The sequence below is a fragment of the Oceanobacillus neutriphilus genome (genome assembly GCF_014645515.1).
In the GTDB taxonomy this organism is placed as follows: Bacteria; Bacillota; Bacilli; order Bacillales; family Amphibacillaceae; genus Oceanobacillus; species Oceanobacillus neutriphilus.
Genome location: NZ_BMLW01000023.1, coordinates 1 through 56798 on the forward strand (window position 1 = coordinate 1; position 56798 = coordinate 56798).

The 56798-nt window shown below is 33.8% G+C and carries 68 protein-coding genes (1 of these 68 running past the window's edge); 26 read left to right on the top strand and 42 right to left on the bottom strand.

The annotated features are described in order from the left end of the window. Positions 1 to 299: 299 nt before the first annotated feature. The 7 genes from IEX29_RS26930 to IEX29_RS25085 all read right to left on the bottom strand — a co-directional run bounded on the left by IEX29_RS26930 (position 300) and on the right by IEX29_RS25085 (position 5007). Entirely contained in the window at positions 300 to 500 is a 201-nt protein-coding gene (locus tag IEX29_RS26930; protein WP_229720388.1) for a hypothetical protein, read from the bottom strand. Continuing rightward, on the bottom strand, positions 448 to 792 hold the full coding sequence (locus IEX29_RS25060) for a hypothetical protein (RefSeq protein WP_188738371.1): 345 nt from the start codon (positions 790 to 792) through the stop codon (positions 448 to 450). Before IEX29_RS25060 ends, IEX29_RS26930 begins: the two co-directional genes overlap by 53 nt. A 76-nt stretch (positions 793 to 868) precedes the next feature. Continuing rightward, positions 869 to 2410, bottom strand: a complete 1542-nt coding sequence (locus IEX29_RS25065; protein ID WP_188738372.1) for a hypothetical protein — start codon at positions 2408 to 2410, stop codon at positions 869 to 871. Further along, on the bottom strand, positions 2403 to 3116 hold the full coding sequence (locus IEX29_RS25070) for an ABC transporter ATP-binding protein (RefSeq protein WP_188738373.1): 714 nt from the start codon (positions 3114 to 3116) through the stop codon (positions 2403 to 2405). Before IEX29_RS25070 ends, IEX29_RS25065 begins: the two co-directional genes overlap by 8 nt. A gap of 13 nt (positions 3117 to 3129) precedes the next feature. Continuing rightward, on the bottom strand, positions 3130 to 3894 hold the full coding sequence (locus IEX29_RS25075; RefSeq protein ID WP_188738374.1) for an ABC transporter permease: 765 nt from the start codon (positions 3892 to 3894) through the stop codon (positions 3130 to 3132). After that, a complete protein-coding gene (locus tag IEX29_RS25080; RefSeq protein WP_188738375.1) occupies positions 3891 to 4781 on the bottom strand; it encodes an ABC transporter ATP-binding protein in 891 nt (296 codons plus the stop codon). The genes IEX29_RS25075 and IEX29_RS25080 overlap by 4 nt, the downstream gene beginning before the upstream one ends. Continuing rightward, positions 4768 to 5007: a PLDc N-terminal domain-containing protein gene (locus IEX29_RS25085; RefSeq protein ID WP_188738376.1), complete on the bottom strand. Its 240-nt coding sequence runs from the start codon at positions 5005 to 5007 to the stop codon at positions 4768 to 4770. Before IEX29_RS25085 ends, IEX29_RS25080 begins: the two co-directional genes overlap by 14 nt. 94 nt (positions 5008 to 5101) lie before the next feature. Here IEX29_RS25085 and IEX29_RS25090 point away from each other — a divergent pair, with 94 nt between their 5' ends. Next, entirely contained in the window at positions 5102 to 5614 is a 513-nt protein-coding gene (locus IEX29_RS25090) for a helix-turn-helix domain-containing protein (RefSeq protein ID WP_188738378.1), read from the top strand. Between the two features lie 334 nt (positions 5615 to 5948). On the opposite strand, the gene IEX29_RS25095 is transcribed toward IEX29_RS25090, so the two are convergent. The 8 genes from IEX29_RS25095 to IEX29_RS25130 form a co-directional block, all read right to left on the bottom strand. Beyond that, entirely contained in the window at positions 5949 to 6785 is an 837-nt protein-coding gene (locus IEX29_RS25095; RefSeq protein ID WP_188738380.1) for an ABC transporter permease, read from the bottom strand. 6 nt (positions 6786 to 6791) lie between these two features. Continuing rightward, complete coding sequence (locus tag IEX29_RS25100; RefSeq protein ID WP_188738382.1) at positions 6792 to 7706, bottom strand: ABC transporter ATP-binding protein; 915 nt, start codon at positions 7704 to 7706, stop codon at positions 6792 to 6794. Then, on the bottom strand, positions 7706 to 7894 hold the full coding sequence (locus tag IEX29_RS25105) for an HU family DNA-binding protein (protein WP_188738384.1): 189 nt from the start codon (positions 7892 to 7894) through the stop codon (positions 7706 to 7708). The genes IEX29_RS25100 and IEX29_RS25105 overlap by 1 nt, the downstream gene beginning before the upstream one ends. A 388-nt stretch (positions 7895 to 8282) precedes the next feature. Further along, positions 8283 to 9041 (bottom strand): ABC transporter ATP-binding protein, encoded by a 759-nt coding sequence (locus IEX29_RS25110; protein WP_188738499.1) that lies wholly within the window; start codon positions 9039 to 9041, stop codon positions 8283 to 8285. Between the two features lie 3 nt (positions 9042 to 9044). Then, a complete protein-coding gene (locus IEX29_RS25115) occupies positions 9045 to 11360 on the bottom strand; it encodes an ABC transporter permease (RefSeq protein ID WP_188738386.1) in 2316 nt (771 codons plus the stop codon). 9 nt (positions 11361 to 11369) lie between these two features. Then, on the bottom strand, positions 11370 to 12002 hold the full coding sequence (locus tag IEX29_RS25120; protein WP_188738388.1) for a TetR/AcrR family transcriptional regulator: 633 nt from the start codon (positions 12000 to 12002) through the stop codon (positions 11370 to 11372). Positions 12003 to 12216: 214 nt separating this feature from the next. Continuing rightward, positions 12217 to 13371 (bottom strand): N-acetylmuramoyl-L-alanine amidase, encoded by a 1155-nt coding sequence (locus IEX29_RS25125; protein ID WP_188738391.1) that lies wholly within the window; start codon positions 13369 to 13371, stop codon positions 12217 to 12219. Positions 13372 to 13430: 59 nt separating this feature from the next. Continuing rightward, positions 13431 to 13988, bottom strand: coding sequence for an RNA polymerase sigma factor (locus IEX29_RS25130; RefSeq protein WP_188738393.1), 558 nt, complete (start codon positions 13986 to 13988; stop codon positions 13431 to 13433). 361 nt (positions 13989 to 14349) lie between these two features. On the opposite strand from IEX29_RS25130, the gene IEX29_RS25135 reads away from it, so the two are divergent. The 3 genes from IEX29_RS25135 to IEX29_RS25145 all read left to right on the top strand — a co-directional run bounded on the left by IEX29_RS25135 (position 14350) and on the right by IEX29_RS25145 (position 15087). Next, the gene (locus IEX29_RS25135; RefSeq protein WP_188738395.1) at positions 14350 to 14580 is read left to right on the top strand and encodes a DUF1659 domain-containing protein; all 231 of its coding nucleotides are present in this window, start codon (positions 14350 to 14352) and stop codon (positions 14578 to 14580) included. Between the two features lie 35 nt (positions 14581 to 14615). Continuing rightward, positions 14616 to 14828, top strand: coding sequence for a DUF2922 domain-containing protein (locus IEX29_RS25140; RefSeq protein WP_188738396.1), 213 nt, complete (start codon positions 14616 to 14618; stop codon positions 14826 to 14828). Positions 14829 to 14952: 124 nt separating this feature from the next. After that, a complete protein-coding gene (locus tag IEX29_RS25145) occupies positions 14953 to 15087 on the top strand; it encodes a YvrJ family protein (protein ID WP_188738398.1) in 135 nt (44 codons plus the stop codon). Positions 15088 to 15257: 170 nt separating this feature from the next. On the opposite strand, the gene IEX29_RS25150 is transcribed toward IEX29_RS25145, so the two are convergent. The 3 genes from IEX29_RS25150 to asnB form a co-directional block, all read right to left on the bottom strand. After that, positions 15258 to 15548, bottom strand: coding sequence for a YesK family protein (locus IEX29_RS25150; protein ID WP_188738401.1), 291 nt, complete (start codon positions 15546 to 15548; stop codon positions 15258 to 15260). 229 nt (positions 15549 to 15777) lie between these two features. Next, positions 15778 to 16614, bottom strand: coding sequence for a DUF368 domain-containing protein (locus IEX29_RS25155; RefSeq protein WP_188738403.1), 837 nt, complete (start codon positions 16612 to 16614; stop codon positions 15778 to 15780). Positions 16615 to 17476: 862 nt separating this feature from the next. Beyond that, positions 17477 to 19354, bottom strand: coding sequence for an asparagine synthase (glutamine-hydrolyzing) (gene asnB, locus IEX29_RS25160; protein WP_188738405.1), 1878 nt, complete (start codon positions 19352 to 19354; stop codon positions 17477 to 17479). Between the two features lie 463 nt (positions 19355 to 19817). On the opposite strand from asnB, the gene IEX29_RS25165 reads away from it, so the two are divergent. Next, positions 19818 to 20060, top strand: a complete 243-nt coding sequence (locus tag IEX29_RS25165) for a hypothetical protein (protein WP_188738407.1) — start codon at positions 19818 to 19820, stop codon at positions 20058 to 20060. A 366-nt stretch (positions 20061 to 20426) separates the two neighbouring features. Here the strand turns inward: IEX29_RS25165 and IEX29_RS25170 are convergent, their stop codons facing one another. After that, a complete protein-coding gene (locus tag IEX29_RS25170) occupies positions 20427 to 20918 on the bottom strand; it encodes a hypothetical protein (RefSeq protein ID WP_188738409.1) in 492 nt (163 codons plus the stop codon). A 432-nt stretch (positions 20919 to 21350) separates the two neighbouring features. On the opposite strand from IEX29_RS25170, the gene IEX29_RS25175 reads away from it, so the two are divergent. Beyond that, entirely contained in the window at positions 21351 to 22337 is a 987-nt protein-coding gene (locus IEX29_RS25175) for a hypothetical protein (RefSeq protein ID WP_188738411.1), read from the top strand. 482 nt (positions 22338 to 22819) lie between these two features. Here the strand turns inward: IEX29_RS25175 and IEX29_RS25180 are convergent, their stop codons facing one another. After that, positions 22820 to 24073: a Y-family DNA polymerase gene (locus tag IEX29_RS25180; protein WP_204799073.1), complete on the bottom strand. Its 1254-nt coding sequence runs from the start codon at positions 24071 to 24073 to the stop codon at positions 22820 to 22822. Between the two features lie 302 nt (positions 24074 to 24375). Beyond that, positions 24376 to 24630 carry a hypothetical protein gene (locus IEX29_RS25185; RefSeq protein ID WP_188738414.1) on the bottom strand — a complete coding sequence of 85 codons (255 nt, stop codon included), beginning with the start codon at positions 24628 to 24630 and terminating at the stop codon, positions 24376 to 24378. A gap of 464 nt (positions 24631 to 25094) precedes the next feature. Here IEX29_RS25185 and IEX29_RS25190 point away from each other — a divergent pair, with 464 nt between their 5' ends. After that, positions 25095 to 25259 (top strand): DUF4177 domain-containing protein, encoded by a 165-nt coding sequence (locus IEX29_RS25190; RefSeq protein WP_188738416.1) that lies wholly within the window; start codon positions 25095 to 25097, stop codon positions 25257 to 25259. Between the two features lie 65 nt (positions 25260 to 25324). On the opposite strand, the gene IEX29_RS27150 is transcribed toward IEX29_RS25190, so the two are convergent. The 5 genes from IEX29_RS27150 to IEX29_RS25210 all read right to left on the bottom strand — a co-directional run bounded on the left by IEX29_RS27150 (position 25325) and on the right by IEX29_RS25210 (position 27823). Further along, positions 25325 to 25600 (bottom strand): hypothetical protein, encoded by a 276-nt coding sequence (locus IEX29_RS27150; RefSeq protein WP_308423672.1) that lies wholly within the window; start codon positions 25598 to 25600, stop codon positions 25325 to 25327. Positions 25601 to 25710: 110 nt separating this feature from the next. Then, positions 25711 to 26253 carry an alcohol dehydrogenase catalytic domain-containing protein gene (locus tag IEX29_RS27155; RefSeq protein ID WP_308423673.1) on the bottom strand — a complete coding sequence of 181 codons (543 nt, stop codon included), beginning with the start codon at positions 26251 to 26253 and terminating at the stop codon, positions 25711 to 25713. Between the two features lie 47 nt (positions 26254 to 26300). After that, positions 26301 to 26918, bottom strand: a complete 618-nt coding sequence (locus IEX29_RS25200) for a DUF3885 domain-containing protein (protein WP_188738501.1) — start codon at positions 26916 to 26918, stop codon at positions 26301 to 26303. 327 nt (positions 26919 to 27245) lie between these two features. Beyond that, positions 27246 to 27413, bottom strand: coding sequence for a hypothetical protein (locus IEX29_RS25205; RefSeq protein WP_188738418.1), 168 nt, complete (start codon positions 27411 to 27413; stop codon positions 27246 to 27248). Between the two features lie 263 nt (positions 27414 to 27676). Then, positions 27677 to 27823, bottom strand: a complete 147-nt coding sequence (locus IEX29_RS25210) for a hypothetical protein (protein WP_188738419.1) — start codon at positions 27821 to 27823, stop codon at positions 27677 to 27679. A 235-nt stretch (positions 27824 to 28058) separates the two neighbouring features. On the opposite strand from IEX29_RS25210, the gene IEX29_RS25215 reads away from it, so the two are divergent. Then, positions 28059 to 28262 carry a helix-turn-helix transcriptional regulator gene (locus IEX29_RS25215; protein WP_188738422.1) on the top strand — a complete coding sequence of 68 codons (204 nt, stop codon included), beginning with the start codon at positions 28059 to 28061 and terminating at the stop codon, positions 28260 to 28262. A 35-nt stretch (positions 28263 to 28297) separates the two neighbouring features. Further along, positions 28298 to 28687 carry a hypothetical protein gene (locus IEX29_RS25220; RefSeq protein WP_188738424.1) on the top strand — a complete coding sequence of 130 codons (390 nt, stop codon included), beginning with the start codon at positions 28298 to 28300 and terminating at the stop codon, positions 28685 to 28687. A 591-nt stretch (positions 28688 to 29278) separates the two neighbouring features. Here the strand turns inward: IEX29_RS25220 and IEX29_RS25225 are convergent. Continuing rightward, entirely contained in the window at positions 29279 to 29872 is a 594-nt protein-coding gene (locus tag IEX29_RS25225; protein ID WP_188738426.1) for a TetR-like C-terminal domain-containing protein, read from the bottom strand. A 203-nt stretch (positions 29873 to 30075) separates the two neighbouring features. On the opposite strand from IEX29_RS25225, the gene IEX29_RS25230 reads away from it, so the two are divergent. Genes IEX29_RS25230 through IEX29_RS25240 form a run of 3 tightly spaced genes read left to right on the top strand, consistent with a single transcriptional unit; the run spans position 30076 to position 33340 of the window. Then, positions 30076 to 31017 (top strand): ABC transporter ATP-binding protein, encoded by a 942-nt coding sequence (locus tag IEX29_RS25230; protein ID WP_188738428.1) that lies wholly within the window; start codon positions 30076 to 30078, stop codon positions 31015 to 31017. Positions 31018 to 31029: 12 nt separating this feature from the next. Further along, positions 31030 to 32199: an ABC transporter permease gene (locus IEX29_RS25235; protein ID WP_188738430.1), complete on the top strand. Its 1170-nt coding sequence runs from the start codon at positions 31030 to 31032 to the stop codon at positions 32197 to 32199. A gap of 28 nt (positions 32200 to 32227) precedes the next feature. After that, the gene (locus tag IEX29_RS25240) at positions 32228 to 33340 is read left to right on the top strand and encodes an ABC transporter permease (protein WP_188738432.1); all 1113 of its coding nucleotides are present in this window, start codon (positions 32228 to 32230) and stop codon (positions 33338 to 33340) included. A 322-nt stretch (positions 33341 to 33662) separates the two neighbouring features. Here IEX29_RS25240 and IEX29_RS25245 read toward each other — a convergent pair whose 3' ends face one another. From IEX29_RS25245 to IEX29_RS25270, 7 genes are all read right to left on the bottom strand, one after another. Beyond that, a complete protein-coding gene (locus IEX29_RS25245; protein WP_188738434.1) occupies positions 33663 to 34433 on the bottom strand; it encodes a CPBP family intramembrane glutamic endopeptidase in 771 nt (256 codons plus the stop codon). Positions 34434 to 34446: 13 nt separating this feature from the next. Then, complete coding sequence (locus tag IEX29_RS25250; protein WP_188738438.1) at positions 34447 to 34728, bottom strand: hypothetical protein; 282 nt, start codon at positions 34726 to 34728, stop codon at positions 34447 to 34449. 177 nt (positions 34729 to 34905) lie between these two features. Beyond that, positions 34906 to 35049, bottom strand: a complete 144-nt coding sequence (locus IEX29_RS25255) for a GyrI-like domain-containing protein (protein ID WP_188738440.1) — start codon at positions 35047 to 35049, stop codon at positions 34906 to 34908. Between the two features lie 319 nt (positions 35050 to 35368). Further along, positions 35369 to 36286, bottom strand: a complete 918-nt coding sequence (locus IEX29_RS25260) for a class I SAM-dependent methyltransferase (RefSeq protein ID WP_188738442.1) — start codon at positions 36284 to 36286, stop codon at positions 35369 to 35371. Between the two features lie 188 nt (positions 36287 to 36474). Then, on the bottom strand, positions 36475 to 36711 hold the full coding sequence (locus IEX29_RS26935) for a hypothetical protein (RefSeq protein WP_229720389.1): 237 nt from the start codon (positions 36709 to 36711) through the stop codon (positions 36475 to 36477). Between the two features lie 198 nt (positions 36712 to 36909). After that, the gene (locus IEX29_RS25265) at positions 36910 to 37371 is read right to left on the bottom strand and encodes a GNAT family N-acetyltransferase (protein WP_188738444.1); all 462 of its coding nucleotides are present in this window, start codon (positions 37369 to 37371) and stop codon (positions 36910 to 36912) included. Positions 37372 to 37428: 57 nt separating this feature from the next. Next, the gene (locus tag IEX29_RS25270) at positions 37429 to 37911 is read right to left on the bottom strand and encodes a hypothetical protein (RefSeq protein ID WP_188738446.1); all 483 of its coding nucleotides are present in this window, start codon (positions 37909 to 37911) and stop codon (positions 37429 to 37431) included. Between the two features lie 627 nt (positions 37912 to 38538). On the opposite strand from IEX29_RS25270, the gene IEX29_RS25275 reads away from it, so the two are divergent. Beyond that, entirely contained in the window at positions 38539 to 39003 is a 465-nt protein-coding gene (locus IEX29_RS25275) for a DinB family protein (RefSeq protein ID WP_188738448.1), read from the top strand. 360 nt (positions 39004 to 39363) lie between these two features. Here IEX29_RS25275 and IEX29_RS25280 read toward each other — a convergent pair whose 3' ends face one another. Then, positions 39364 to 40329 (bottom strand): hypothetical protein, encoded by a 966-nt coding sequence (locus IEX29_RS25280; protein WP_188738450.1) that lies wholly within the window; start codon positions 40327 to 40329, stop codon positions 39364 to 39366. A gap of 277 nt (positions 40330 to 40606) precedes the next feature. Here IEX29_RS25280 and IEX29_RS25285 point away from each other — a divergent pair, with 277 nt between their 5' ends. From IEX29_RS25285 to IEX29_RS25315, 7 genes are all read left to right on the top strand, one after another. Beyond that, positions 40607 to 41185 (top strand): MarR family winged helix-turn-helix transcriptional regulator, encoded by a 579-nt coding sequence (locus IEX29_RS25285; protein ID WP_188738452.1) that lies wholly within the window; start codon positions 40607 to 40609, stop codon positions 41183 to 41185. Further along, positions 41178 to 41474 carry a hypothetical protein gene (locus IEX29_RS25290; RefSeq protein ID WP_188738454.1) on the top strand — a complete coding sequence of 99 codons (297 nt, stop codon included), beginning with the start codon at positions 41178 to 41180 and terminating at the stop codon, positions 41472 to 41474. Before IEX29_RS25285 ends, IEX29_RS25290 begins: the two co-directional genes overlap by 8 nt. Before the next feature lie 21 nt (positions 41475 to 41495). Next, positions 41496 to 42434, top strand: a complete 939-nt coding sequence (locus IEX29_RS25295; RefSeq protein ID WP_188738456.1) for an ABC transporter ATP-binding protein — start codon at positions 41496 to 41498, stop codon at positions 42432 to 42434. Positions 42435 to 42444: 10 nt separating this feature from the next. Next, positions 42445 to 43191 (top strand): ABC transporter permease, encoded by a 747-nt coding sequence (locus tag IEX29_RS25300; protein ID WP_188738458.1) that lies wholly within the window; start codon positions 42445 to 42447, stop codon positions 43189 to 43191. Further along, a complete protein-coding gene (locus IEX29_RS25305; protein WP_188738460.1) occupies positions 43185 to 44156 on the top strand; it encodes an ABC transporter permease in 972 nt (323 codons plus the stop codon). The genes IEX29_RS25300 and IEX29_RS25305 overlap by 7 nt, the downstream gene beginning before the upstream one ends. Positions 44157 to 44483: 327 nt before the next feature. Beyond that, positions 44484 to 45071: a TetR/AcrR family transcriptional regulator gene (locus IEX29_RS25310; RefSeq protein ID WP_188738461.1), complete on the top strand. Its 588-nt coding sequence runs from the start codon at positions 44484 to 44486 to the stop codon at positions 45069 to 45071. A gap of 4 nt (positions 45072 to 45075) precedes the next feature. Next, entirely contained in the window at positions 45076 to 45477 is a 402-nt protein-coding gene (locus IEX29_RS25315; RefSeq protein WP_188738463.1) for a hypothetical protein, read from the top strand. Positions 45478 to 45616: 139 nt separating this feature from the next. Here IEX29_RS25315 and IEX29_RS25320 read toward each other — a convergent pair whose 3' ends face one another. Beyond that, complete coding sequence (locus IEX29_RS25320) at positions 45617 to 46240, bottom strand: TetR/AcrR family transcriptional regulator (protein ID WP_188738465.1); 624 nt, start codon at positions 46238 to 46240, stop codon at positions 45617 to 45619. Between the two features lie 227 nt (positions 46241 to 46467). Here IEX29_RS25320 and IEX29_RS25325 point away from each other — a divergent pair, with 227 nt between their 5' ends. Then, positions 46468 to 47772 (top strand): MATE family efflux transporter, encoded by a 1305-nt coding sequence (locus IEX29_RS25325; RefSeq protein WP_268239125.1) that lies wholly within the window; start codon positions 46468 to 46470, stop codon positions 47770 to 47772. Here the strand turns inward: IEX29_RS25325 and IEX29_RS25330 are convergent. Beyond that, the gene (locus IEX29_RS25330) at positions 47707 to 48534 is read right to left on the bottom strand and encodes an aminopeptidase (RefSeq protein WP_188738469.1); all 828 of its coding nucleotides are present in this window, start codon (positions 48532 to 48534) and stop codon (positions 47707 to 47709) included. The two genes, IEX29_RS25325 and IEX29_RS25330, sit on opposite strands and share 66 nt — an antisense overlap. 234 nt (positions 48535 to 48768) lie before the next feature. Here IEX29_RS25330 and IEX29_RS25335 point away from each other — a divergent pair, with 234 nt between their 5' ends. The 4 genes from IEX29_RS25335 to IEX29_RS25350 all read left to right on the top strand — a co-directional run bounded on the left by IEX29_RS25335 (position 48769) and on the right by IEX29_RS25350 (position 52285). Next, on the top strand, positions 48769 to 49344 hold the full coding sequence (locus IEX29_RS25335) for a TetR/AcrR family transcriptional regulator (RefSeq protein ID WP_188738471.1): 576 nt from the start codon (positions 48769 to 48771) through the stop codon (positions 49342 to 49344). Between the two features lie 55 nt (positions 49345 to 49399). After that, positions 49400 to 50608 (top strand): YhgE/Pip domain-containing protein, encoded by a 1209-nt coding sequence (locus tag IEX29_RS25340; protein ID WP_188738473.1) that lies wholly within the window; start codon positions 49400 to 49402, stop codon positions 50606 to 50608. 353 nt (positions 50609 to 50961) lie between these two features. Further along, positions 50962 to 51600 (top strand): TetR/AcrR family transcriptional regulator, encoded by a 639-nt coding sequence (locus IEX29_RS25345; RefSeq protein ID WP_229720390.1) that lies wholly within the window; start codon positions 50962 to 50964, stop codon positions 51598 to 51600. Then, positions 51593 to 52285, top strand: coding sequence for a M23 family metallopeptidase (locus IEX29_RS25350; protein ID WP_188738477.1), 693 nt, complete (start codon positions 51593 to 51595; stop codon positions 52283 to 52285). Before IEX29_RS25345 ends, IEX29_RS25350 begins: the two co-directional genes overlap by 8 nt. A gap of 266 nt (positions 52286 to 52551) precedes the next feature. Here the strand turns inward: IEX29_RS25350 and IEX29_RS25355 are convergent, their stop codons facing one another. Genes IEX29_RS25355 through IEX29_RS25370 form a run of 4 tightly spaced genes read right to left on the bottom strand, consistent with a single transcriptional unit; the run spans position 52552 to position 55766 of the window. Continuing rightward, positions 52552 to 53706: an ABC transporter permease gene (locus tag IEX29_RS25355; protein WP_188738479.1), complete on the bottom strand. Its 1155-nt coding sequence runs from the start codon at positions 53704 to 53706 to the stop codon at positions 52552 to 52554. Beyond that, entirely contained in the window at positions 53703 to 54575 is an 873-nt protein-coding gene (locus IEX29_RS25360) for an ABC transporter ATP-binding protein (protein WP_188738481.1), read from the bottom strand. Before IEX29_RS25360 ends, IEX29_RS25355 begins: the two co-directional genes overlap by 4 nt. A 20-nt stretch (positions 54576 to 54595) precedes the next feature. After that, positions 54596 to 55279 carry a zf-HC2 domain-containing protein gene (locus IEX29_RS25365; protein WP_188738483.1) on the bottom strand — a complete coding sequence of 228 codons (684 nt, stop codon included), beginning with the start codon at positions 55277 to 55279 and terminating at the stop codon, positions 54596 to 54598. Next, complete coding sequence (locus IEX29_RS25370; protein ID WP_188738485.1) at positions 55269 to 55766, bottom strand: RNA polymerase sigma factor; 498 nt, start codon at positions 55764 to 55766, stop codon at positions 55269 to 55271. Before IEX29_RS25370 ends, IEX29_RS25365 begins: the two co-directional genes overlap by 11 nt. A 468-nt stretch (positions 55767 to 56234) precedes the next feature. Here IEX29_RS25370 and IEX29_RS25375 point away from each other — a divergent pair, with 468 nt between their 5' ends. After that, entirely contained in the window at positions 56235 to 56417 is a 183-nt protein-coding gene (locus IEX29_RS25375; protein WP_188738487.1) for a hypothetical protein, read from the top strand. A gap of 63 nt (positions 56418 to 56480) precedes the next feature. On the opposite strand, the gene IEX29_RS25380 is transcribed toward IEX29_RS25375, so the two are convergent. Continuing rightward, positions 56481 to 56798 carry the 3' portion of a type II toxin-antitoxin system PemK/MazF family toxin gene (locus IEX29_RS25380; protein ID WP_229720391.1) on the bottom strand. Its footprint extends 12 nt past the window's final position, so the window shows 318 of its 330 coding nt (coding positions 13-330); its start codon lies off the right edge, out of view — the gene reads right to left on this strand; its stop codon occupies positions 56481 to 56483.

Sequence of the window (56798 nt, forward strand, 5' to 3'; positions counted from 1 at the left end):
CAAATGGACAGTGTCACCTTTATTAGGTTGTTGATTTTTTGGCGAAAATGACTATGAAATACTTTACAGAATATTCTTATTATATTTATGCAACGCTAGTGATAAATTATATGATTATTAACAATAAAAGTAAATGGTATAATAAAGAAGCGTAATTAAGGACTTGTTATTTAGAAATATAGTTGTAATTCTTCTAGTAATTACAAAGAGGAATCTATTTTCAAACCGTAAGATACATCAAGAGAGTAGCCCTAGATAAAAAGATGCTATTTATCCATTCTGAATATACTCAATCCATTTTACTTATCTCTACGATTCAGAATTTGTAAATCACTTACGTTTGAAACTTTCATCGGAAATGTTTCCATTACATTACTGTCTGCCATTATCGATATATAATCCCCGTTTTCCACTTCATTGGAATATATATTATTAATCTCAATAAGATCAAGACCATCTAATTTTTTCGAAATAATCCGAATAATTATCTTTTTCATCACTTTCTCCTGTAATGGCAAAAAAATCATTATAATAATTACGAAAATAATTATCCATATGGTAGAAATATTCTACTTCATCTTCTTCTGTAAACTTTTCTCTTTGATCCAAAAATCCATCGTAATAATATCCTCTTATTTCCTCTTTCTCAACTTCCAGATCTATTACCTCACTGTTATTTTCTGGGCTATCTGGTAGTTTAGTTTGGTTAAAAATACTATTGTATACTATTATACAAGTAATGATAGCTAATGAAAAAAATAGAAAAATCAATAAAAGTTTATATTTCTTCATAGTTAAACCCTTCCCATAATAAATTTGGCCTACTAATTTCCTCTCCTTGATATTGTATACTCATCTAATAGCAATTCTATTCTAACACCATACTCCCCTTTGATATCTTCTTAACCATCATGATAATCGCAGCTATCTCTATCATAACAATCAATAACATCAAAAATAAATTATCTATAAAAACAGATGTAATGATAATTGGGATAGTTATCATACTTATTACAGCAGTAACGATAGTCCCCTTACTTTGCTTAACCACTTCCATATCAGAGCTCCAATTATAGGACGGAAAATATAAATTAACTAAAAAGCCGATAACACTAATCAGGAATAACGTAGACACTAGTAACACGGTAATTGTTATTAAATAAAGCATACTTACATGAAATACTGTATAGAATACGATTGCTGTTAAAATAATACCAGGTACAAATAAAAGAACATTAATTAAGATTTTCCCAAACGCTATTTTCTTGACATTAACAGGAGCTGTCAACATGATCCAAACACTTCTTCCTTCAAATGAAATGCTGCAGGATGTTGTAGTTGTCAGTATCACAGAAGTAAAGGCAATGAGAGTATATATATGCTGCGCAGTAATCGTATACCCTAGTAAATCATAAGAGAATGAATTTATGCCCGGTATTATTCCAGTTAGAATGCATATATTCACGATAACAATCCCTGCTGGAGTTAAGATTGTATTATTTACATAAGTAAGGGAAGAAAAGTATAGTTTGAATTCCTTCAATAATAGGCCAATCTCAGGTGATTTTATCTTAAATGCTGCATTTTCCTGTCTTTTTTTCTTTCGGTTATTTATTTGATTCCTAAGGAAATCATGAAAAGAATTCATTATATAAATGACTAAGAACGTGCTAATAAGCGTAGCAGCAATTAATAAAAGCATATTTAATAGAAAGGGAAAACTGTTTATTTCATTAAGGGGGTACCGCAGTATAGACGCATTTATAAACCAGTCTTTGTAACCGATAGCTCCTGAGTTAATGATCAAGTAAATTAATGGAGTTACAAAAATTCCTAATGTAATGATTGATTCTGTTACATTGTTGCGTAACCTGACAAGTATTAATATATTCCTTACCAGCATGGAAATGATAAAAGTCAAATTGGTTGATACTAAGGGAATGATAAAGCTTAATAAAATAACCATCAGGATTACGGATAAAAAATGACCCGCCAACGGAATAACCAAGATAGATCCAAAAATTAAAACAGTAAGAGTCAGGACCATGTGGACCAAATATTTACTTAATAAATAAAACAATTTTGCCTGCCAATTTTTAATTGGCAGACTGTAAATGAACTCACTATCCTTCCCTTCTATCACATCATCAAATCCACTTAGTATATTCCAGATTCCAAAAACCCAAAATAATATGGATGTTAGTAATACAAAAAAAGCCTGGATGTTATTGTTAACATTCAAGTCTATTGCAATAAAAACGACATATCCTAAAAACATTAAAAATGCTGCAATATATCCTGAAATGGTATAAATAGCATGTTTTCTTACTTCTTTGTTGCTGCTTTCTAAATTAGATAATTGCGTTTGATTTTTTAATCGAAATAAAAACAATGACTTGAGGTTATTCATTAGAAGTCACATCCCTGAATATTTCATTTAATGATGCTTTTTTGAGAACGTTTTCCATTGAATCATTTACAACAGCTTCACCATTATTTAAAATGACCAGTTTATTACATATCTTTTCTGCAACTTCCAGAACATGTGTAGAATATAAAATGATTGCCCCCTCACTGGCCCGGCTTTTCATTTCATTCACTAAAAAATCGGTAGCATTGGGATCCAAACCAACAAAGGGTTCATCTAAAATAATTAATTTGGGATTATGCATTAATAGTGCAATAAGTACCAGTCTTTGCTTCATCCCGTGTGAATAACTGGAAACTAAGTCATGAACCGCACTTTCAAATTTTAATTCTTTTAGCAAGTATCTTAATCTCTCATCCAGTTCATCCGCTTCCATTTTATAAAGCGAAGCAATTAATTCGATATATGCTTTCCCCGTCATATTATTGTATAAGGCTGGAGTATCCGGAGAATAACCAATCATAGATTTATAATGCTCAGGATCATCTTTTAAATTTGTATCGTATAATTTCACTTCCCCTTCATCAAACGTATGTATCCCGACAATCGATTTAATCGTTGTCGTTTTTCCGGCCCCATTTGCTCCAATAAATGCACAAATATCACCTTCATGTAATTCCAATGATAAATTTTGAACTCCTTTATTGGAGCCTTTATACGTTTTACTTAAGTTTTTTACGGATAACATTTCATTCCCTCCCTTATATTTTCTTGATAATAACTTTAGCTGCATACAAGCTAATAACAATATAAATAATTGGTGCGATCATCAATAAATAATTAGAATGCGTATCTTGGAGCTGGCTTTCAGCTAATGTAAGTGCGCCGCTAGGTAAGAACAATGCCAACGTTTCATTAATACCGCCCAATAACATAAAAATCATTGCTAATATGATTGTTGTAATACCAATAAAAATGGAGCTACTTATAAACGTGCTTAATAAAACTGCTATACTGATAACAAAAAGAATCCACAAGCTATAAAATAAAAGGAACAATAAAAAGTTAATGAATGGATAATAATCAAAAAGATAGATAGTGTAGCAATAAGAAACGATGGAACCAACGGAGATACACACCATACTAATAAACCAGTTCCCAAAAAGCTTTGAAACAATATATTCTAAATTAGATACCGGCCTTGTAAATATAAAACCCTGGACTCCACTATTTTTTTCGGTCGCTATCATCCCCATAAAGCTGATGACCAGCACGATCAATCCAATTTGGTTAAATTGTCCGGAAAAAGTAGCCAGTAAAACTTCATTGGCCAGAGGTTTAGGAGCGTTAGGATCCATCATAATCCCGTCAATCCCGCCTAAACTTTTAATAATTACGTCCATGTACTTGTCAATTAAAGGCTGCGTTACTCCAAGAATAGTAAAGAATATAGCCAACCATACAAATTTAATATTCCTAATTGCTTCTAATAACTCCACTTTTCCTAAAATGAATATATTCCTCATACGTCAGACACCAACTCTAAAAATATTTTTTCTAAATCTTTCTTCTCATAAGCAATCGAATTCACGTTCAGATTATTTTTATCCAGTTCAGCAATCAAGTTAGTTAATTTGATTGAATTCCTGCTGGTTACTAAAAATTCTCCCGCTTTTACTTCTTGTAAATCATAGGAATCATTTAGGTTAATCTCTGGTTTAATAGAATCGCTTAAATCCACTTGAAAATATACTTGTTTATAATTTACAGTTTCATCCTGATTCGTTATATTTCCAATGATCTCTCCTTTTTTTATAATAATATAGCGATCACAAAACTCACTTGCATCATCTAAAATATGCGTGGATATAAGAACGGTCGTGTATTCTTTTAACTTTTTGATTAAGTTTTTGATTTCATTTCTGCCTACCGGATCAAGAGCTGATACCGGCTCATCCAGGATAAGAAACTTTGGACGGTGTAAAATGGCTTGGGCAATTCCTAATCTCTGTTTCATTCCTCCGGATAATTCCTCTACCTTATATTGATTTTTGTCCTGCAGCCCGACATCTTTAAGAACTTCATTAATGTTCTCATTAAGATATGTTTTACTTAAACCAGATAAACTGCCAAAAAACCTTAAGGACTCTTCGCACGTCATCCACTGTTTAAAATCTGTGTTCTGTGATAAGTAGCCAATATCATTCTTGAAGTTTAAAATATTCTCCCCATTAAAATTAATTTCTCCTTCTTCATAATTAATAATTCCGGTAATGCACTTAATCAGCGTGGTTTTTCCAGCTCCATTCGGACCCAATAATCCAATGCACTCCCCTTCTGGAATATCAAATGAAATATCTTTTAGTATTTTTTTGCCTCTAAAAGCTTTATTTACCCTCTTAATAGCGATCATTTTTTAACAATCTCCTTCCGATAGTCAAATAAAGAATTGGTCCAACTGTATTGAGTAACACGATAACGACTACCCAAACTACTGAATAATTAACAATTGTCCTGCGTCGGTATAAATCAATTAAAGCAACTGTTAACAGTAATAGATGTAAAACCATTATTGGAATTACTATTGGCATAATAGCTCCCCAATCTATATCCTTCAAGACGCTAATATCTGTATTCATGCCCCTAACCTCCATGATTATCATTATTGATAATGATAATTATATTGTACATTTCTAAATAAATCAATTATTATTATGACAAGAGGTGATATTGATGGAATTTGGTTTATTTAAAAATCAAACTCGGTTTAAGATAGCATTAGAATTAATTGATAAGGAAGAAGGATTATCAATTATGCAATTAAATCAATTATTAGAGGAAATACCACAGGCCACGTTATACAGACATATGAATGCCATGTTTGAAGAAGGCCTGGTGAAAGTTGTAAACACTAAAAAAACACGTTCCGGTGAAGAAAAATTTTACGCAATTAATGCAGAAACATATAAAGTTGATGAGGATGAATGGAATCTGGCAAGCTACGATGATAAGGTGAATTTTGTTACTTATTATTTTATGTACGTCCTGCAGTCTTACCAGAGTTATCATAAGACGATTGATGAAAAAAAGGATCAAGCTACTTTCTCCCTTTCGAAGTTTACTTTGGAGGAATCGAAATTTGAGGATTTCCAGTCAGAGCTTAAATCTTTATTTGAGAAATATTATGAGGAGCCAAAAACTGATAATAGTAAAGAGAGAACTGTTTCACTGGTTATTATACCGTAAGATCTTAACCGAATGGTTGTAGAATAAATTATTTAGCACGTATCCCTAATGAATTGGAATACGTGCTTTTGGACATTTCATTTGAATCTGTTTTATAAAGACAAACCCATTGTTACCATTTTTGTGTTAAACCCCATACTTTCATACATTTGAATAGCTGGATTACCTTACAATTCCCCTTCATGTCTAATATCTTTGTTTAATACACATTTCATCACTCTAACTTTTGATTCACCTTGATTCCTGGTTTCACTTCATTTCAGAAATGCGTGTTTCATAATTACAAATATCTGAATTATATTTTTAATATTCCGAAATAATAATATAAAGCTGGTTACTGATTGTATATATCTTTACTCATTTGCGTTCTATTCATTTTTGAAAAATCTACTCTCGTAAAAGTGACAGTTGAAAGAATTAAGAATAAGATACCAAATAATAATATGACAAAAAAGCTAATTTGTGGCGTTATGATTAAGTTACCCGCTTTAAATGCAAGCTGGTCTGAGATTAATTCATTTAAAGGAAGCGATAATTTTTCCAAACTTAAAGCTCTAAAGAAGGAAGCTGCATATGTCATCGGATTTAAAAAAGCAATATATTGCAAACCATTTGGTAATAGACTAAGTGGTACGTAAACTCCGCATAAAAATGTTATCGGTGTCGTAACTGCTACAGAGGTGATTTGAAATGTTTGTGAATTTTTAACAGAAGTCGCCAAAAACAAACCAAAAGCCGAAAATACAAGACCGACAAATATCATCGAGACGATTACAGCCAGAGGAGTAAATATCGATCCATACCTCAAGCCAATAAAGCAGCCTACTATCATAATAAGAATTCCTTGAAACGTTGCTATAATCGTCGATGATAATATTTGGCCAATAACAATTTGTATTCTTTTTGCAGGGCTGACAAGTACTTCTTTCATATATCCTGATACCATATCGTCAATCGTCGAAGCAGCTATATTCAAGGATGTTTGAAATACGACAATAATGATGATTCCTGATAATACATAGTTAGTTGGATCAGATATATCTGTACTCTTAAAAATGGTGCTTAACAGATACAAATAAAAGAAAGGCATTATTAGGATTAAAACTAATTGGACACGGTTTCTTAGAAACAACCTGATATTCCTCATGCATAATGCAGATATAATACGCATTTCTATTCACTCCCTAATATTCTTCCCGGTGATCTCAAGAAAGACATCATTTAACGTTCCCTTTCGAACTTCCATATCTGTAATTGACAGCTGATGTTCACTAATAATTGCTGTCAGTTTAGACAAATCATTCACTTCTATAATGAATCGATTATTCTCTTTGGCATAAGTCAAATCATGCTGCAGCAGTAAGTCATTTAATTGCTCTGGAACGATACTTGAAATCATTGCCTTATCACGTGTATATTGCTTTTTTAATACTGCCGGGTGATCAAAAGCTATTATTTTCCCATAATCCATAACCGCAACCTTATCGCTTATTTCCGCTTCATCCATATAATGGGTTGTCAAAAATATGGTTATGCCTTTCTCCTTTTGTAATTTAACAATATAATCCCATATATTGGCTCTGGTTTGTGGATCCAGACCCGTAGTAGGTTCATCCAGGAACAACACTTTCGGTAAATGTAATAAACTGCGGGCTATTTCCACTCTTCGTTTCATACCTCCAGATAAGCTGTTAACCATTGCTTTTTTCCATTTAGTTAAATCTACTAAATGAAGCACAAAATCAATTCTTTCGTTAATTACGGATTTAGCCACACGATAAAAGTGACAATGCATTTTTAAATTTTCTTCGACTGTCATTTTCACATCCAGGGTTTGCTCTTGGAACACAACACCTATCACACTTCGAATATAATCTTTATTTTGGCCTATCTCTTTACCGTCAATCATTAATGTTCCAGAAGTTTTATCAAGTATGGTACAAAGCGTATTTATTGTTGTACTCTTACCAGCTCCATTAGGGCCCAAAAATGCAAAAATACTGCCACTTTCTACTTCAAATGAAACATTGTCGACTGCTTTGAACGTTCCATATGTTTTTGTAAAATTCTTTACGGTAATGATGTTATTCATTATGATTTTCTCTTTTGATTAAAGTAAGTCATCAGTTTATAAATCTTATCAAATGCCCCACTTACATTATCGGAATTTGATAGCTCCTCCTCTAAAGCATCTTCCAGAGCATTCAGCACCTTTTCACAATCGTTGATATTAACACCTGATTTTTCTGATACTTTTTTTATAATTTCTGCGTTATTCATTTATAATTCTCCTCATTTCATGTATTTCTATTTTATAGACTGACTGTCGGTCTATAAAATAGAATAGCTTATCAATCGATTATAGTCAAGACATTTTGTATTTTTATATTAAAATCGGAAGAAGATACTTCCATTTTATTTTTCTAACTTAAAAAACCCAACTGATATTAATTCAGTTGGGAATGAATAGTCTTCTTATTTTATTAGCAAGATTCAAAGCGTTTTCTTTCTTTTGAAAACATGAATCTTTTATCAGGACGCTTCCCTCCAGGATTCAAGGTATTAAAAGTTTCAGTAAAGACTGCTAGTTGATTTTTAATTTATTCTAAGACATTAATAAGTTAGACATGATGACAGGAAGAAAAGTTGAAGTTCACTGTAAAAAAGGCTACATTTCTACCTTTAGCATTTTACTAGTTACTTTTTCTGTTCGATTCTCCAAAAATGAATTAGACAGCTTACCCAAATGCAATTCATCAACAATCTGCCCGTCCTTCATAAACAGTACCCGTTCACTTTGAGCAGCAACTTTCGCGTCATGTGTCACGAGTAATATCGTTCTTCCCTGTTGATTAATCTGGAGAAAATTTTTCATAATTTCTTCGGCAGACCTTGAATTTAAAGCTCCTGTTGGTTCATCTGCGAAGATCATTTTCGGTTCATTAATCAAAGCCCGGCAAATTTCGGCTCTTTGCAGCTGGCCGCCAGATACTTGATTTGTCATTCGATAAGCCAGATCGCCAATCCCTGTTTTCTCCAAAAGCTGCTTCGCTTTATTTGCTAATTCTTTTCCTTTTTTTCGATTATCCCGCAGCGCTGGAAGTACAATATTATCGATAATCGCCAAGTTTTTTAAGAAAGTAGGCTGTTGAAAGACAAAACCCATTTGTTGTCGGCGAATATCTGCGAGTTCTGTTTCTCCACATGCTGTAAGGCTTTGGCCGTTGAAGGTTATCTCTCCATGATCGATTGTATCCATGCCGCTCAAAGTGTAAAGTAATGTTGATTTGCCAGATCCGGAAGGCCCCATAACGGAGACAAACTCCCCTTCATAAATAGCGACGGATATATCCTCTAAGACCGTGATTTTGTCTTTCACTGCAGCAAAGGTTTTATGAATATGTTGTCCATTAATTATTTTTTTCATCATTTACTCCTTTATATTTTCTGCAATTGCTATATTTCCAGCCTGGTTTGTACCCAATTTTGTAGCCAGCAAAGTGACCAATAACATTAATATTGGAAAACCCAAGTAAATGAATGGATGACTGACAAAGGTGAGTGCCTCTATCCCAAAGGAAGCCATAGCCATTCCAGCGATTGATTCTCCTAAGGTATTAGCCAAGATGCTCCCACCGGCAACACCAATAATTAAAATAAATATTCCACGAGTTGCATATTGCATAGAAAGGTCTTGGTTGGTAAAGCCAATTGCTTTTAACATCGCAATCGCCGGTCTATCCTTTGCAATTAACAATTTCATAAATAACAGACTTACTAAGCCGGTAATAAATAAAGCTACAATGAGTGCTACATTCGCTGCTGTTTTAATGGAATCCATTGTCGCTCCAAATACTTGCTGTTTATGATTGTCAGCATCTGTTACTTTGGCAAAAGGTAGAGCCTCCGACATTTCTTTGGTTGCAGCAGCTATCTGATTTGTATCATTTAACTGAATATAATAGCTTAGCCACATTGTTGGCGCTGATTCATCCGAAAAAATTGCTTTCGCTGTCTTCCCTCCGTTTAAAATATTGGAATAAATTCCAGATACAACAAAATTTTCAGAACCATTATCAGTAATAATTTCAATTGTATCGCCTACTTGTTTTTCAAATTCACTAGCATTCATGGAAGATAAGGCGATTTCATTTGATTGTTCTGGAGCATTCCCATCAGTGTATTCAATAGGAAATGCAGAATGGTCACCAAGTTCAATAATTATTTTTTCTTCTGAACCATCCTCTTTTTTGGCTTTAAAAGATTTTGAGGTAATCTGGACGGATTGTTCAATAGTTTCACTCTCATTTAAATAGTTTATAACCTGTTGTTCGTTGTCTACCGATTCATCAGATTGATACATACTGACCATTATATCCATATCTCCAAAACCAACATATTTCGTGAAGGTTGGAGAAGAGACAGTCTGATAGGTATTCCAAGGAATAATCATAATAAAACAAGAAAGCAGCAAAACAATCAGCATGGTTACATACAGCTTCTTTCGGGCAAGAACATCCTTAATTCCAAGAAATACATTAGCAGACAGCAGCCTATTATTACTTAGGAAAAAATAATTTTTGTGAGCGATTTTTTCCTCTGGACTACCAGTACGGATAGCTGAAGCTGAAGATATTTTTCTAAAACGTCTTAATAGAAAATGAATGTAAGCAATAACTATTAGAAAAACAAGACCACTTCCAAAAACGGCAAGGAAGATACTCCAGCCGGCATAGTCACTTTCGCCCATATAAAGCCGGATATTCTCTAATAATGGCCCGCTGAAAATAAACGACAGAAGTAAGCCGATGAAGCAACCAGCTAAAGCAAGCAACGTATATTTGGCTAGATAGATTTTTTTAATATCCGATAAACGTAACCCAATAGCTTTCATGGTTCCTATCTCTCGATAATCCTCTTCTATTTTGGTTAATAAAGTAAAACGAATGCACATAAAGGCAATAATCACAATTAAAAAGCCCACTAATAGAATAATCGCAATCATAATCCCATCGGATAAACCATTAATTATTTTGAATAAACCACTCGTTAACGTCGGTCCATTAGATTCTAAACCTGCTTCGGCATATGATGTTTCAAATTCGTTGGTTTTAGATGGGTCTTCTAACTGAAATTCGATTAAATATTCAAGACTTCCTTCTGGTACCAGCTCTTGATAATCCTTTTCATGCACTAAAAAACGTTTGGAAGAAGCTAACGGTGAATTCATTTGTGCATCTCTTAGGAAACCTGCAATCTGGAACTCCTTTCCAGCTATTTTAGCTTCATCACCAATCCTAGCAACTCCCTCTTTCATATAACCAATCGGTACATATAGCTCACCTTCAGCTGGTTGAATCGGCTGACCGTCCAAGTCTAATAGATAATCAAAATTCGGACTTTGAGTGGAGAAGCCATTGTCCTGTACATTATCTATTAAACTATTATCACCTAATTGAATCTTCGCCCCTGTAATATTTAGAAAATCAAGTACCTGGTTATCTTTTACATTCTCATGTTCTGTCGCAAAGCTTTGTATTTGTTCCTTATCAATATCTCCATTATGCATTTGCAAGAAGTCTGGCACCTGCGCTTGTTTTGTTAAGCTGTCAATGGAACCAATAAGATTAATCGTCAGAATAGCCACTAAGCTGACAAGTGCCGTTGCAGCAGTGATGAATAACATCGTCGTTATACTGATCAGTTTATTTCTTAAGAGATCATTTCGTATGATTCGATAATACATTATTTCCCTCTATTCTTTTGTCAAAATTCTCATCAACTGCTGACTAATCGCTCCTTGATCTGTTCCGAGCAGTTTTTCTGCATTATAAGCAAAAGCAATCATCCGCTGTGATTGTTCTTCTTTAGTCAGCTCAATCGTTCCATCATCAAATATAGTAGTAGCATACACCAATAACATCTCTACAGTTTCAAAAGGATAATCTGTATGAAATATATTTTCTTCAATGCCATCTTCAATAATGATTGTAAAAATCGGTGTGATTTCTGTAAATAATACCTTCTGAATTTTTTGGTGCATAAGAGCATTTTGCGGCTTATGAATATGTGTCATCAATTCTTCAGAAACAGCCCCACTCACATTTAAAGATGTAATCGACAAAAGTAATCGTTCAATAACAGGGACTTCTTTTTTATCTGCCACGGCTTGTGCTTCTTCTATTACTTTTTTATTATAGCGGTCGATAATACCATCCATAATTGCTTCCTTACTTTCAAAATGATAATAAAGCGTACCTCTGGCAATTCCAATTTTGTTCAAGATGTCATTGGTGCTTGTTCCATCATAGCCTTGCTCATTAAATAGAGCTTCAGCTACATCTAATATTTCATTTCTTCTTTCCTGTGCTTCTTTTGATTTTCTCAATTAAACCATTCCTTTCAATCATTTGACCGTCAGTCTGTCGATTAAATAGTATAATATAGATTATAATCAAAAAAAGCTAAATGTACAATTTAAAATCAATATATTTGTTTATACGATAAAGCTGCTCTCAAATGCGCAGGAAGTATTTTATAAAACTTCTTTTCCTTTACAAAAACCGGTACGCAGGAAGTTGCCTAATTTAACAGTCTTTAAGTTATTGTAAATCCTCCCTCCGAGTAAACCCAATATAAATACCACTACTATCTTTCAAACGAATTTCATTACGCCATGAATGATTGATAGTATCCACTATCCCGGAAATACTGGAACTACGAACATTTTTAGTACTGCTGGAAGTGCCATATAACCGTTTGGCAGTTACCTTGCTGCCTTTACTTATAGAATTAGTTTTTAGATTACCAGCTGATAATCCGCCGTTTATCACATCCATAACAGTCTGATAATTGCTGCCAAGCGATCTTTTACGTTCTTCTCCATTACCATGCTTCTCAGCCTTTGTTTCTTCTACTAATTTAGCAATGGATTTCCCAATGCCAGATGATGTAGTACCAGTGGAAGAACCTTTCAGCTGAATATAAACCTGCTGACCCGCTAATCCATCAATCGTTAAGCCGTAATAGGACTGAAATCGTCTAACAGCATCCTCTGTATCATCCCCATAATAACTATCAATGCCATTATTTTTTGCACCTTTATTTGGATAAAATGGCGGATGATTGTTTGCCAGCTTTGTCTGCAGCTGCTTAACAGGCTCACCATATTCACCGTTTTCCAATGTTTGGCCGGTCCAGTTTCCAGTCACCTTCGTCCAGTTACTATTGCTATTGGAATTAACAGAATGTGATGACGAATGATTACCAGCTGATTCCCCGAGCATCTTTTTAAATTGGCCCCATGTTACGCCATGTGCTCCATCCCTTAATTTTCTGGGACAGTGTTTTCCGCTCCAAGTATTATGCTGCTTAACATTTACTGCAGAGATCCCTTCCTCTTTCATAATTCTTTTGACTAGATCAGCAGTATTTTCAATTGCTTTTTTATAGTCACTATCTGCATTGACACAAACTTCGATTTGAATAGAATGAAGATTTCCATTACCACGGCCGTCACCTGCGCCCCATAGCTGAAAACAATGGTCAAAGGATTTTACCGCCGTCTTATCATCTACTTGCCAATGCCATGCAGCCTCACGGGAATTTCCGTTTGATTGTAAATCGGCATGATTTTGCGCTCCTGCACCATTTCTTGGATTATCGGTTTCATGGATAGTAATATACCTTTTTTTATTATTTTTACCATACTTGAATGAAGTGTCGTTGATTAATTGCTCTTTCATTTGTATCATCATAAAACCCCCTTTATAAGTTAATGAATAGGCTTATTGGTTTATAAGCTGAAAGATTACCTTCATCCCCAGTCCATTTTGCGAAGCTTCTTTTTTGCACTTTTCGCCCAGCTCTTTACCGCCTCCAGGCTCACCTCTTCTCTCTCCGCAATTTCCTGGTTCGACAGTCCTTCTATAATTGCGTAACAGAACCAGACTTTTTGTTTTTCCGTCAACATTGAAGTTAATTCAGTGAAATCGTTTTCATTTTTATGATCTATTATTTCCTGTGGATCTCCTCTTCCTTGACTTTCAGCAGGAATCTTCTTTCCATTTACATGATTATAGTTTCCGGATTGTGTTTCTACCTTCTGCTCCTTACTCAAATGATCAAAGTATCTTTTTTCCACCATTGATTTGCGAAATACATCAACTAAACGATTGCGTATTTGAAAGTTCATGTATGTAGCTAAGGGACCTTTATCTGGTTTGTAGTTTTCATATGCTCTCCACATTGCTACTAACCCCTCTTGAAAATATTCCTCCTTTTCTTCATTAATTTGCAGCCTCGTCATTTGATAGTACACTCTACGTTGATTCTGTTCGATAAAATCTTCCAATTCCCATTTCTTTTTGCTCATTTATAAATCCCCTTTCAATTAGATTATTATAAATTTAACAGAATATAAAAGTTTTGTCATACCACAAAATTCTATTTGAATGAAAAAAAGTTACTATTTAGTCAAATTCCCCTATTATTTTTGACCCCTTTTTATTGAATTGATAGGATTTCACTAGGACAAAATACTATTTTTACTTTTTTTGTAGACAAGTACCAACATTTTTTTCAAATATCGACTCTATAAACGCTATTTAACCCCTTCTAAATGCCTATACTTCCTTCATTTCTCTATTATTTTTTGCTAAAAAATAATTTAATTTTCAAATACGCCCCTTTTTTACGTTCAGAAACGACTATAGAGATGACAGGAGGTGATAAACATGGCAGTCGCTGAATTAAAGGAAACGGTTTTGCAGCTTACGCTGAATGAGGGCTTTGATCCAATTTCTGGTGAGTTTATTCTGAAGCAAAAGCGTTTTAACAACGTCAAACCGGATGTAACTGCTGACCAGCTATTCAACACAGCAAACGCATTTATATCTGTTCAGCAAAATGAGCTCTATAGTGTAAATCGCCGTGATGTTTTAGACATTCACGAAGAGGAAGCTTAGGCTCTGAATGATTCCTCGGAAGGAGGTGAAAAAAAGTGAGAAAACTCGAATTGAAGTTTTTAAATGGAGAGGGAAAGATTATAACGTATACGTTAGACAATCCGATAGAACCAGCTGATCCTGAAACAATCAAGGAAGCAATGGATACCATCCTTCAGGAAAATGCGTTTTATTCTTCAGGCGGGGACCTGACTGAAATACACAGCGCCCGTATCGTGGAACGTTTTGTGGAAGATATTGCATTATAGTTCTTCTTTTGCATAAGATTCTGACCGTGAGGAGACTCTCCTCACGGCATTGTCTTTTATAAAAGATATTGTTGAATGCTTACTCTTTTCTGGCTTGTTTATTAAATAAAAGGTGGTGAATCATATGGAAGCGTGGATATCTCTTATAACAGATATTGGATTTCCTGCTGCGGTGACCTTTTACCTGTTACACCGGGTGGAAGGAAAGCTGAATCAGTTAATTGAGTCCATCTACTCGATTTCCATTCCTAAGAAATAAATGAAAGACCAGTATATAAGCGTTTTAAGCATAGAAAAATCCGAACTACTATTTTGAATTTTAATTTGAATTCAGACAAGTTCGGATTCTCTATTTTATTTTTAAAATGTCTCTTCCTTCAGCTTTTCCCAATAATTATTTCCCTCTATTTTTACTTCCAAGATTTTGTATTACTTTCCAGATTCTTGATTATCAGATAATTTATTCTTCATGAAGATACTTATAATTAATATATTTATTACAGAAGCAATTAAAGTACAAAAACTTATATACCCAAGCCCTAACCCTTCCCAGCCTCCAATAAACAAACTAATAAATATTGACAATATACTAAGACCACAAGTGACATAAGGCAGGATAATTTTTTTCTTTTTTAAAAGCATACTTAGTAAGAATATAACGATACCTATCCCTATAATATACATAAAAAATTCCATAAACCCTTCCATTCTGCCATCCATAACTTTCCCCTCCTGAAATCTCTTTAGAACTTTTTCTTTTATCCCATTAATAACTCTTCTTACACAAAGCTCTTATTTTACTGAGCTTAAACAATGATAGAATTTTATCTAAAGGATAATAATGCAGCTTAAAGCAAGCAAAGATAAACGATACATACCTGGAACAGTTTTTGCTTTTTGATATCCTTTTCAATGTGAGAATGCTCTATAATGAGATAGTGCCAAAAAATTAAGCATTGCGGTTTTTGTATATATTCAAGAAAACAACCAATGCAGCCCCGCTAATAAAAGTTATGAAGATGGCCACATTTAACTCTGTATAGAAATCAGCTGTTAAATTACTTAAAATCGCAAATATTGATCCGCCTACTAAGCCAATCATCGCAGAATATGTCCCGCTTATGTAATTCGTTAATAAATACTTTACTGCCCTGCTTGTAATTAATACACCTAATAACACGCCTGAGCCTATTGCAAATATGATTGGTATATTTAACCCCAAAAGGCCATCAACCGCTATTTCATAAATACCCATGATTGTTAATATTAAGGCTCCGCTTATACCAGGTAACACCAGTGCTGTACTGGCAAAAAATCCTGAAACAATCAAGTATACATAATTTAAAAATGACAAATTGTTTATATCTACATTACCCATTCCTGAAAAAAACTGAATCATCACTATGATGATAACGAAGCTTAAAGAGGCTAACATGATAAAATAGAGTTTTTTTATGAACCCGGATTTTGTTGTACTTACTGCATCCTTCCATATATATGGTAAGAACCCGGCGATAATCCCGATAAAGAAAAAGAGCGTCTGCAAGTAAAAATTATCAAGAAAATACCGGATGACAAAGATAAATGCTAAAAAACCGCAGCACATTCCTATTCCAAAAGTAAACAGAAAAGGCAAAGCCTTCTTTCGATCCTTGGTTGTTAGCATACTTAATGAATTTACTAAACGTTCATATATTCCTAAAACCATGGCTATTGTACTTCCACTTACACCAGGAACTGTTTCTGTTATGCCAACAAACATGCCCTGAATAATCGTTCGAAACAAATGATATCAACACCTTACAGAAATATTTAGTACATTTGACACCGCTAATAAATTTTTAGTATAGGAGGAATACAATTCTTCTATCTATCTATCTATCTATTTTTCACCCCTTTCTAATAAACATCCTCCCTCTCATAAAATAAAGGATTAGAGATATAGTCCCTAATCCTCAGCTATTCATTTATTCTATCATCCTATTCACATGTTCTCCATTCACTGAATATTTAAGTAAAAATAGCAATGTCTATATTCGTTATTCACTATTAACTTTAAAAGTAATTTGTTTTCTATCTTCATTTAAGGCGATAGAAAATTCTTCTTCGTAAATATTATGATTATTTTTGTTTAAAGAAGCTCTATAAGGCATCCCTGAAACTAAAGAACCTTTTGTTCTCCCATCACTATCTGTGGGTTCTAATCTTAAACCAGCCTCAAGGTTTTCTTCTTCATTTTCAAAAATTTTTATTGTTACATCGTCTAACGGCTCTTCACCCTCATCAATGACCAGAAAATCAATTGTAATTAATTCACCCTCTTCTTGGTCGTTATCTGCTTCTTCTCCGCAGCCTGTTAAAAATACGAAAAACAGTAAAGAATATAATCTAATTTTTATAATATCTGTTCCCTCCTTTTTAGATTACCAAAACGTAATAAACAGTTTGCACAAACACATTTTGCCATAGAAAGTGAGATTCTCACTGTCATACAAAATAAAAATACCAACTCACCCTGCAAAGAGCAATTTGGTATTTTAATTAAATCAGTAATATACAAAGCTTTTGGTGACATATTTAGAGTTTCTTATAATAATTAAAATAAAAATTGCTGGTATGTATAAAATAGCTGGGAATAGTATCTTTTTTTAATGGATCACTAAATCTGACTTCGTATACTTATTTTCAATATATACCTGATGCCATACCGCAAAGATAAGCACCGTCCATATTTTCCGGCTGTAATCCCCTTTATCCGTACAATGCTTCTCTAATAAATCAAGTACATAGTCTTTTTTGATCCACTGATCAATTTCGCTTTCCCTGATCAAATTGACTGCCCAATCATATAATTCATTCTTCAGCCAGTGACGGATAGGAACTGGAAAGCCTAATTTTTTTCGGCTTAAAACGTGGTCCGGTACAATGCCTTTGACTGCTTCACGCAGTATATGCTTCGTTGTTCCATTGGCAATTTTTAAATCCTCCGGCAGTTCACTTGCCACTTTAAAGACTTCCTTATCTAAAAAAGGAACACGGAGTTCTAAAGAATTCGCCATCGTCATGCGGTCTGCTTTTAGTAAAATATCTCCACGCAGCCAGGTGTGTATATCTATATACTGCATTTGATCAACAAAAGAATATTCAGAAGAAGTTTCGAATAAGGATCTGGTAATGTCCCGATAAGATAGCTTACAATTATGATTTTGAAGCAGCTGGCCTAATTGCTCCTTCTCAAACATTTTCGCATTTCCAATATATCTTTCTGATAATGGTGTCGTTCCTCTTTCTAAGAAGCTTTTTCCTTTTACACCCTCTGGTAAAACCTGTGCAACCTTCCCGAGTAATTGCTGCACTGGTGCAGGTATAGATTGAAACACCCTCAGTGATCCCGGCTCCTTATAAATATTATATCCGCCAAAAAGCTCATCTGCTCCTTCTCCTGACAGCACGACCTTGACCTGTTGTCTTGCTTCCTTGGCAACAAAGTACAGTGGAATACAGGATGGATCAGCTAATGGATCATCCATATGCCAGACAATCTTTGGAAGCTCGTTGACATATTCTTCCGGTGCCACCATATATGCTGTATTTGTTACATCCAGTTTTTCTGCGGTTTCCTGTGCCACATCAACCTCAGAGTATCCCTCCCGTTCAAAGCCGACGGAAAATGTCTTAATAGCCGGGTTCATCTGTCTTGCCATGGAAACGATAATAGATGAATCAATACCGCCCGAGAGAAATGAACCAACTGGAACGTCGCTTTGCATATGTTTTTCTATGGAATCATACAAAACATTTTGGATGCGGTCTATCCATTGATTTTTTTCCATCCATACAGGTCGAAAGGAAGCTTTCCAATAACATGTTGTCTCCATCGGTTCTCCATGTTTTTTTGTGAAATAATGACCCGGTTCCAGCTTTTTGATGCCTTCTATCAGTGTATCCGGTTCCGGTACAAACTGAAAGCTGAAGTATTGCTGTAAAGCGCTTTCATTTATTCGCTTATTAACATGAAATAAGGTAATACTTTTCCGTTCAGAAGCACAGATAAGCCTGTCTTCTTTTTCTTCATAATAAAAAGGCTTGATTCCAAACGGGTCTCTCGCACCGTATAATGTTTCCTCCTGTTTGTCCCAAATCATGATGCCGAACATACCGCGCAAATAGGAAAAAGCCTCTGCTTTATATTTTGCAAATAATGCTGCAATAACCTCTGTATCTGATTCCGTATGAAATATATAACCTTCTTCTGCCAAATCTTCCCGAAGCTCTTTGTAATTATAAATCTCCCCGTTAAATATCATCCAGATTTGACCGTCCTGATAACTTAAGGGCTGGTGACCTGATTCAATGTCTATGATGCTCAACCGCCGAAACCCGAAAAATATGCCATCTTCCGCAAAATACCCTTCATCATCTGGACCACGATGGGTAATCAGATGAGTGCGCTTTCTTAATAAATCTATTTCTTTATCAAAAAGCTGAGAATTTTGTTCGGAAAATATTCCAACAAAACCACACATTGATAGAAACTCCTTTTATTTTAGTTTTATCCCTTAATTAGCAGTATTGGGAGTATTTGATTATTATGGGATACACAGATACTCTATCATAACTATATAAAAGGTACAACATTACTACTAAAAAAATTATCAGAGATAAAAAATAATAATAAAGCATTACATTCTATGCAAAAAAATATAAATTTACTAATCTATTTACTTAAGAAAGTATTTTTTAACTAATACTTAAAACACCGTGATTTAGCCATAGTTAAATAATGTTTTATAAACAGAAAAATAAGGTAAAGATGTAGTAAGAAGGCCTATTATGTGGACATGTTTGCCCAATACCAGGTTCCTTCTGCTGACAGCTTATATTATTATATGAACCTGTCTTTTCAAACCGGTACTTTTTGAAGTTGGATTTATCAGTCTATTCAACCTCTTCCCATTCTATATTTCTTTTTTGTCAGGTGGTCTTATCATGAAAAAAAGTAAAAATGAAAAAGACAACAAAGATTATTTCGAAAGTAAGGAGAGAAAAATAGAAGTAAACGTATGGCGTAAATTAATCAACGTTATTCTTTTAACAGGAGTTTTTTCTTTATTGTATATTTATAATGTTTCCGAGCATACAGGATTCATATTATGGCTTTTGATATTTATAACATCTGCTGTCATAATTGATAGGATTGTCAGAAAAATTTTTTCTTTATTTATCGATTAATATTTTATGGCTGCTTTTTTACATTTCATTATTATTTCAAGACTTTATTTATATTTCAATCACGTAATAATCAAATGATAACGGTGCAAAATACTTCCAATCCATAAAAAACGGACAAAACTGATCGAGGAGGTTAACAACAATCAATTTTGCCCGCTTTTTATATTGATAAATATATTTATCTTGTTTTTAATATTACAAAACGATGAAAGATCAGTCAACTGTTAAAAGAAAAAATATTCTATTTATGTAAATTATATGTTTTAAGTCTAAAAGGTATTTGGAATTATCAGTGTTCCCAGCCTACTCTATTACGGGACACATGAAGTACTATTCCAAATTAGAATGAAATAATATTAATTCATTCTACTCCTCTTTTTTATTGATATTTATGTAATCGATAGCAGTAAATAATAAATTTAATACGATTGATATGATAATAGTTATGTTAAACGTTAAAGCATATAGAGAACAAATGGAAATAAATATGATTAACCTGATAACAAACATAGAGAATATCAATAATAGATTTTCGCCTGCTATATGTTTCACTGCCGTAAAAATTAAATGATCTACTATAATAGAATATGCCACTATTGTTACAGAAATAAATAAAATTGTTTTTATATCGATATCTAAATTAAAAATCACAGTGGTAAAGGAAGCCGTTCCAAAAATAATAAATATAAAAAACATAAATACGAGCGTTATAATTAATGCTACAGCAAAAGATGAAATTATTTTTATATAAAGAGGTTCTTTCTCCTTCCCTTCTTTCCTGTTTTGATAAGTCATGAACCAGAAAAAAGCTATAAAGATTGGAATAAAAATAGCAAAAAAGATAATCAGGACATTCATTGACTTATTACCTCCTTTCTTCGTATCAGTAATAAGCAAAAGTATATCAGACTATCGTTTTGGTAAGCAAATGGATAATAACTTATCCTATATTCAAAATCAGAGGATAGAATAAGCTTTTATTTCTTGAATTAAAGAAATTCTGTTTACATCCGATATATGAAATAGCAGGCAAATACATACAAGGAGGACAAATTTAATGAAGAAGTTATAGAAAAAGCAATAACTATATTTGAAATATGTTATTTTATTGCCAGCCTTCTCTTATCAATTAGTATTTTGCTTAAAATTATATTTGGATCATCAATCTCAGGCCACAGATATTATACCTAACCTCAAAGAAAATGCCTACAAACAAAATCAAATTTCTTTAAAATAATTACAACATGAAAAATAGAATACCTATTAGGAATTATGGAGAGGATGAAAAGCTTGTTTAAAATCTCTACGCATATTCAACAAACAACCAGCAATCCCATGAAGACCCTGGCAGATAAAAATATTCCGGATAAAAATGAGGCTGACCCTCAAGCAGCAACAATAACGATAAGTGATGAATCCCAGAATAGATATATGCAATCACTAAATCTTAAAAAATCCAATCAAGATGATATGCTGGGAAAGCAATTCAAAAAATTCTATGAAGAATATCATAGTGCAGAAGCCATCGAAAAAAGAAAGCTTGAACAATTAGAAAAAGAACAGGCCTTTAACCGATTAGAGGATGAATTTAGTATTAAAGGTGTCCAGTATCACTTTCCTGAAAACACACTTCAGCACACCATTAAAGAAGCGCTGGATGGAAAGGTCACAAACGCCTCCCTTTATGCAGCAGAATTAGGTTCGGCCATTCGCAGCTCTGTTTCCATGTCTGATAAAAGCATCGAGGAACGGGCAGCATACCGGGAAATGGCACTGAAACAGGCTGAATATATTGCCGAACATTATTTTGATGACGAACAAGAAGCTGCAGCTTTCATGAAAGAAATAAATACGTATTATAAAAACGATGTTTTGCGGGAAAAAGGATATGTTGTCTTTGACAATAGTGAGATAGAACCATTCAAAAACTATAGCAGTCCTCTTTCAGAAGATAATGATGTCAGTTTTTATACACTTGCCAAAAAGTACATGGATAAGGACTATTTAGAGCAGTTTGTTACTGGAGAAGGAACAGCTGCGGAATCAGATGAGTTTTTAAATCAACTCCAGACTAATAAAGAAAAATATCGTGCAGAGATAATAAATGAATTTGAATCAAGCCAGCAGCAAGCTGAAGATCAAATCAAAGCCGCAAAATCAACACTTGATACATTCATATGGGAAAATGGACTTGTGACTGGAACAACAGAAGAACAGCCAGGTTATTTGAATGACCTCTTAAAATGGAATAAAAATATGTTGAATTTATTTAATTAAACTATTAAACAACCGCAAATAAGCACTCCCTGCTAAAGCTATTGCAGTATAAGCAGGTGCCATCATGAAGATTTGCAGAAACATTTATTTAATATTAGGTTGGATCATTCTTGGTGTTAGTTTTTTTACTCCATATGCTGTTGGTCTTTTTTTCATAATAGGTGTAAATATAGGCTATATATTTCTATTCAGTATGTTATGTTTTATTATCAGTCTTATATTGACTGTGAAAAGAAGGAACAATTTTATTATGGTTTTATCCATCATAGGTATATTTTTATCCATGATATGCTTACTTTTTATTTTATGGATCTGGATTTCACAAGTTTTCAATATCCATTATCCCAGAGGAAATTTACAAACAATCGGTCACTTACTTTTATTAGGATATGATTAATTTGAAGTTTAAAAGAAAATATAAATTATATTGAAGAAAGTAAGTACCCGCCAGTAGAACCAGCGGATACTTACTTTTAGCTCCCTCATTCATCTTTTCCAGCTCTATGACCGCCAAGAAGTTTAGCTCTATATCTTGCCATTCCGCTATCTAACAAGCTGGAAGCATGTAATAATGAGGTATATCCATATTTACCTCTTATAAAATCAATCACTTGATCCAGTTCTTCATTTTCAATTGTTTCTTCCGCTGCTTCAAACAGACTTAACTGTAACGATTGTTTTAATTGAAGCTTTCCAAAAGTAACATTAATAATTCTTACCGGTAAATTTTCTTGATAGTATTTATAGAAGATTATTAGCATGTAGCCTTTCAACTTTTTTGATGAATCGGTTGCTTCAATCTTCATCTGATGACTAAATCCGCTCTGTATAACATCTTTGGAATATCCAATGACTAATTTTACTACTCCAGTCATGAGGTGATGCTTTCTTAATCTTGCTGTATTCTCGTCCGTCATTTCACGAATAACCGTTTCAATATCATTTTGAACCACATAATCTCTATTTAGTATCTGATTTCGGGAAAATGACGTACTTCTCGGTTTATAAACCTCTGATAAAAGTGTCCGATCCACTCCATGCGCATGAAAAAATAATTGTTCTCCCATAATGCCGAATTTGTTTTTAAGCTTACGAAGATTGTATTGTGAAAGGTCCTGGATACTCCGGATACCCATTTTGTTTAATTTTGATTCTGTTTTCGCACCGATTCCCCAAAAGTCAATGAGCGGCCTTATTTTCCAAACCGTATGAGGTACATCTTCATATCGCCACTCGCCAATAAATCCATTTTGATTGTCATGCTTTGCCTGATGGTCAAGGGCTAATTTTGCAAGCAGAGGATTATCTCCAATACCTACAGTTAAAACTAGTCCTAATTCCCGCCAGACGTCATTTTGTATTTTTCTCGCTATGTCGTGTGTGCTGCCAAAGAGCTTATGTGATCTCGTCACATCAAGAAATGACTCATCAATCGAATAAACAAGCAGATCCTCTTTTGCTGCATAGCGCTTAAAAATACGTAATATCTCCAGATTCTTTTTCAAATATAAAGCCATTCTGGGTTCAACTATTTCTATATTTGCATTTCGCGGGATTTCGTAAATCCTAGTTCCGGTTTTAACTCCATATTCCTTTTTCACTAAAGGGGAAGAAGCTAAAACCAAGCCGCCTTGATTGTCCGGTTTGGATACAACGGCAATTCTGGCTTTTAAAGGGTGCTGCTTACGTTCAACTGCCTCCACACTTGCAAAAAATGATTTGGCATCTATGCACATAATATCCCGTCGAGGTTCATTAGAATAGTCTATCATGGTAATATTTTTCATCATCATCTCTCCTGATACGAATGTTTGTTTCCATTTATTATACGCATCAATTATAGGAATATACGTTCGCCAGGTCAATAATATCAGAAAGAAAATAATATGTAATATATGGAATTGTTTTATATGGAAAGAATGCTGATCAATTTGGAGGAAAAGAGGTTCAAGTTATATTTTCAACAAAAAGCCCCTGCATCTATAACAACCTGCCATAGCTATTACAGCAGCTACAGATGAGGGGTGGTTATGGAATATTATTTCTTTTTAGCAGTAAATGCATCATACAAAATCAAGATAACACACACTGCGCCTATTACCACGGTGATGTATTCAAATGTAGTATTCGTAGCATTATTGTTAAGAAAGACGAGCAGCGTCGATAAGAATACTACTGCTGCGAATCCAATCCGGATAGAAAAAGTAGTTGGTGATTTTTTGTTAATAAATATTCTTATTGCCAGAAATAATACAATAAGTATATTGATAATACTTATAGAGGTATAAACCATTCTTGCCACCTTCCTAGAAAGTCTATATTGTTCAAAGCAATTTTATTTGCTTCAAGTTTCCTTAAATAGGGTAGTGTTTTTTATATAGGTTGAAATACTCCAATTTATCTATGTATTAAGTGCTTTCCCGGCGAAAAATAAGATTAAACGTATAACTTAGCATAGATAGTATCGTCCATACCGGGAGAATCTATTAATCAACATCCTTGCTCTATAAAGTAAGCTATAATTGTTAAGACCACAACATGGAGTGGTCTCATTAGAATGGGCTATTAAAAAGAACCCTGTTTCCCATGCATTTTTATTAACTTTACTATTAATGTATTCTATCTCTTCAAAACCTAATCTATACCAATTATTGTGCGACATCTTAAAGGAATATTAATATTATTTTATCTTGATTTGTTAAATCTGTTACAATGATTTGAAAAGAAACTTTATATAATAAAATTGGAGGTTTTGTTATGAAACAATTTGAGTACAAAGTGGAAAATATGCAGATTCAGCTCAATAATATTGAATTCAATGTAACAATAACTGAAAAACTAAATTCTCTCGGCAAAGAGGGATGGGAATTATCAGGAGTTAACGGGACAATTTATTATTTTAAGAGAGAGATTTCTTCGTGATTTAAATATCCCTATGCTTTTGATTTATTTTCTCTTAAGAAGTGTCTATCTTACTTTTCATGGCATTAATATTCAACTAATACTTTTATTGGATTAACTTTACCTGTGCTCAAATCCTCAAAACATTGAATCAATTCTTGCTTCCCAATTTTCAGTTCAAATAGCTTGTCTAAATGGGAGGCTTTTTGCAATACATTTTCAAAAAACCATTCAGAGTGTTTTTTATAGTTCCAGCCATCGCTCGACCGCATTATGTTTAACTCTTTCTCGTAAAACGCTGATTGCAGCTCAAATTTCTCTTTATTTCCATCTGAAAGAATGCATAACGCTGCCTCTTGCATGAGTGATTTTTGCAGAGTATTAAAGGCATCTTTATATCCCGAGCATTCTAATCCATAATTATAATCATTATTTGGACACTCCGATATATCATTAAAAACATTATTAACTCCTAACAGCCGGGCAATATCCCCTCTTGCTGGATTGGTTCCAATACATCAACGTGAGAAACATTCATATATTCTTTAAGAAAATGAACCGTTAAAAGTCCCATTGTACCCATACCTGTTACCAATACCTTATCTTCTTTGCCCGGATTAAGTTTAAGCACACCTTTTGCGGAATCACAGGACAATATGGTAAGCAATGCGTTTGAGTGGTGAATTTCTTTTGGAACAGGTATTGCATTTTGACTTTTAATTATCTCGTAATCTTTATGGCCATAAAAAGCTATTACCCTATCCCCTACCTTAGGATTTTTCACCTCGCTGCCAACTTCAATTATTTCGCGGTAACTTTCATAACCGGTTCCTATCGGATATTGTAGAGAGTCTTCATTTTTATCCGTTTCCATATATTGTGAAAGTTCTGTTCCAATACTGATTGCTCCTGCAATTGTTTTTATTAATACCTCATCTTTTTTAAGAGGCGGTATTTCTTTCTGAGTCCATTTCAAGTCTTTTTTTCCGTATAATAAAAGGGAGTTTTGATTCATTAATATCCTCCTTAGAAATAAAATTTGAAATTGTTTCTATTTCTCCATCAACTTTTCTTGAAGGCATTATCGATCTCATTCCGGTCATAATCCAAGATCCACTCATTATATTCTTCATAAATATCCCGTATTGTTTCAGGTGCTGCTGCCAGCAAATCACAGCCTCTATCATCATAGATGTGAAATATCGTATTCTTATCCATATTAATAAAATATATACGATGTGAAATTCCGGGTCTTACTCCCATATCTTGATTGCAGATTGCTTTGATTAAAGGAATGAATTTAAAATCTGATGTTTTGCATTTCAACATAAATCTATCTGTTCTATATGTACCATTCTCATCATCCTCTGGAAAAATATAAGGTATGGTATGTTTATGTAACTTATACAGCACTGCTTTTTCTTTTACATACTTAGAAAAGACATTTATCTTTCTTGAGAAAGATGGATGATTTCCAAAGTGATTTACATCCACAACAATGTACATATTATCGTTTGGTGAATGAATGGATTTAAATAAGTCAATAGCTCTTTTATAAACTCCTTCCAAATAGGAATGATTTTCAAAATTGTAATCCATACCTAATTCAAAACGAATACTTATATCCCAATTATAAAAAAGTGGCGGTCTAAGTTCTAAATCAGGAAAATTCAGTTTCATATATTTTTCTAATGTCACTTTCAAACCTCATTTCTATCAATGATGATGGCTACTATATTTGCTTAATGAGTTAGATAAGCTTTATCCTTTATAGTTATATCCTAAACTTTCCAAGTGAGCCTATCCGGCGTAAAATACTGGTAGCGAAAAGGAATTAGTTAAATTTTTATTCTATGAAAATGCACCTTGCAAATTGGTATTTTTAGTGGTTTGGCCACTCTCATTTTACCATATTTCGCTGAAGGTGCATTTTTATTTTCATTCAAAAATAAGGGGCTTCTTGAACACGCTCTATGAGGTAGTTTTTAATGTCTTTGCAGTCTCGTTTCATCTCCTGGAAATTAAAAAGTAAACAACTAAAATTGCTATAAGAAAAGGGAGTGCCGCCCTCCATAAAATATCCCAGCTTAATGATCCTGAAATAAAGTAAAAGGCTGGTAGTGCAATAACGATAAATATAACAATCCCAATTATAAGAAATTTCCACAAAGACATGTCGAACACCTCCTTTTTACTCCTTTCCCTCAAATATATTCAGTAAAACGCAGGAAATAAATCAACAGTACCTCTTAAAAAGAAGCACTGTTGATTTTTAATCATTAAAAGGCTCTGTTTTAGAAGATTTCAAGTGTTCTACTGTAATACATTTTTCTATATTCTAAATTATTATAACCGCCATTAACTTGTTAATATAATCTCTCCTCTTTCAGTTCTTATTTAGTTTCTTTGAGACTTTCCATCTGTATCCTTATTTACTTTTAATCTTCTTCAAAATCAAAATGATGCTGCTGCTTTACCTTTTTAAAGATATTCACAATTTCCCCCAGTTCCACTGTCCATTCCCTTGTCTGGATGTTTATCCCCATTTCTTCATGTCTGTCGTCAATATCGATATTTATTTTCATTCTGATCCTCCTTCCTTTTGCTTAAATTATGGCAAAGAAACAGAAATCTGAAGTAAAAAGTGGAATGACTTGCATCGTTTTATGCTTAAAAAGCAAAAAAACTTGGATAAAAAAACCTATTAAAATTGAAATAATAATTAAATATGGAGGATATAATATCTGTATGTAAACCTTCCTTGACAGTAAAGCGTCCTTTACTTTACAATGAGAAATATAGAGAGGAATGTTATCTAATATGCTGAATCGGATGAAACAATTAAGACAAGAAAATGGAATTTCTCAAGAAAAAATGGCAAATATGTTGGGTGTGTCCCGCCAGACGATTATTTCTATTGAAAAAGGCCGCTACAACCCTTCATTGCCTCTTGCTATTCAAATTGCACGTTGTTTTCATACGACAGTGGAAGATGTTTTTCTTTTAGAAGAGGACGGAAAGTAATTTGCAAATCCAATTCTTAATAGGAGTGTTAATTTATGAAAATGAACAGCAAAACCGGAAGAATATTTTTCTTGATTGCAGGCTTTATCTTTCTTTTTTATACGTTATTAATAGGTTTTGCCAGTATAACAACAGGGAATTTCTTTGCCGGATATGAGCTTGTCTATTTTAGCGTAACAATTATGTCTTTTTGTCTGGCTTATTTATACCCGCAATTTAAAGATAATGATGAACGAACAAAAAGGATACGGGAAAGAGGCATATTTTTTAGTTTCTTTATCATTGTAGGTTATATGGTTATTCTTATGCCGCTCTTTCAATTTGAAGTTATTCACTTAAATGGATATCAGACAGTAAGTATATTAGCTTCCTTAGCAATAGCAACTGTCTTTTCCTCCTTTGTTATATTATCCAAGCGTTACTAAAATGGTTAAATGAGTTAGGAATGAATAGCAGATTATTTTTTAATGAAAATTTAAATCAGGCTAATATCTTAATTTCAGGTAAGATAACTTTAAAATCTACCGTGAATATCCTTATAAATGTAAAAAGCGAAGAAAATTGATTGTTGTTAACCTGCTAGATCAGTTTTGTTCGCTTTTGTCGTTTATGATATTTTATTCCTGTTATAATTTAGGATATTTATATGGTTGCAATAATGACTGTTTTCCCCGTGTAAGAAGTATATGTTACTATTTCTAATAGTAGCATATACCATTTTTATTCCTCTTTCTGCCTAATTATATTACCCCCAAAACGTTTCCCTCATTATATTTAGTAAAAGCCTTGATATCGCTTAGCTTACAGAATCATTTTTTCTATTTCTATATTAAAATCTTAGTTTCCCAATTCATTGTAATTATTTTATATTGTAATTCACATTCCTTACAACACCAAACCACGAAATTGATTTATCACTATCAGATTTTTCTTTTTATTATGAACTATAAGCTTCTTTACATAGGACCATTTTATTTCTGTCTTTTACCACCACAAGCAACAAATTCACCTGACTTTCATTTTAAACCAGCAACACTAAACGGCCCATCTATTGTCATAATGGATAACTTTTCTGCCATATATTCCGGAGAATACTTCATTCCACTTTCCAGCCAATATGAAATAACCCCTACATAACCGTGGGCAACATAATAGATAAACAGCTCTTTTGGAATTTCCATTCGTTGAGGATCAGGATGAAATTTTCCCAAGTGTTCTGTCATATATTTCTCAATAATTTTCAAAAAACGCTGTTGAAAAGAAGGTATCCCGTTCTCCCCCATCATTAATTTGAAAAATTCTCCATGTTGGTAAATATATTGTGTTGCCCTTAAATAAAAAGGATTAGGTATATCTGTTAAAGTTAATTCTTCCTCGCTCTTTGGTGCAACTTCTTCCACAAAAGAAACTAATTCATCATTGATTGTTTTCTCTAATAAATCAAATTTATCGTAAAAATGCGCATAGAATGTGGAGCGATTAATCTGTGCACGCTCTGTTAACTTCTTTATCGTTATCTCTTCAAATTCTATTTTTTCAAGAAGGCTCAACAAAGTTTCTTTTAGAAGCTGTTTTGTCTTAACAACACGTAAATCATTTGTGTTTCCCATAAAACATTTCCTCCTTTTTTGTTGTTTATCTATAACTTTAAAAACATTTTCTTCCCTCATGTTTGTTAACCAACAGATCATTAAATTTATTCGGTTGTTCCTTTATTATACCTGAATTACAATAGGGGCAACAACATGTTGTTTGGAAAATAAATATTTCTGCTTAGCAAAAATATGATTCTTTTTATTGGGAGGAAACTTTTATGAAAACCATTTCTATTCATAACTTAAATAAATCATACAGCAAAAAGAAAGGAGACATATTTTATGCACTAAAGGATTTGAATATTGAAGTAGAAGCCGGAACAGTGTTTGCGTTATTGGGACCGAATGGATCAGGTAAAACAACCACTATTAATATGATTAATGGTTTGAACAGACCTACAGACGGAACAGTAAGTGTGATGAATCTAGATCCGGTTAAAAATATGAAAAAAGTACGTGATTTATTGGCTGTTGTACCACAAGAAACGGCTCTTTACAATGACCTGACTGCCTATGAAAATTTAGTGTTTCATGCACAATACTATGGCATCCCTAAAAAAGATTGGCATTCCAGTGTTCAACACGCTTTGAATCTGGTTGGTTTAGAAAAGAGAAAAAATGATCGTGTAGGAACATATTCTGGCGGGATGCAGCGCAGATTAGCGTTGGGAAGAGCATTATTGACATCACCGGATATATTATTGCTGGACGAACCGACCTTAGGAGTAGATGTCCAATCCCGTAATTCGATTTGGAATCAAATTAGAAATTTAGCTAAAGAAGGCAAAACGGTTTTCTTAACTACTAATTCTATGGAAGAAGCGGAAGCTCTTGCTGATCATATTTTTATTATCGACCATGGTAAAGAAATTATTGCTGGAACACCGAAAAGCTTGAAAGAAAAAATTGATAAAAATACCGTTTTACTTAACTTTCAGGATCAACAAGCAGCCGGCAAGGCCGCAAATGCCCTTCGAGATATTTATCACCTGAAACAAGATAAAACAGATATTGAAGTTCAGTTAGAAGATAGAAAAGATTTCTTCACCTTAATGGATCAAATAAATTTCTTAAATGATAAAATAAACACCTTTGAAATGAATGAACCAACATTAAATGATGTTTTCCTGCACTTCACAGGACGGGAATTAAGAAACTAGGAGGTATATATCATGTTTCAAGCTATCAAAGGAATGATAAAAAAAGACTTAAAAATATCTTTAAGAAATCCTTCTATGCTTATTTTAAGTATTATTGTTCCAATCGTTTTTATCTTTCTCTATTCCCTAATTTCGCAATTGTCTGCCACAAATCCCGTTGTAATTGCGCAGTATTCAGATGATGCTGCGAGCAAGGAATTAACAACAATTATGGAAAATATGGAAACGGAAGATGGGCCATATTATGAAATAAGAACTTATAGTCCGGAAGAAGCTTTTCAGATGTATCAGAATGGAGAATCCCCTGCTCTTGTTGAAATACCTGAGAATTTCGGGCAACAACTCGAACAAGGTGAAGACGCAAAGGTGAAACTATATGTTAACAACATGAATTCAGATGGAACGAAAAACTTCCAACTTCGTCTTTCTCACGCCTTATATCAATTTCAGGAAAGCAGAGATAGTGCAAATAATATTAGTATAACTGAAGAATCTTCGACGTTTGAAAATGATATTTCAATGAAGTTTTATGTATCTATCGGTTTATTGATGTTTGCAGTGGTTTATTCTGGAATGGTTAATACAGGAACCTTAATAACCAGAGAATGGGAAGAACGAACAAGTAAAGAGATTTCTCTGTCTCCAAATGGCTTTGCTCCATTGTTAGTGGCAAAAGCTGCCACAGCTTTACTGCTGACAACAGTTACAACAATCTTTGTCATGATTTTAATGGCTTTTACGCTGAACTTCCCTATTACTAATGTTTCTTTGGCTATTATTGGATGGCTCTTTATTCTGTTTCTAATAGGCGCTTCTCTGGGGGCCTTTACCGCCGTTACTATTAAAAAATCTTTACCAGTTATCACTTTATCTGCTGTTCTTGGTATTTCGCTTTACTTACTAAGTGGAAATGAGTCTTCTATTCGTGGTTTTGCTTACGGTGGGCCAATCGAATTTATTTGGAGAGTCGCCAGCTATCTGCCCATGTCTTATATTACTGATACCATGCGTGTTATTTTTGTCACTGGAAAAAATAGTTTACTTATGCATGCAACCAATCCAGTAACCACCGCTTCAAACTTTTATACAAGCATCATTACTATTCCAGCAACGATTCTGATATTTAGCTGGGCTTCTATTGTTAAATTAAAAAACAATTTATTTACATCTGGAGGTCAGTAAAAGAAAAAAACAGGAAGGAGAGATCAATGTGAAATGGAAAGCAGGATATCATGCGATTGCTGCTATTAACAAAAGAAATATCAAATTACTTTTACGTCAAAAACAATTTCTTGTCGCCCCTTTCGTAATGCCTATTGTTGTGATGATTTTAACAGCAATGATAATGGGCGCAGGCGGAGATGACTGGCCCGTTGGTCTGGTCAACGAATCCAGTAGTGAAGAGTCACAGGAATTTATAAAGAACTTAGAAACAACACATTCTAATATTTCACCTTATTTTTCAATTATGGAAATGGATTATGAGGAAGCTAGTGCTGCTGTTAAAAACGGAAGATTACAAATGCTTATTCGTATTCCTGATAACTTTCAGCAATCGCAGATGGTTTATACAGAAACCTTTAATATTAATACAGACATGATGAAAAATGTTCGTCTGCGATTGGAACATACAGTTTTAAACCAACTTGCAGATAATAATGAACTTATTGCAGCGTCAGAACTCATTACTGAGAAAGAAGAAGATGTTTGGCGGGAATCCTTTATTGCAGGAAGCAGTGTCTTGCTGGCATTTATGTTCACTGCTACCATTACAGCAGCAAATTTATTTGCTTTTGATATAGAGAACCGGACACAAAAAGAAATATCCCTCACACCTCTGAATAATATCTTTGCAGGTATAGGTACGATTTTGACATCTATCTTAATGGCCTTTGCCGCATCGATTTCTGCTATGATTGCAGGCATGCTTGTATTCCGGTTGGAACCTCAAAATCTGCTGACTATTTATATAGGCATCATACCTGCCTTAATTGCCTGCTCTATTCTGGGGATTATTATTGCTCATTTTTTAAAGAGATACCGGGTTATCCAACCAATTATTATCGTGACATTTATGGCAACCTTCTTTGGTGCCGGCGGCTATAACAGTGTTGCCGGTTTACCGCCGATCGCCAGAGCATTTTCTGAAGTATGGGGGTTCTCCTATATTTTTGAATGGTTCAATCCCGTGTTGCATAATTTTAGTAACGGTTTAGATGTCAGTCAGTATGTTATTTTGATTGCAGTTGCCTGTATTTTCATTGCGATACTGCCAATTGTTTATAAAAGAGAACTTTTAGCAAAAAATAGTGCAGGACAATAATAAGTCTTAGCTGTTTCCTGGTAAAACGCCGCCCTTAGCATAATACTGAGGGCGGCGTTTTACCGTAAAGTATGAATAAAAAGATGCCAATACAAATATTATTTCTGTCCCGCGACAATGCCCAATAGTCATCTTATTTTAACTTATTTTGATCATTTCAGCTTAGCGCAAATGTTGTTAAACAGGCGTCCCCTTCATTCAAATTATTTTGGAAGAGATTCTGGCGGGTGTCAATATTTTAAAGGAAAAGTTTTTGATTTAAGATTAAGATAGATCAAGATGCGTTTTCTATCCATGTTACTCCATAATCGTCCCCGTTTGCTTAATTGAGTATCGGCACAATTAAAACGTGTAAAAAGATATCCGCTGATATATGTGCAATGATTGCGTATTCTAAACCTCTTTTCCAATACAAGTAACCGAACCATAAGCCTAAAAGTCCGTTTAAGACCAGAGTGCGGGTAACAATCACTGCGGATAACCCGCCAAAAACTTGTGCTGCAGCTGGTAAGTGTCCCAGCCCGAATAATATAGCTGCAAGGAAAATGGCTATATAATAAAAACTATGAGGAATATCCCCTTTTTGTTTTTTGGTTATCCAAGCCAGCAGCCATACAATGAGTGTCATCCCAAACAACCGCAGCATTATTTCTTCTGTAAATCCTCCGTATATGGAAGCAAGTAAGCCTTGCCACCAATTTGGCGAGGAGGATTGACCCATTGGTGCCTCCATCAAAGGACTAAATACAAATAAATCCAGAAGAATGGTAATAAGACTTCCAATTAACGCTACAACAATACTGCTTGTTAACCACTTTTTTGAGATATGTATGCGTGTTTCAGGGTAAACAATTCCATTTAATACAGGGGCATTTAATCCTGTACGATTTTGAAGCCTTAAACCAATTAATATCATCACAAACATATACACAATCTGAACTGTTGAATTTATCATAACTATTAATGAATTTGGTATATCTCCTGATGCAGATTGTCCGCCCATTAAAGTTATTTGATATGGAATGATAGCAAATATTCCTATGGTATTTAATATCGCAAATAATAAGACTAGTTTTATTCTCCACTTTCCCATGTATGTACCCCTTTCAATGCCACATACGATCTAATCCGATTACAATAATGATTACGATTACATCAATAATAGCTAATATTACAGAAATTTTTCCAACGATAGCGCCAAAGCCTATGGTGAAAATAGATGTTAAAATAGCTATAACACCTCTGTTTCCCAGTCTTTCTTTATTAACCGGTTCCCACGTATGGCCAAAACCCGCAAGAAAGGAAAATTCCCTGTTTGTTCGAACAACATAGCCAGCTCCAATTAAAGCTATACCGATAATTAGACCGATTATCATTTGAATTCCCATTTCTTTTGCCTCCTTTATATAATAGTTATTACGAATTTAGCATATAAAAGGTTTCATTCATTTAACAAAATGACCCTTTTCTGTAATACCTAACTAAAATATAAAGTTATCACGACATATAAATAGAATAAAATAATAGCAATTAGGTGCTGGATATTAACCAGCACCTAATTGCTATTAAAAATTTATTGATAACCCATTTGAACGTACCCATTTCTTAAATTCTTTCATCATTTCAAAGTTTTTCTCATTACCATAAGGTCCTGCATTTCTAAAAAACGCAATTTTTCTTGTGGGCAAATTCTCAACTTTAAATTTCATGTTATCCCTCCTGGAAATCAGCATATATCGATTTAAAATGTTTTTCCAGGTGTATTTTAAAACTATTTATAATATTAGCAAATATTTTTTAATCATGATAAAATGCCTCAAATTTATATTTTTAATTATTTTGAATAACAGGCTAATTGAGCAATCAAAAGTCTAGAATTGCCTTGATACAACAAGAACCAGGAAAGCACTATACTTTTTAACATATTCCCTTCATTATATCTTGCCTCGTTATTCATAAAACAGAAAATATAATTGTTCCAATCTCAATTAAAGGTACTTCCAGAAAAGGGTATAGAAGTATTCATATTTAATTTTTTACAGCATGAATATAATGGATTGTTTCAAATGCAGATAAATAGTCTGTACGATTGCGAAAGAATTTTTCATTAATCGCAGCAGGTGATAAATGTTCATCAATGAGTAACCCTAAGTTTTTTAATAATATGTCTATTTCATCATAGGTAAAACATGATTTCATGGGTTCACCGCTAGCTGAAGCCAATTGAACCATATTTTGAACACGATTAGATAATCCTTTTTCTATAAAAAGATTTTCGTCTGCATAATCAAAAACGATAGAGCTTCCTGATGGGATTTTAGCAAATAATTTATCAATTAAGCTGGCTATTTCCCCTTTTGTTAAATAATAAGAAACACCTAAAAGACTAAATAAAGTTTTTTTATCGGTGTTAAAACCTTCTTCGATTAGATTTTGAACAGTAAAATTTTTGGTGAAATCAGCTGAAATAAAATGGAGGTTATCTGGAATTTGATAATTAGCCTCTGCCAATCTCCCCTTTTTAAAATTCTGCGTTGCAGGGTGATCGACTTCAAATATTTCTAAGCTATTGTTTAAATTCGGATACCGGAAACAAAAGGTATCTAATCCAGCTCCTAAAATGACATACTGTTCAACACCCTGCGATATTTCATGAAATAATACATTTTCACAATAAGCTGCACGCGCTAAAGGCGTTGGAGAAAGTTGTACTTGTGTAATCCATTTTAAAATCTCTTCCGGGTCATTTTGAAACTCGTTCGCAATTTGAGCATTAAAGAATTGAATTCCGCCAATCATGTTCTCACGAATATCTGAGAATTCTTTTTGGGTAATAAAATCCTTTGCAATAAAATCGTCAAAAATTTTAGGCGTATCATATTTGCTGTGGTAAGCTCGACCAAAAGCTGAGATTAAGGAAGTTAAGCTTGATTCATTATTTTCCATACAATAATCCTCCATAAAAAAATAAGATTCCCCTGGCCAGGAGAACCTCATTATACACGGTAATATTTTAATTGTAAATTATAGCATAAATAGATTTTTTTGTCAAATATAATGACTTTGTAATACATCAAATTTATCGTGAAACTACGTATGAAATTTATATTTGTTAATTACAATGAATCTTTGATTTAATTATTTCTTGTCTCATCAAAAATTCTTTGCAGTTTTTTAGAATAGTTTTTAAGTGCTGGATCATAACTTGTACTCATATGGCTGCCGAAGTTATCTATGATATCTTGGGTAAGATCTATTTCAATATCTTTTTCTTTCTTCAACCGGTTTCTGATTATTTCATACAATGCTTCAGCAGCATCTTGAACAATAAATTTATTTTCTTTTTTAGAGATCTTATAGAGTTGTGTCAAAAACCAATTAGTATCGGCATCGGAATAAGTAAAGTACTGAATAGCAGTAGATACTTTTCCAACTACATTCCCCTTGAAAATCTTCTCCCCTTCTTTATATGTAAATTCTGTTTGTTCATCTTCCAGCTCACGCCACTATTTTACTTAGGACCAGAATGAGACATCACAACAAATATCACTTTCAGTTTTTTGAAGCGTTTATAACAACAGCTCCATCTCCGAATCCTTATTAACAAAGCCCATTTTCTTGTAAAGATGATAACCGTTGTCAGAGGCATGTAACCATATCCGCCCCACATCTGTCTGTTTACAGTGAGAAATACATTCTTCCAGTAATTTACGAGCTATTCCCAAGCCTCTGTATTCTGGCTTCGTGTACATATTCATTATGTATGCTTCTACTCCATTGATATTTTCCCCTTGAGGAGGTCTTTCAAAAAAGACCAATCCGCTTATAGCGATAATGGCTCCTTCGACTTCTGCTAACCAGGCAGAAAAAACACCCTTAGACAGCTTTTCCTTAAAATAAGACTGGTTTGCATGATACACTTTAGCCTTATTCCCTTCATTTACGTCACCAGCTGCTGTAAGAAGTTCTATTCTTAATTCGGTTATCGCATCAGCATCGCTTAACGAAGCTTTTCTAATAGACCAATCCATATTGTTTACCTCTCTATTATTTATTTTTTTCACTATTGCCAGTCAAAGCAATTCCGTTTAGCGCTCTAATTTCTGTAAAATTCCTGCTGCATTAAGGTTTGTCTGGTGTCCAATTAAATTACCATATCCAAATGCTCTATCCGCTCTTGCCTGAAATTCTTCTATCCAATTTCTTTTTCCGGACGCATCAGCTTGTGTAGCGTACATGGTAAAATCAGGGGATACTTTAGGTATTTCCCGCTTTAAAGATTCTGTTGCTCTATCAAAATCAAAAGTTAAAATGGCATGCTCTTTAAGAGAAATTTCGCCGGCTTCATACAATGACTTACTCATCCCGTTAAGCTCGTCAAAGTTAGCATTGGTAATATCATATTTTTCAGATAGCTCTTTCCAAATATTTAATGTATCTTTCTCCTTTAAAGACACATCTTGTGTTTTCTTTACTTCCTCACTAAACGGAGCTTCCGTTTCAGTGTTTGTAGTCCTTGACTTAATAAAGAACGCTTGTGATGGTATTGAAGTTATCTGATTAATATTCATAAGTTATTCCCTCCCGATTTTTTCTAATACTTTGTCAAACCTTAGCATTGTAAAACAAAGGAGAATGAATAGAAATATGTAAGAAAATAAACCTGTCTTCCTTTTATTCATAAGCATATCTCTGCTTAGAAGCCCGTTACCAGATCTACAAAATAGGATATATTCCCCTTCATTCATTTGTGACTATACTTATCTTGCTATATCAGTTACATGTATAGAAATATTTAGGATGAAAATTTATTTTTTTCTGAACAATTCAAATGAGGGAGGTTTAAAATTTTATGTTATTAATCATCAACTGGTATTTAGTGAATAAATAATTTCCTCACTGGTCTACTTGAAAAAACAAGTGATCACTTAAATTTAAAACAATATTAATTTCATTAATCAAGCGATTTCTTGAGTTGATCAGAAAAATAAAGATAATCTATAAAAATAGCAGGATAATCTCTTTGGTAAAAAATCTTCTAATCAAGCCTATATTGACCTACTAAAGGGATACGAATTAAAGAGAGGTTATTAAGTAGATTTGAAAAGCCAAAGAGGTTGACAAATGGAACAAATGTTCTATAATATAATTAGATTTATTGTTGAAATCTAAATAGGATTTTTGTTAAGGGGGAGCATATGAACTGTACAGCTGCATTGCATCAAATTGAGATAGCAGTGGAAACCATCATTCAAATCATCGGGACTTTGGCAGAAGAAGATATACAGAAAAGGCCTACAGCCGATAAACATTCAATTGGAGAATTATTAGAGCATTTAGCTGTCATCTGTGAAGCTGATCGACGAATAGCGCAGGAAGCAACACAAGCTGAAATGGAAGAATTTTATACAGGTGTTTCTTATAAAACATTAGCTTCCATTAAAGCAGGTTTGCTTACAAATTTTAAAGCATTAAAAAATGAGTATCTGACTTTAACTGAGGTCGAACTCAAGCAAGAAACAACCTCTTATTGGGGTGTGACGTACACTCGGTATGAATGGTTGCTAGAGATATTAGCCCATATTTATCACCACCGAGGCCAATTACACGCCATGCTTGTTCACTGTTACCATCACGACCCTAATATCTTGTTGTTTGAATAATGGATTTATGTCAATAAATAGGAGGATTTTTTAAATTCCTAGTACGTTGCGCTTTCTCTACTATGTGTTAAAGAAAGAGGAGAGTTTGCCACTTTCTTTAACACACAAGCTAATTACATTCTTCTATGATGCCATCTTACGCAGATACTTTTTGTCATACGCAATTGGTGATATATATCCAATGGTTATCACCATCTCCTTCATTGAAGTATTAAATTAGAATGAAATTATAGTGATTTTATTTTGTTAAACTATTAACATGATAAATTTTAATAAGGGGCTCCAAAACTTGATTTTGGAACCCCTCTACCTTTTCATTGAAAATTTCTGCTGCTAAAATCAAAACATGGCCGTTGTACATCAATCATCTTCAGATACCGGGCCATCATATTCAGGATCATCAGAAGGCGGTTGAATTTCAGTTAGTAATAAAGCGTCGTGTCCTTCTTCATCAGTTATGGTGAACAACAAGCTCTGCCCTTCTTGCAACCCTGCTTCTCCAGCTGCTACATATGGGAAATTAGAAAAATCACCACTAAAATCTCCGTTTTCATCAGCTTCTAGATCCATTGTATCTGCAGTAAAAGCATCTACCTCTGAAACCTGCACATCAACTTCTGGTAATGTCTTTCCGTAGTAGGTTGATGTATTCTCGTAAAATTCGGGTAAATAAGTTGCCTCTTTGATTTCTTTTATTGCTTCTGTTTCTGAGCTTCTCTCTACCAGCTCCATCCCTTCTTCTGCCGGCTGGATAGGGAGTACAAATTGCTGCTCATGAGGCATACTACCCATAACATACACAATCAACTCATCATCGGCTTCGAATTTTGTTCCACCGAGAGGAATTGTAAAATTACCTTCTTCTGACACTTCCGGATCTACTGTTTCCATTTCATCTGTATCTGGTAATGGCAACTCAAATCGAATATCTTGATCGGGATTAATCTTACCACTATATACAACTGTATTTTCATATATATAAGGTAATTCCAGGTTCTCCAGAGCTTCAGGATACACGGTATTACCGTCAGCATCCGGATTTTCCCGGCCACTTACCTCATCAGGATCGTAAATGCCAGGCTCCACCCCTTCATCAATCTCTACATTCTCCTCACTCTCTCCTTTTGCCTCAGCGGATTGCTCTTGTTGGTTTCCTTCATTATCTGAGGATATGTCGTCTTCCAGCCCTTCATCTTCATGCTGTGCATTTTCTTCGTTTTCTGACGGATTACCGTTACCATTTCCTGTTTCTTCAGACTCCGAGCTACTGCATGCTGTGAGCATAATGACAAAACTTATTAAACCATAGTATAAAAACGCTCGCATTAATTATTCAACTCCTGCTTTAAAAGATTATATAGTAACTTATTCCCAAATATGAAGTGGTAAAACATGATTGTTCTCTATAACTGATCTTTAAGCAGCATTCTTTTGTTTTCTTCTCCATCGTAAGTCTGAGATTCTTTTATATATACAGATAAAATAGCCTCTTCTGTTATAAATTCCAACTTCTAAAATATTTAGTCACCATGTTGACTTCCTTTACTATTCATTGTATATTAAAGTAGTCAACATGGTGACTAAATAAAGAAAGGAGTTTCATATGGATATCCAATCATTAATGAAAGAGCTGCATTTTATGCAGCAAAGCTATGCAACATTGTTTTCAGTTACTAATAAGGTGCAGGCGCAGGGAGATGAAAAACTGGATATATTAACGTCCCGGCAGCATATGACGCTTATTGCTATTGCCCATATGTCCCTCGAAAATGCCACACTCATGAATATTGCCAGAAAATTAGATACAACCAAGCAGACGGCCAACAAATCGGTTACAAGTCTTGAAAAAAAAGGTTACGTCCGAATTGAGCCTAGTAAAACAGATAAACGCTCTATCAATGTTGTCATTACAAATGAAGGAAAACAAGCGCTGGTTACTTCTTCAGAAAAGACAACACTTTTTTTGGAAGAAATATTTCATGAATTTACAACGGATGAAATTGAAACATTTTGGAACTTGTTACAGAAGCTCTATCGTTTTGATGGCAAAACACAGGATGGTTTTGAGGAAAAGGCAACGCTTGAATTTAAAGAGCAATTACAGTCTGATCTAGATAGCTACCAGGAAAAAGTATTAACAGAATTCTCAAAACGTCGATATGGAGGTGCAAATAATGAATGAAACCTATTTGGGACATACGCTTCACCAAAAAGCAAAAGATGCAGAGAATAAGATTAAAGAAAAAACCTATGATATGAAGGAAAAAGTCCAATTATCTATTTCCAAGACAAAATATAAACTTAGCCGTCAGAAAAACCGATATGTAGATGACAATTATATCTCCATTGCAATTGCTTCTTTTCTCGTTGCTGTTTCATTGTTCACTGCAACCAGCTGGCTATTTTATCTGGGTGTTGGCAGTATTTTAATTAATGCCGTATTGCTCATTTTTACCTTTATAAAAAATTAGTGAAAGAAAGGAATCAATGTGATGGATACAATAGTCTCTGTAAGTAATCTCGAAAAAAGTTATCACTCTAAAAAAGCTGTAGCAGGCATTAGTTTTTCCATTCAGAAAGGAGAAATTATTGGTCTTTTAGGTCCAAACGGGGCCGGAAAAAGTACGACCATTAATATTCTGGCTACCGTGTTATCTCCCGATCATGGAGAAGTACAAATTTTAGGTTATGATTTAATTCGTGAAGCGAAGTCAATCAAAAAAGAGATTGGCATTGTTCCACAGGATATTGCTATATTTGAAGAAATCACAGCGGAACAAAATGTCCGCTTCTTTGCCGGTTTATATGGATTTAAGAGGAATAAATTGAATGAATTAGTTCAGGAAGCACTGGAGTTAGTGGGTTTATATGATAAAAAAGATGATAAACCTAGAACTTTTTCAGGTGGTATGAAACGCAGATTAAACATTGCTTGCGCGATTGCTCATCAACCTAAATTAATCATTATGGATGAACCAACAGTTGGAATCGACCCGCAATCCAGAAACCATATTTTGAATTCTATCAAAACACTGCGTCAAAATGGCGCTACAATTATTTACTCTACCCACTATATGGAAGAAGTGGAAAGCCTCTCTGACCGGATCATGATTATGAATGAAGGCAGGATTATTGCGGAAGATACAAAGGAAAATTTAATCCAAAACATCGGAAATGGAATTACTTATACGTTTAAGATTAATAATTTTAACCAGATCAATAAAAATGAAATATTTCAGATTCATGGTGTGACTAATGTTCAATTAACTGGAAAAGATTTATTTATTACAAGTGAAAAAAACAAGGATACCCTGCACAGCATTGTTTCTTTACTACTCGATAATGGCTGTTCATTTGAAAAGATGACAAGTAAAGAAGCGTCTCTGGAAACTGCCTTTTTAGACTTGACGGGTAGAAGTCTTCGGGATTAAGGAGGATAACATGCGTTTTTTAAGAATTGTAAAATTTGATTTCGGGAATATTTTCAAGAATTCGACTTTACTTATTTCAAACACTGTCATACCGCTTATTTTAATAGGATTGATGGGGTTTGTTACCCAATCTTTTTTCGGAAATGGCATAATGAGTTCTTATGATTATTATGGAGTCTCTATGGTCATTCTCTCCGCCCTATTGATTATTATGACAGCTACTAATGCCTTTATGGAAGGGCGAGTGAAGCAGGCGAATATACGGATGATTTATGCACCTATTCCAAAATTCGAAATCTATTTATCTAAAATAATATCCACTTATATATTGGGTACATTAGCCTTCAGCAGTATCTTAATAATTGGACAATATTTTTTTTATATTAACTATGGCGGTACAAATCTTCCATACATTTTGTTGATCGTAAATATGCTTGTTTTGTTTGGCAGTTGTTTTGGTACGATGATGTGTTGTTTGTTAGGAGATGAAGAAAAAGCAAGTTCCATTTCGCAATTACCAGTGCTTCTTTTTAGTGCTTTTGGAGGCATTTTCTTCAGCGTATATGGGCTAGGTAAAATGGTGGCTGCCATATCATGCCTATCCCCTGTCAGATGGATTATGGAATGTGCATTTCGTATTATTTATGATAACGATTTCGCATTACTATTGCCTGTTACTTTCTCTCTTCTTGGCGCTTCCATAGTTTGCATTGTTATATGTCAATTAACGTTTAAACCGGAGGAATTCACATGTTAAGTCTAATTAAAAACAAGTTTTTGCGAATTCCTGAGAAACTGCATATCTTGATTATCGCAGTGATTGTGATGCCCTTGTTTATTGGCGCTGCCATATTTTTTTCGGGACATTTTATGACTTCCTATAAAATTGCATTTATTACAGACCAAGCCGTCTCCATACCAGAAAATGAGGCTATGCGGATCAACAAAATGAATGAAGCACCAACTGCATCTTCGCTGGCAATGGGAGAATATAACGCATTTGTTGAGACAAATAAAAATGGTGAATTTACAGTCACTACATTAAATGACGAATCAGATAAAAAAGCAATTCAGACATTCTTTGAGACTGGGAAGCTTCCAGAAATCAATAAAACGGAGCAACGTGGTACTGGTACAAACATACTTGGTTTTGTACTCGTGGTTGCTTTAATGCAAGGTGTCGCTTTAACAACTTTCTATCCGGATGATAGGAATAACGCAACATTTAAACGGATACTTACATCACCGGCAGAAAGCAAACAATATTTAGCTGCACAGGGCATATTCACATTTATTGGTTTATATGTTCCAACTTTTACAGCTATTGCTATTACAAAAATAATCTTTGGGGCAGAAATTGGTTTTGGATTGGGGACTCTGGCAATACTGCTCGTGATCCTGACCTCTCTTGCAACAGCTTTTTCTTTATTTATGGCATCTATTATGAATAGAAATATCAGTTTGGCTACAAGTGGAATCAGTATTGTTACTTGTATTATGGCAGGATGCTTTTTTAGTTTCACCGGCGATTCCGAAGTATTAGATGTTATTAGTAATATCCTTCCACAAAAAGCATTTATGGCTATGAGTCAAACTGTCGAAAATGGGGCATCCTTTCAAGAATTTGCAGGGGCGCTTAGTTATATCTTTTTATGGATCATTGTTTTAGGGGTAGCAGGTAATGTGGTAACAAAAAGAAAGATTAAAAAAGGTGTCTATTAATTAAAATCTTTCCATGCTACATTGCTTCCTTATGAATTAAAAGAAGAGTATTCCTCCTCTTCCTTTAATTCATAGGCTAATTACATTCTTCTATAAAGCTATCTTCTTGCTATACACCCCTTTTTGAGATGTCTGCGAAAATTAAATTTATAGCCCTCACCACTCCAGGGCTTTCCTGTTGTTTTCCACTTTCGGTTTCACTGCATATACTTTAAATCCCTTATTGTGACTGTTCTTTGAATTACAATCATTAAAGGGTGTTAAATTACTGATTCCATGTTATCCTTAAATGACTAAAATAAAATAACGGTCATTTAAGGAGATATTATGCCCAAGAAATTCAGTCATGGAGAAAAAGAAAAAATTAGAAAAACAATACTAAAAGAGTACAAAAAGTATTTAATTAGTGACGAAGAAAATTCTAAAATCAGTGTTGATAGTTTAGTAAAGAAAGCTAATATTGCGAAAGGTACGTTTTATTTTTTCTTCGATAATAAGGAGGAATTATTTCTTGAAGTAGTTATGGAAGTTCTTATAGTAATTGAAAAACAAATCGAGGAAATTAAACTATCAAGTCTTTCCAATTCTGCTTTTCTTTTTAATCTTTTGCTTTATTTGAAGAGTGTAGTAAAAGAATACCCATGGGTTATTAAAATCACTGGACAAGAGTTTAATGCCATGCTAAATAAACTGTCACTGGAAGGAAAAAATCAAATTAATTCTCGGAAACAACTATTATGGGAAAAGGTTTACAATTTCATTGCAGATGATTTAATCGTTAGCAAAACTGTTTTTCAAGGTCTTGTTTCAATATTATTGCTTTCCATAGCTGATAGCAATGAAATTATTAACTATAATGAATCCTATAGAGAATTAGCATTAATGATTACGAATAGAAGTGTTGGAAAGGAATGACTATATGAACAAGTTACTACGTATTTTGTTTATTATTTTAATTGTTGCCATGACTGGTGCTGCGATCATGCAGTTATTTTTCCCAGAAATGATGGGTTCTAATTCAGAATATGGTATTGCGCCCGGTTGGCAGAGAGAAATTGGATTTTGGAACTTAGCCATCTTACCCATTCTAATTGGAGTAAATTTGAAATACGACTATTACTATTTAAGAATTGTTGTCATATCTTTGATAGTTGGTGGTTTAGGTTTCGGCACTAATCATCTTCTAGGATTTATGGAGGATGGGAGTAAAACTATCAGTTTGATTGGAGCTGTAGAAAACTATCTGTTGGTGTTATTTTGGCTAATTGGTCTAAGAATAGAGAGCTCTAACAACAAGCCATCTAAGAAGGCTCTTCAATAGGTTCTATACGTAAAAATTAATGTTAATAAATTGAAGAAATTAAGTCATGCAAAAACAAGCTCTATATGAGACATAACTCATATTTTATATAAAAAGGTTGCATAAGAATTTGATATGCAGCCTTTTTTACTGTTCTATTCTATATTAAATACTTTGCAAGAACATCAACAGCGGCTTCAATGATATTATCTTTATCCAAGTTATCATTTTCTTTATAAAGAATCCTGTCAATTACCGCGGAAATGAAGTCAACTATAATCGCAGATGTTGCTTCCATATCATAAACATTATTTTCTGACCGGGCGATAAAACTCATTGTCATTATTCGTATTCGCTCAGTTTGTGTATCCATAATACGTGCTACCTGTGGCTTTGAATAATACATGATGTTCATTTCCCTGTTTAATGTTTTCACAGACTCATGTATATCAAGTAACTTAACAATAAGATTTCTTAACCATTGTCTAATATCGCTGGTATATAGTTCATAGCTTAGATCCTCATCTTTTTCATGGAAAAATGAAAGAAACTTCTTATGGTAGCTATCCAATATACTAAGAAATATCGCATCTTTATCATTGAAATATGAGTATAAGCTTCCGATTGAAACACCTGCAACTTTTGCTATTTCATTTGTTGTTGTATCATAATACCCTTTTTCGCTGAATAATTTTAATCCGGCCTCCAATATCTTATCCCGGTTTTGCTTGCTCCTGTCCTGTTTAGGAATTCGACGCTTTGATATATTTGAATTGTTTCCCAATTTATGACCATCCCTTCCATTATAACCAGTAGTCTAAAGCTCTTCTTCTGAATTGTCAATATAAAGCGAGCATTTGCTCACATTTCATTGACAACAAAAATAAAAGAGAATAGACTTAAAAACACGAGTAATTACTCACGTTATTTTAAAAATTATGAGGTGATCTTATTAGTAATCTTGAAACTCTGCCAGTACCAAAGCAAATCAGGAATTTTTCTACGCCGGCTATCCTTGCCTTAGTAGTAAATTCAATCAATATGGCAATTGACCGTATCTTCATAGCTATAGGTGTCAATACGCTAGCTATCTCAGCTGTAACGGTAGCTTTTGGCTTATATCTTATTATGCAATCGTTAGCTCAGCTTATTGGATCTGGGGCAGGAGCAAATCTATCCATTGTTTTGGGGAAAAATGATACTGAACGTGCTAAAAAAATTGTAGGTACCTCGTTCGTTTTATCATTAGGACTGTCCTTATCAATTGCTGTGTTGGGGTTCATATTCCTTAAACCTGTCCTGTACTTGTATGGTGCCAACAGCGGGAATATTGATTATGCTATGGAGTATTCAACTTATTTTCTAGTTGGTTCTGTCTTCTTTGTTATTTCACAATCCATGAATAGTATCATCCGCAGCATGGGTTTTGCTAAAAGAGCATTCATCAATTTTATTGCAGGTATATTTGTTAATATCATTCTTGTTCCTATATTCATATTTGTTTTAGGACTAGGCGTTGGCGGTGCTGCTCTCGGGACCGTAATTGCAAACCTTGTCAGTGCTGCATTATCCTTGCAATTCTTATTTAAAAATAAGACTGGTGTCATGCTGCATCATACATACATGCGCTTTTTTCTTGATGAAATAAAGCAAATTCTATCCATTGGATTTTCCGGCTTCATTGGACAAATATCTTTAAGTCTGGTTTCTTTAATTTTCAATAGAATATCGTATGAATACGGAGGTAACACTGGGCTTGCCGCTTACGGGATAATATACACCATCGCTATGCTCGTATATATGCCAATCATAGGGCTTGGACAAGGAATTCAGCCTATTATCGGCTACAGCTACGGCCATACAGCATTAGAACGAGTAAAGGAAACGATGAAATATGCCATAAAGTATGTACTGATTTTTTGTGTCTTTATGTTCCTTTTAATTGAGATTTTTACCAGCTATATTATTTCAGCATTTGGCGGGAACACCGACCCTGAATTGTTGAATACTGCGACGTTAGGCATGCGCATATTTTGCTGTATGGTGCCAATTGTTGGTGTTCAAATGATCGGTGCCAATTTCTTTCAGTATATCGGAGATGCACAGAAAGCTATTTTTCTAAGTTCTTTAAGACAGCTTATTCTGCTGATTCCACTTGTGTATATTTTGCCAAGGTTCTTTGGTTTATTGGGAGTTTGGTTGGCTGCCCCTTTCGCTGACCTTTTATCATTTATAGTAGTCGTATTTTATTTATGGGTTCAATATAAAAAATTCAGGATTGATGCAAGTTTGAAAATGAAGGATCAAATACTTTAATATGTACAACAAAAGATTTGGTATTCCCTTTTTATCTATTACTCCTCCGCCAACATAGAGGTGATTTCTAGGCATGCCGATTGATAAATCAGTTCCTCGGTTATTTTTAAAATACAGGGTTTCAAATTGGCTGTCGTTTAGGATTTTTTTCCGTAACTCGAAATTTTTGTCATGATCTTCCCAGTCTTTTATAGGTTCTTCCCCATCTGCCCGAGCCCCGCGTAAGATTGATTGCCATAATGATTGCAGGGCTTTTTCTTTATTTAAATGAGGAAAGACTTTGGTTGCCCATACAAAGCTCGGAACAACTAGAAGACACCAGCGTATCTCGTGAGATCTAATCTTTGCATTATGAGCCTTCAGCTTGGTACGGGAGGCCTTCTGGAATCGGCTCATTCGTTCTGGAGGAACAGCCTTAAACACATCTGGGTTTTCAGAAATAATATGTATGTAAGCAGCTCCCGCATCATCCCATTCCTTAAAACGTGCAGCTTGCCAATCTGGAAAGTGATCGATGGCTTCATCTGCTGCATGTAAATAAAATTCTTTAGCAGACTGTTCATCTGCCCAATCCACTACCACATTTGAAGCTCCTGCATCATAGGCTGCTTTTTGGATCTGACGTGCAAATGCAGCATTTTCTATATCACTATGAATAATTACTAATTGATTCTTTTGCACATTTATGCCCATACGAACAGCGAGCTCTGCATACTTTTCCAGCTGTTCCGTACTAACAAGATGATATTTTTCTTTACTCATTGCACACTCGCTCCTATTTTTTCATAATGCTATTCTATTTTAGGTTAACATAGGTTTTTTATATAAAAAAGATAATTAAATTATTTTTCTATACAGACCTAATATTAATATAATTTTTTACTTGCTCCATATTTCCTGTAGTTATTTATTTTTTTATAGGAACTCTTGACACTATGAAACATTATCTTTAAAATAAATGCAAGTAAGTACTTACTATGTATTGGAGGAAAAGATTTGCATACTTCAACGGAAGATAAAATTATTGAAGCAGCGATAGAATTAGTTTATGAAAAAGGTTATAAGGGAGCCACAACCAGAGCGATCGCTCAAAAAGCAAATGTAAATGAAGTGACCATATTCCGCCATTTTGGTAATAAAAAAGGCATCGTGGAAGCAGCCATTCAAAAATATGCGTTTGTTGACTTGCTGGAAGATACCTTTGCTGAAAAAGTGGTTTGGGATATAGAAAAAGATTTAAAAATGTTAGTCAAAGAATACCAGACTTTATTGGATCAGAAAAAAACATTGATCTTATTGGCGTTAAGAGAATCTAATGAATTTGCTGAATTAAATGATATGCTAAAAAAAGTCCCACAATCATATATTGAAATCATCACACATTATTTTGAACAAATGATAGAAAGAGAAAAAATAAAAAAATTAGACCCCTATACCCTTGCAACTAATTTTGCTTTTATTAACTTTGGATATTTCTTATCGAAAACAAGAATCATGTCAGAAACAGAGGAACTGTCCATTGAAGAATTTATAGATAAAAATATCGCATTTTTTATCCAAGCACTACAATAATTTTTTTTGAATAATATGCAAGCATGTACTTGCTTTCAATCAAAGGAGGATTCATATGAGTGTACTAAAAAGTTTTTTTAGACAAAAAGATACCCTTTTAGGTATTGCCGCAGCAATTGCCTTTCAACTTATTTTTGTTATCGTCTGGTTAACTGGTTATGACGGCGTTTATGATCGGACAGATCAATTTTCAATTGGAATCGTAAATGATGACCTAGAGATTGGAGAAGAAATTGTAACTGAAATAAAAGACAGAGATTTATTTCAAATAACAGAATATGAGCAATTAAATAATGCAAAAGAGAATTTAGATAAGCGGAACATAAACCTGCTTATTCATCTTCCGGACAATATGATGGAACAGCTGCAAAACAGTGAAACGGTATCAATCAATTATTTTATTAATCAATCTGCCCCTACCTTAACGAAGCAAATGATGGAAACAGCCGCTAATTCGTTAAATGACCAAGTCAATCAACAGGTTCGGGAAACCATAGATGCTCAAATAGCAGAGAATATTCCACCGATGGTTGCAGCAGAAGCTCCAGATGAAGAATTGGCAGCAGTTATCGAAGAGGTTGCTGGTCAAGTAGTAGATCTGGTACAAGAAAATACACAAGTCCATCCTGTAAACGCAAATATAGAAAAAACAAATGATAAAGAAGGATTTGCGATTACAATGGTTCCGCTGTTAATCGTATTAGCATCCTATATTAGTGCTATGTTGATTAGTCAGTATTTACAGATTACAAATGGAAAATTAAAACAGGAACACGGCCGTTTTTCCCTTTTCTTTGGCAGACAGCTTATTAATATTCTATTAGCAGCTGGCATTTCTTTATTGACCGTTTGTCTCATGTATTTATTTCATATTGAGCTGGATTACCATTTTATTGCCTTATGGGGAATTCAGGCACTATTGCTTTTTAGTTTTTTAGCAATCTCCCAGTTTTTCGTAATGCTGTTTGGAAATCCTGGTATGATTTTTAACATTGCATTAACAGCAACACAATTAGTTAGTTCAGGGGCTATTGTACCTCGTGAGTTATTACCTTCTTTTTACTATGAACTTGGGAACTTACTGCCTGCCACTTATGGAGTGAACAGCTATTTAAGTTTAATTTATGGTGGAGGAAATCTTAGTGCTGATTTAAAACATCTGATAATTATTATTGTCGTACTGCTAGGACTGGCACTTGTTGTACAAATTCTATTTTCTATATGGGATCGATTCAAAATACAAAAGTCAAGGGTGAATAGTTGACCTTCCCCACTCTTTAATAGTTTATTTTTAGCAAGAAGAATTAAATATGCAATATAACAAATTAAAATATATAGCGATTATAAAGAGCTTAAATTTAAAAAAATCCCAAATCACTTAAACAAGGAGTGATTTGGGATTTTTAATGGATTTATCTTTACTATCTTCACTATGTATATTTCTGGCCCGCTAATGTTCTCACTTTGGCTCTTGGTGGATCTTTCCATAAATACTCACCTACTTATAATGAAATAATCTCTTCTCATATTGACCTAACAGGTAAATGCAGATATAATAATTTCATTAACCTATCAGGTCAAAATGATTGTAATTATCATTTAGACTAGAAAGGAATTATGAAGATGAATATTTCTAAACTTGATGAAGAACGAAAAATTGCAATATTAAATTCAGCATTAAAGGAATTTTGTATGAGGGGTTATGATAATGCTTCAACAAATGTAATTGCTAAAGAAGCTGGTATTTCAAAAGCGTTAATGTTTCACTATGTAAATAATAAACAGGATCTCTTTCTTTATGTATATGATTATTTCACACAATTACTTGATAAAGAATATTATTCAAAACTCGACTTTTCCGATAAAGATATTTTCAATCGTTTACGTCAATCATATTTGCTTCAAATAGACCTGCTTAAGCAATATCCCTGGATTATTGATATAGATAAATTAACGGGCGAAGGAAGTTCAGATGAAATTAATAAAGCCCTTTCAAATAGAAATAATAATAGCCGTTCATCATACGAGCGTAAAATCTTTGATCTGATAGATAACTCTAAGTTTCGGCCAGAACTGAATATTGAAATATGTAAACAGTTTATTCTCTGGTCTAACATTGGATTTACCAATCAAATTTTAGATGAGATTCGAAATTCTGAACCTATAGACTATGAAAAAATTATTGCAACGCTTGACAGGTACTTTGATGAACTGCGAAAAGTCTTTTACAAATCTGAGGAGATAGGAAATGGATAATAAACAGAAACCAATAGTTATTGAATTTCCGTTAAGAGGCGAATGGAATGCTCCTACTACTCCTGCTAAGAAAGTTCCCAGTCATGGAACGAACAGAATGGGATTGCGATATGCCTTTGATTTCTTACAGCTGAATTGGAACCATTCCCATAAGCTGTCGTATGATGTGAGCATTTTGCGCTATTTATTATTAGGAGTTCCGTTGAAAAAATGCTATTGCTGGGGAGAAAAAATCTACGCTCCATGTGATGGAGAAGTTGTATTCGTGGAAGATGGAAACCGCGAAAGAAAGATTGCTCATTGGCTTGTAGATTCGCTTATTGGAATAAAGAATTCCCTTTTCTTTAACGAAAGGAAACACAATTTTAATAAAATTGCTGGTAATTATATCATTCTTAAATGTTCTGATGGTGTATATATAGCTTTTGTACACTTACAGACCAACTCTGCCAAAGTTTGTCTGCATGATAAATTAGAAAAAGGAGCACATATAGGGAATGTTGGACATTCTGGAAACTCAACCTTCCCCCATTTGCACTTTCAAGTTATGAACAGTGATGATATTGCAAACTCTCGAGGTATTCCCTGTCTATTTGAAGAATACGAGATATACCGAAATGGACAATGGGAAACAGTACATCATTCCATTCCCTCTGCCACTGATAGAATACGATTTACAAAGTAAAGGTTATCTCCCTTTAATCTCAAATTAAAAATCTTTCCCGCTATGGTCTGAATTACAATACAGAAACGCCAATAAATGTTTGTTCGATTTTAAATAAAGAGCAAGATGCAAATAGGCTATATTGATGTGTAAATAACGCTGTAAGCTCAAATTAATTACAGATTTGGCTTACAGCATATAATTTATCAGAGCCATATCCTTACCTGTATACAGGGATTTAAAACAGAAATTTATGTAGTGATTTTAAAGAATCACAAAATCCAGGTCTATTTCACCTGTGAATATTTCATTCTAAAATATACAAGGAGATCAGCTCCTATTTTTATAATTAGCGTAACACCAATAGTTAAAATAACATTCGGGATAAAACTGCTAAAAAAGAAAAATGAATTATCCTCCATTTTGGTTAGCATTTCTTCCACCTGATAATGCTGTATCGGAAACAGGTTTAATATTTTAGCTACTATTCCTGTTTGATAAATTTGCCCTGACAAATATGGTAAGAAAAAGATTCCTAGAGAAACTGCTAATGATATAAAAGGTGATTTTGTCATGGAAGAAATAAGTAAAGTAATGCCAACAACCGAAAGTAAACCTAATAATTGAACTCCAATCACTAAAAGATAAGCTTGTAAGTTATTCATTTCCAGAGGAAAATCATACAGCATAACAGAAAAATTCGTCTGAATACTAGCGTCCCAACCGCTCATCCCGTAGTAATAATTAAAAAATAGAAAAGAAATCAATTGGATAACAAAAAATATTAAAGTAGAAACTCCTGCCGCTACAATAATTTTTGCTATCGTTAATTTTCCTCTGCCATATTTGGTAGAGAGTAATAACTGATTTATTTTGCTGGCAGCTTCATTCGAAAAAACAGAAGCACAAATAAAAATAATAAACAAACTTGCAAGGAGAAACATATTATTTGTAACCAGAAACAAATTTCCCCATGTGTTGTAAGCTCCAAGTTTTAAAGGTTTATCAAAACTTGCAAATCCAACTTCCTGAACGGTTGGAACATCCATTTGATGGAAGGTTATCTCTTGGCCATTTTCCATTGCATCATTCATTTTGAGATACATATCTTCTTCTTTAGGGAAGAAGACACTTGCTATATACCAGGAAAATAAATCAAGCGGTCTTTTTTCTACAGTATGACTTTGATATTCAACCATATAATCTGACAAAACCTCTTCTACTATTTGATCATTAAAGTCACCTGTATACTTATTTGTAATCTCTGAATAATACTCTGGATATCCTATCTCCTCATTGTTTTGCTCCGCATAGGAAAGCTGGGAATAATAATAACCTACTAAAAAAATACCAGCTATAATGACAAGTGAAACAATACTAGTCACTAAAAAAGTACGATTTCTAACCAATTTCTCCAATTCATATTTTATCAATGACATCATTTCACAGCCTTCTTTCCTAAATAATATAAATATAAATCCTCCAATGCAGGTGGAACCCTCTTCGCGTTCTCTGTTGGAGCTTCTTTAGAAATAATTCGTAAGACCGTTCCTTGTGCTTCATGCTTTTGATTACTGACTAAGTGTTTTGCTGTTAACTCATCAATAGAAACACCCTGGATAAAACATTCCCACACCTGGCCGTCAATTTCTTTTACCAGTTCTGTTGAACTTCCTCTGTTTTCAATTTTGCTGTTATTTAAAATCAGGATTTCATCAGCGATATATTCCACATCTGAAACGATGTGTGTAGATAATATGATGATTTTTTCCTTTGAAAAAGAGCTGATCAAATTTCTAAACCGCACTCTTTCTTTTGGATCAAGTCCAACTGTCGGTTCATCTAAAATCAATACCTTCGGGTCATTTATCATTGCTTGGGCAATTCCTAAGCGTTGTTTCATTCCTCCTGAATACTTCTTAATCTTTTTATTTTCCACATCTTCTAAACCAACTAATTGTAATAATTCTTTACATTTCTCTTTAGCCATATTTTTATCTAAACCTTTTAAGGCGGCCATATACAATAAAAATTTTAAAGCAGTAAAGTCAGGGTAGTAACGGAAATCTTGAGGTAAAAATCCAAGTATAGAACGAAATGAATCTGCTTTTTCCTTCGTATTTTCTCCGTTATAAATAATAGAACCTTCATCTGCCTTTATCACTCCACAGATAATACGCATCAGGGTTGTTTTACCCGAACCGTTTGCCCCTAATAATCCATAAACTCCAGGTTCTAATGCAATGGAAATATTATTTAATACTGTTGTCTTTTCATATCTCTTTGATATATTTTTAATTTCCAAAGTCATATAAAGCTTGCCTCCTTAAATCAGTTCTGTTTCTCTGCATGATATAAATCCTTTAATCGTATTTCTTCGGAGTGATCTTTATATTGAATTTCTATTTTGTCATCATCTGTCAGTTTCTTTTCTTCACCATTGTCCAGTAATAAGGTGTTTTCATCTATGAAGGTATACGTAATATCCGTGCCGCCTTGTTGAGCCGCCGCCAACTCATAATGTATATTCCATTTTTTATCCGCTAATATATTCCAATTTTCATAAATGTTAATCAAATCGGTATAATTTTTGCTACTTTGCTGTTCTATAGCTAAAAGATATCGGTTATCCTTTTTTGATTGAAAAGTCAATGTGACTGTATTATCTTGCTGCTGGATACTTGTCTGAACATTGCTTTCATCTGCTATCCACATATGGACAAAAAGAAAATGATACCCAATGGCTAGAACAAGAAAAAGTGCAAGTAATGAGCCGGTAATAACGAAAATCTTTTTTCTGTTTTTGGAGCGAACTTTTTTAAGATAGTCGATATTTCTTTTCTCGTCCTTTTGCTCATTCGTACGATCTGTTAACAAATCCTCTTGCATATCTTCCAAATATTCTCGGCATTCCTCGCATTGTTCCATGTGTTCTTCCATTAATTTATTGGTCTCTTCACTTGTTAAATTTTCAATATAACTAGGTACTAAATCTTTGAAAACATTATGATCCATCCGTTTTATCACCCTTTCGTATTTGTTGTTTGGCACGGTAAAATGTTACCCGGGCCCAATTTTCTGTTTCTCCAAAAATAAGACCAATTTCTTTAAAAGATAAATCCCCTAATAATCTGAGAAACATAATTTCACGCTGTTTATTATTAAGCTGATGTACTTGTTTGAAAAAATTAATTTTCTCTTCATTTCTGAAATATTCTTCTTCTAAATTTGGAAATCTTTTTTCTTCATTACTTAATGATTCCGTTAACTTCTCTTTTTTCTTCTCCCGATTAATTTCCTGCAGCCAAACATTTTTTGCGATGGAGCATAACCATGTGGAAAATTTCGCTTTTCCATTGTCGTGAAAATTATCAATAGATTTTATAGCTTGATAGAAGGTTTTCTGGGTCAGCTCTTCAGCAATTTGACTGTTATTGGTCAGGGTTAATAAATACTTAAAAATAAAATCCGCATAGTCTTGATATATATTGTCTTTATCCACTTTTTACCTCCTTTCATGCTTGTGCTTTGTGTCTATTGATAGATTAAACTTTAGCGCTTCAAAAAGTTTGAAGCTCTGTAACGGAAGACTATGCTTGGCCAACATTCAAATGAATTGCAAGTAACGATTGTAGCAAATATGTATAATAGATTTTTTTATCTTCCTTATTACTTCATAACAGTTTTTTCAAGAGTAGTTTCTATGTAAGAAAGATTTTATAGAAAATAGATCAACAAGCTATCACTGAATGGATGTCTGCAATTAAACAAGTCTTTTAAAATCTTATCATCTATATATCCAGAAATGAGTTAATTCGTTACAATATTTTTCTTTTTTTCATACAAATTTTTTATATTTACTATTTCTACGCTAAAAGTAAAAAGCAAATCATAGATACGGTCAAATAAAAAACAACCTGCAGAAATACAAGTTGGTTTAAATTACTCCTCTATCAGAAAACAAATTAAGATGAAATATAGGGAAGGACAAAACATCGTTGAAGAAAGGTTGTATGCTTTAAAAAGATACTTTATGGTAACTTATGAAGCTGATTTTCAGCCTGAAAGAAATGTGCAGAAAGATAATTCTCATATCCGCAACCTGTTTGATGATGAGGAAAATAATGAATTAATTAGAGTCAGAGGGAAATAACGTGTTGATCAGGATAATCTGATGAATTTAATTACCACTTTGTCAATTAGAGAGAATTACATTTTAGAATAACCTTCTGCACATACTAAGCACCCGCTCCAAATCATCATTATGCAGGTTACCAAGATGACGCTTTAATTCAGATCCATGAATTGAAGTGATTTTTGAAGTGCGTGCAATAGAAGCTTTCAATAATCCGGCTTCTTTCCAATGCTCCAAAACTACATCAAATTGATTTCTAGCCTTTTGGCTTGTTACCGGAGCGATAATGACATCTACATCTAAAGCTAATTCATTTCCAACAATAATAACAGGGCGTTGTTTAGTTTGACGACTGCCTTTAAAAAGAACATCTGCCAACCAAACTTCGCCCTGTTTCAT

Coding starts and splice junctions, on each gene's coding strand:
- IEX29_RS25340 (WP_188738473.1), top strand. CDS start 49,400: ATGAGTGTACTAAAAAGTTTTTTTAGACAAAAAGATACCCTTTTAGGT.
- IEX29_RS25165 (WP_188738407.1), top strand. CDS start 19,818: ATGAAAAAAAGTAAAAATGAAAAAGACAACAAAGATTATTTCGAAAGT.
- IEX29_RS25115 (WP_188738386.1), bottom strand. CDS start 11,360: ATGTATTATCGAATCATACGAAATGATCTCTTAAGAAATAAACTGATC.
- IEX29_RS25285 (WP_188738452.1), top strand. CDS start 40,607: ATGGATATCCAATCATTAATGAAAGAGCTGCATTTTATGCAGCAAAGC.
- IEX29_RS25355 (WP_188738479.1), bottom strand. CDS start 53,706: ATGATGTCATTGATAAAATATGAATTGGAGAAATTGGTTAGAAATCGT.
- IEX29_RS25260 (WP_188738442.1), bottom strand. CDS start 36,286: ATGGAAAATAATGAATCAAGCTTAACTTCCTTAATCTCAGCTTTTGGT.
- IEX29_RS25245 (WP_188738434.1), bottom strand. CDS start 34,433: ATGGGAAAGTGGAGAATAAAACTAGTCTTATTATTTGCGATATTAAAT.
- IEX29_RS25220 (WP_188738424.1), top strand. CDS start 28,298: ATGAAAATGAACAGCAAAACCGGAAGAATATTTTTCTTGATTGCAGGC.
- IEX29_RS25070 (WP_188738373.1), bottom strand. CDS start 3,116: ATGTTATCCGTAAAAAACTTAAGTAAAACGTATAAAGGCTCCAATAAA.
- IEX29_RS25170 (WP_188738409.1), bottom strand. CDS start 20,918: ATGAATGTCCTGATTATCTTTTTTGCTATTTTTATTCCAATCTTTATA.
- IEX29_RS25060 (WP_188738371.1), bottom strand. CDS start 792: ATGAAGAAATATAAACTTTTATTGATTTTTCTATTTTTTTCATTAGCT.
- IEX29_RS25065 (WP_188738372.1), bottom strand. CDS start 2,410: ATGAATAACCTCAAGTCATTGTTTTTATTTCGATTAAAAAATCAAACG.
- IEX29_RS25280 (WP_188738450.1), bottom strand. CDS start 40,329: ATGCGAGCGTTTTTATACTATGGTTTAATAAGTTTTGTCATTATGCTC.
- IEX29_RS25075 (WP_188738374.1), bottom strand. CDS start 3,894: ATGAGGAATATATTCATTTTAGGAAAAGTGGAGTTATTAGAAGCAATT.
- IEX29_RS25345 (WP_229720390.1), top strand. CDS start 50,962: ATGAAGATGAATATTTCTAAACTTGATGAAGAACGAAAAATTGCAATA.
- IEX29_RS25270 (WP_188738446.1), bottom strand. CDS start 37,911: ATGAATATTAATCAGATAACTTCAATACCATCACAAGCGTTCTTTATT.
- IEX29_RS25305 (WP_188738460.1), top strand. CDS start 43,185: ATGTTAAGTCTAATTAAAAACAAGTTTTTGCGAATTCCTGAGAAACTG.
- IEX29_RS25130 (WP_188738393.1), bottom strand. CDS start 13,988: ATGAGCAAAAAGAAATGGGAATTGGAAGATTTTATCGAACAGAATCAA.
- IEX29_RS25085 (WP_188738376.1), bottom strand. CDS start 5,007: ATGAATACAGATATTAGCGTCTTGAAGGATATAGATTGGGGAGCTATT.
- IEX29_RS25315 (WP_188738463.1), top strand. CDS start 45,076: ATGAACAAGTTACTACGTATTTTGTTTATTATTTTAATTGTTGCCATG.
- IEX29_RS25265 (WP_188738444.1), bottom strand. CDS start 37,371: ATGGATTGGTCTATTAGAAAAGCTTCGTTAAGCGATGCTGATGCGATA.
- IEX29_RS25200 (WP_188738501.1), bottom strand. CDS start 26,918: ATGAAACTGAATTTTCCTGATTTAGAACTTAGACCGCCACTTTTTTAT.
- IEX29_RS25290 (WP_188738454.1), top strand. CDS start 41,178: ATGAATGAAACCTATTTGGGACATACGCTTCACCAAAAAGCAAAAGAT.
- asnB (WP_188738405.1), bottom strand. CDS start 19,354: ATGTGTGGTTTTGTTGGAATATTTTCCGAACAAAATTCTCAGCTTTTT.
- IEX29_RS25365 (WP_188738483.1), bottom strand. CDS start 55,279: ATGGATCATAATGTTTTCAAAGATTTAGTACCTAGTTATATTGAAAAT.
- IEX29_RS25105 (WP_188738384.1), bottom strand. CDS start 7,894: ATGAATAACGCAGAAATTATAAAAAAAGTATCAGAAAAATCAGGTGTT.
- IEX29_RS25215 (WP_188738422.1), top strand. CDS start 28,059: ATGCTGAATCGGATGAAACAATTAAGACAAGAAAATGGAATTTCTCAA.
- IEX29_RS27155 (WP_308423673.1), bottom strand. CDS start 26,253: ATGAATCAAAACTCCCTTTTATTATACGGAAAAAAAGACTTGAAATGG.
- IEX29_RS25135 (WP_188738395.1), top strand. CDS start 14,350: ATGGCAGTCGCTGAATTAAAGGAAACGGTTTTGCAGCTTACGCTGAAT.
- IEX29_RS25230 (WP_188738428.1), top strand. CDS start 30,076: ATGAAAACCATTTCTATTCATAACTTAAATAAATCATACAGCAAAAAG.
- IEX29_RS25300 (WP_188738458.1), top strand. CDS start 42,445: ATGCGTTTTTTAAGAATTGTAAAATTTGATTTCGGGAATATTTTCAAG.
- IEX29_RS25110 (WP_188738499.1), bottom strand. CDS start 9,041: ATGAAAAAAATAATTAATGGACAACATATTCATAAAACCTTTGCTGCA.
- IEX29_RS25125 (WP_188738391.1), bottom strand. CDS start 13,371: ATGATGATACAAATGAAAGAGCAATTAATCAACGACACTTCATTCAAG.
- IEX29_RS25275 (WP_188738448.1), top strand. CDS start 38,539: ATGAACTGTACAGCTGCATTGCATCAAATTGAGATAGCAGTGGAAACC.
- IEX29_RS25375 (WP_188738487.1), top strand. CDS start 56,235: ATGAAATATAGGGAAGGACAAAACATCGTTGAAGAAAGGTTGTATGCT.
- IEX29_RS25080 (WP_188738375.1), bottom strand. CDS start 4,781: ATGATCGCTATTAAGAGGGTAAATAAAGCTTTTAGAGGCAAAAAAATA.
- IEX29_RS25090 (WP_188738378.1), top strand. CDS start 5,102: ATGGAATTTGGTTTATTTAAAAATCAAACTCGGTTTAAGATAGCATTA.
- IEX29_RS25180 (WP_204799073.1), bottom strand. CDS start 24,073: ATGTGCATAGATGCCAAATCATTTTTTGCAAGTGTGGAGGCAGTTGAA.
- IEX29_RS25350 (WP_188738477.1), top strand. CDS start 51,593: ATGGATAATAAACAGAAACCAATAGTTATTGAATTTCCGTTAAGAGGC.
- IEX29_RS25190 (WP_188738416.1), top strand. CDS start 25,095: ATGAAACAATTTGAGTACAAAGTGGAAAATATGCAGATTCAGCTCAAT.
- IEX29_RS25255 (WP_188738440.1), bottom strand. CDS start 35,049: ATGAAATTTAAAGTTGAGAATTTGCCCACAAGAAAAATTGCGTTTTTT.
- IEX29_RS25225 (WP_188738426.1), bottom strand. CDS start 29,872: ATGGGAAACACAAATGATTTACGTGTTGTTAAGACAAAACAGCTTCTA.
- IEX29_RS25295 (WP_188738456.1), top strand. CDS start 41,496: ATGGATACAATAGTCTCTGTAAGTAATCTCGAAAAAAGTTATCACTCT.
- IEX29_RS25100 (WP_188738382.1), bottom strand. CDS start 7,706: ATGAATAACATCATTACCGTAAAGAATTTTACAAAAACATATGGAACG.
- IEX29_RS27150 (WP_308423672.1), bottom strand. CDS start 25,600: ATGCAAGAGGCAGCGTTATGCATTCTTTCAGATGGAAATAAAGAGAAA.
- IEX29_RS25310 (WP_188738461.1), top strand. CDS start 44,484: ATGCCCAAGAAATTCAGTCATGGAGAAAAAGAAAAAATTAGAAAAACA.
- IEX29_RS25205 (WP_188738418.1), bottom strand. CDS start 27,413: ATGTCTTTGTGGAAATTTCTTATAATTGGGATTGTTATATTTATCGTT.
- IEX29_RS25330 (WP_188738469.1), bottom strand. CDS start 48,534: ATGAGTAAAGAAAAATATCATCTTGTTAGTACGGAACAGCTGGAAAAG.
- IEX29_RS25095 (WP_188738380.1), bottom strand. CDS start 6,785: ATGCGTATTATATCTGCATTATGCATGAGGAATATCAGGTTGTTTCTA.
- IEX29_RS25235 (WP_188738430.1), top strand. CDS start 31,030: ATGTTTCAAGCTATCAAAGGAATGATAAAAAAAGACTTAAAAATATCT.
- IEX29_RS25185 (WP_188738414.1), bottom strand. CDS start 24,630: ATGGTTTATACCTCTATAAGTATTATCAATATACTTATTGTATTATTT.
- IEX29_RS25360 (WP_188738481.1), bottom strand. CDS start 54,575: ATGACTTTGGAAATTAAAAATATATCAAAGAGATATGAAAAGACAACA.
- IEX29_RS25150 (WP_188738401.1), bottom strand. CDS start 15,548: ATGGATGGCAGAATGGAAGGGTTTATGGAATTTTTTATGTATATTATA.
- IEX29_RS25250 (WP_188738438.1), bottom strand. CDS start 34,728: ATGGGAATTCAAATGATAATCGGTCTAATTATCGGTATAGCTTTAATT.
- IEX29_RS25210 (WP_188738419.1), bottom strand. CDS start 27,823: ATGAAAATAAATATCGATATTGACGACAGACATGAAGAAATGGGGATA.
- IEX29_RS25145 (WP_188738398.1), top strand. CDS start 14,953: ATGGAAGCGTGGATATCTCTTATAACAGATATTGGATTTCCTGCTGCG.